Source organism: Ensifer sp. GW101-20A05 (assembly GCF_059424735.1).
On sequence record NZ_JBWKZT010000004.1, the window covers coordinates 1 to 55641 of the forward strand.

The following is a 55641-nucleotide window of genomic DNA, read 5'->3' on the forward strand; positions in this document are numbered from 1 at the left end:
GCCCGGAAAACTACCTCGCCGCCGTAAAGCTCGTCGCAACAAGAATATGGTGCCAAAGTTTATGAGTCGACGCCGTAGGTGATCGCGCTCCCAGAGCTTGAAAAGGTGGGTCAGCGTTGTGACCTTCAATTTGTCCTTATTCGCTTGGATCGGTGGAAAACGGTCAGACCTCGGGTCGGGACTATAGTCGCCCTGCGCCCTCTTGAGTTGCTGTTCTCCTGCCTGGATCAGTGCATCGTGCACATGTCTTATGAGGCTGTCACGACTGGCGGCGTCGGTCTTGTGTTCTTCGCTGAGCAGAAGTTCATCGACGGTGCCGCCATACCATTGCTCCCACGTGCCGTTTTCTGCAACTCGGTGGGCCAAAGCTACAATGTTTTGCCACATCGAGGGGTTGCCCGGGTTCTCGTCAAACCGCTCGATGATTTTGCGGTAAACCTTCCCGCTCAGCGCAACTAGCTGCTTATGGGAAAGTGGTTCTGGCTTGGACCTAAGCGTCTTCCACTCCTTGGCGACCTGCCGCTCTTTATCGGAGAAGAGTTCCTTCGCGACCGCAGGGTCCTTAGTGCGGAGCGAAACTTTCAGTTGGGACTTACCGAGAACCGCGACCAAGTCAGCTGGTACGCGAACACGGAAGTAGTAGACCCCAGTCTTGGGATGTTTGAATGGGCGGGGCATTTGCAGGACCATGTGGCCACCTCTGTGTACCACCGAGGTGCTTTCAAGCCCCTGATAACAGCCAACTATTTGGAAATCAAACGGGAAAACTGGTGCTGCTAGAGAGATTTGAACTCTCGGCCTCTCCCTTACCAAGGGAGTGCTCTACCCCTGAGCTATAGCAGCATCTGGCGGCCGGTTCGTTGACAAGCCGCATCAAGCGAGGGGGCTATTGCCATAGCTGAGCGGGGAGTGCAAGTCGCATTTCGAAGTTTTTCGTGAAGACCTGTGAGAAAGTTCGCCGGTGCTTCCGAAGACCCTGGTTTTGCGCTAATGCAGGACTATGCAAACAAACGACAGCGACGGCAAGAAAACCGAGCCCGTGCCGGAAGAGCAGCGGACCGAGGGCAAGGTGCGCCGGGAGAAGAAGAAGGATACGACCGAGTCGGACCTGAAAAAGGCGCGTCTTGCCAGGAACTTGCGCGACAATCTTCAGCGCCGCAAGCAGCAGGCGCGGGCGCGCCGTTCCGGTGCAGCCGATGAGGTCAGCGGCCTTCCTGCCGCAAAAACGGACGAATCCCAAGATTAGTACGGGGCAGGGGCGGCGTTCGCCGGCTCCTTCCCGTTTGCCGGCGGCTCAGCCGTCTGGCGTCCAATTGCATAAATGCCCTTGGTCGGGTCGATCCAGGGCAGCGACTTAACCGATATGGCGACCTTTCGCGTCCGAATGGGCGCGCGGCGTTCAAGGCACTTCTAATTTCGCGGCGTCTCCACTAAAGAGGCGCCTTCAGACAACATAGAAAATATTTGGAAAGGCGGGCCAAGCCCGTTCGAGAGGCCTCATGGATCGCATCAGGATTGTAGGCGGCAACAAGCTTAACGGCGTCATCCCGATTTCCGGCGCCAAGAACGCGGCCCTGCCGCTGATGATCGCGTCGCTTCTGACCGACGACACGTTGACGCTCGAAAACGTGCCGCATCTGGCCGACGTCGAGCAGCTGATCCGCATCCTCGGCAACCACGGCGTCGACATCTCCGTCAATGGTCGCCGCGAGCGCCAGGGCGAGAGCTACGCCCGCACCATCCATTTCACCTGCCGCAACATCGTCGATACGACCGCGCCTTACGAGCTGGTGTCGAAGATGCGCGCAAGCTTCTGGGTGATCGGCCCGCTGCTCGCCCGTGAAGGCAAGGCCCGCGTATCGCTGCCCGGTGGTTGCGCCATCGGCACGCGCCCGGTCGATCTGTTCATCGAAGGCCTTCAGGCACTCAGCGCCAATATCGAGATCGACGGCGGCTACGTCAACGCGACGGCGCCGGAAGGCGGCCTGGTCGGCGCGCGCTACACCTTCCCGAAGGTGTCCGTCGGCGCCACCCACGTCCTGATGATGGCCGCGACGCTTGCAAATGGTACCACGGTGCTCGGCAACGCCGCGCGCGAGCCTGAAGTCGTCGACCTCGCCAACTGCCTCAATGCCATGGGCGCCAAGATCACCGGCCAGGGCACCCCGACGATCACGATTGAAGGCGTGCGTTCGCTCTCTGGCGCCCGTCACCGCGTCCTGCCGGACCGTATCGAGACCGGCACCTATGCCATGGCGGTTGCCATGACCGGCGGCGACGTCATTCTCGAAGACACGAACATGGCGCTGCTCGACACGGCGCTCGAAGCGATCCGCCGCGCCGGCGCCGAGATCACCGAGACCAACAGCGGTATCCGCGTCGTGCGCAACGGTGCCGGCATCAAGCCGGTCGATATCGTCACCGATCCTTTCCCGGGCTTCCCGACCGATCTGCAGGCGCAGTTCATGGGGCTGATGACCAGGGCGAACGGCACCTCACACATCACCGAGACGATCTTCGAGAACCGTTTCATGCATGTGCAGGAGCTCGCCCGCCTCGGCGCCAAGATTTCGCTCTCCGGCCAGACGGCCAAGATCGAGGGCGTTAGCCGGCTGAAGGGCGCGCCTGTCATGGCGACCGACCTTCGCGCGTCTGTCTCGCTCGTCATCGCCGGCCTTGCAGCCGAAGGCGAAACCATGGTCTCGCGCGTCTATCACCTCGACCGCGGCTTCGAGCGGCTGGAAGAGAAGCTCACCCGTTGCGGCGCGCATGTCGAGCGCGTCAGCGACTGATTTGATCGGTTGCGCCTGATACCGTTGCGGTTTCAGGCGCAACATCCTATGTCCATTTCAATTGTGGCACGGAAAATGTGCGGCGAAACGAAAGGAATGGACGGTATGAATGGTCTGAAGCTGCTGGCGCTCGACGAGGAAGATCTCGCTGTCGTCTCCGCCCATGTCCAGGATGCCGTGTTCAAGGTATCGGGGCTGGAATATGACGCCCGCCGCAAGCAGTTTTCGCTCGTCGTCAACCGCTTCGTTTGGGAGGCGGCCGACGGCAAGCGCCGCTCCTTCGAGCGTCGTCGCGCGCTGCTCCTGTTCAAGCGGGTGAATGCGGTCCGCTCGGTCGGCTTTGACCGGCGCGACGATGAAGCGGTTCTTGATCTGTTGACGCTCAAGTTCACCGTGCGCGGCGAGGGGCCGGAAGGCACGCTCGAATTGGTTCTTGCCGGCGACGCCTCGATCGCGCTTGACGTCGAATGCATCGAAACGCAGCTTGCGGATACCGGCGGGGCGTGGGAAACCGCTTTCAAGCCCAAGCATCCCGAAGGCGCTTGAGCCACTCGACCCGAACGACACTGGCATACAAGGACGTCCCCTTTGGCAATCAGGCTCAATTTTCTCGACGGTGACTTCGAACAAAAGTTCGCGTCATTCCTGACGACCAAGCGTGAGGTGTCCGAAGACGTCAATGCGGTGGTCAAGGCGATCATCGACGACGTGCGCGCCCGGGGCGATCAGGCACTCGCCGAATACTCCAAGCGCTTCGATGGCGTCGATTTCTCCGTGACGCCGATGGCCGTCAGCGCGGCCGAGATCGATGCGGCGATCCAGGCGGTCGAACCGGAGGTGCTGGGCGCGCTCAAGGTCGCTGCCACCCGCATCGAGGCGCACCACGCCCGCCAGCGGCCGAAGGATGATATTTACGAGGACGCCATGGGCGTCGGGCTCGGTTCGCGCTGGACGGCGGTCGATGCCGTTGGCCTTTACGTGCCGGGTGGCACGGCGAGCTATCCGAGCTCGGTGCTGATGAATGCGCTGCCGGCGAAAGTCGCGGGCGTTCCCCGCATCGTTATGGTGGTGCCGGCAAGCGGCGGTGAGATCAATCCGGCGGTGCTTGCAGCAGCAAGGCTTGCGGGCGTCGAGGAGATCTACCGCGTCGGCGGCGCGCAGGCCGTTGCGGCGCTTGCCTATGGCACCGAGACGATCGCCCCCGTCGCCAAGATCGTCGGCCCGGGCAATGCCTATGTTGCCGCCGCCAAGCGCCAGGTCTTCGGCACCGTCGGCATCGACATGATCGCCGGTCCATCGGAAGTGCTTGTCATCGCCGACAAGCACAACGATCCGGACTGGATCGCCGCCGATCTCCTGGCCCAGGCCGAGCACGACGTCGGCGCTCAGTCGATCCTGATCACCGACGATCCGGCCTTCGGGCAGGCGGTCGAGGATGCGGTCGAGCGGCAATTGAAGACGCTGCCGCGGGCCGAAACGGCCTCGGCGAGCTGGCGCGATTTCGGCGCCGTCATTCTCGTGCCCGATCTCGAAAAGGCCGTGCCGCTCGCCAACCGTATTGCAGCGGAACATCTTGAACTGGCGCTCGCCAATCCCGAGCCGATGGTCGAGAAGATCCGCAATGCCGGCGCGATCTTCGTCGGGCGCCATACGCCCGAAGTCATCGGCGATTATGTCGGCGGCTCCAACCACGTTCTGCCGACTGCGCGCTCGGCGCGCTTCTCGTCCGGCCTCGGCGTGCTTGATTATATGAAGCGCACGTCGATCCTTCGGCTCGATCCGGAGCAGTTGCGAATCCTCGGACCGGCGGCGATCGTGCTGGCAAAGTCTGAGGGGCTGGAGGCTCATGCGCGTTCCGTCGCCATTCGCCTCAATCTCGGGGATGCTGGATGAAGGCGGACCGCAATCTGCGCCTCTGCGATGTCGTTCTGGACGAGACCATCGGCCGCTCGACGCCCGACGTGGAGCATGAGCGCGCGGTTGCTATCTTCGACCTGCTCGAAGAAAACCTGTTCGAACCGGTCGGCCATCCCTGTGGCCCCTACAAGCTCAATCTCTCGCTCGTCGATGCGAAGCTGGTCTTTTCGATCTCGACCGAAAAGGGCGGCGATGTCGCCACCCACATCCTGTCGCTGACGCCGTTTCGCCGGATCGTGAAGGACTACTTCATGATCTGCGAGAGCTACTACGAGGCGATCCGCTCGGCGACACCGAGCCAGATCGAGGCGATCGACATGGGGCGCCGCGGCATTCACAACGAGGGCTCGCAGACCCTGATGGATCGCCTGTCCGGCAAGATCCGGCTGGATTTCGATACGGCCCGCCGGCTGTTCACGCTCGTCTGCGTGCTCTATTGGCGCGGGTAGAGGCGCGAACCGGCATGACGGCAACCGAGGCACCGCAGTTGAAAGCGCCCCGCTCGGTCCTCTTCATGTGCGGCATGAATGCCATCCGCTCGCCGATGGCCGAAGCGCTCGCCAAGGCGGCGCTGCCAGCGGGAACGTATGTTGCCTCGGCCGGCGTCCGGCATGGCGAACGCGATCCGTTTGTCGACGTGGTCATGGCCGAGGTGGGCTTGAGCCTCGGCCGCCACCAGCCCCACACGCTGGATGAACTCGAGGACGACTACTTCGACCTCATCGTGACGCTGGCGCCGGAGGCGCATCACAAGGCGCTCGAATTGACTCGCTCGATGGCCGTCGACGTGGTCTATTGGCCAACGCCGGACCCGACGGTGGCAGCCGGCACCCGCGAGCAGATCGTCGATGCGTATCGCGCCGTGCGCGATCACCTGTCGACGCTGATCAATCATCGGTTGGTCGGCTCGCACAGACGAGAGAAAACTTGAGAGCTTCACGGAAATCCGAGTGCGGTTTCCGACGACAGTTCTTTTCCATGTCTTCTTAGATCCCATCCGATTTAAGGCTAAAGACACGTAGCAGTTCAAAGTGCTATAGCGACCTCTGCGCCTCTGATAGGACGCGCGGCGCCGTAGCCGTCACAAAAGCGCAAAAGCCGGTGTTAGACGGTTCACAAATCCTCGTTGATTGTGTAGTTTCCGGCGAATTTTTCGGGATACCTGACGTATCCCTAAACAAAGATAGAAAGAACAGTCCTACATGGCGAAAGAAGAAGTCCTTGAATTTCCGGGCGTGGTCACCGAATTGCTTCCGAATGCGACCTTCCGCGTGAAGCTCGAAAACGAGCATGAGATCATCGCCCACACGGCGGGCCGCATGCGCAAGAACCGCATCCGCGTGCTTGCCGGCGACAAGGTTCTCGTCGAGATGACCCCGTACGACCTTACCAAGGGCCGTATCACCTACCGCTTCAAGTAAGCCGCTCCGGCTCTACGCAATTCCTGGAGCATTTCCGCTTCTTCTTCGAATCGCGAAAACGCTCTAACCTTTGGTTGGATTGCAATTCCAGACGCAAAACCGCTTCACCCGCATTTTTGCTGGAATTGCTCTGGAGTGACGGCTCGTTCCGATGACAGTGGCCAAGAAACTGATACTGGCGTCCGGCTCGCCGCGTCGCGTCGAACTTCTGGCGCAGGCGGGCATCGAGCCCGCGCGCCTGATGCCGATGGATCTCGACGAGACGCCGAAGCGTGCCGAACACCCGCGTTCGCTCGCAAGGCGTCTGTCGGCTGAAAAGGCGCGAGCAGCACTTGCGGCGATCAAGGGCGAGCCCGGCTGGGACGGAAGCTATATTCTGGCGGCCGATACGGTCGTCTGCGTCGGCCGGCGCATCCTGCCGAAGCCGGAACTGGTCAGCGAAGCCACCAGCACGCTGCACCTTCTCTCCGGCCGCAGCCATCGCGTCTATACCGGCGTGTGTCTGATCACCCCGGACAAGACGCTCAGGCAGAAGGTCGTCGACACCAAGGTGCGCTTCAAGCGCCTGTCCGGTTTCGATATCGAAAGCTATCTCGCCTCGGGCCAATGGCGCGGCAAGGCGGGCGGCTACGGCATCCAGGGCATTGCCGGCAGCTTCGTTGTGAAACTCGTCGGCTCCTACAGCAACGTCGTCGGCCTGCCGCTCTACGAAACCGTCAGCCTGCTTGTCGGCGAAGGCTATGATGTGCACAATCGTTGGCTGGAAGGCTGAAGCCGGTGCCAGACGAGACAAATAACGACGAAACGAAGAAGAGCGGTTCGAACGTCGCGCCCCTGCGGGCGCCTCGACCCTGCCCGGAATGCGGACGGCCGTCGCATCGGGAGCACTATCCCTTCTGCTCCGACCGCTGCCGCAATGTCGACCTCAATCGCTGGCTCTCCGGCTCCTATGCCATTCCGGTTGCCGACGACGAAACGAAGGCCGACGACGACGATCGCTAAGGCGTACCGCTGCGGTCGGGCGCGTGGGTCCGGCCTTTCCCTCAACGCTCCTCTTTATCGTGAACGACGCCTGGATGGTCCTGCGCGCCAGCAGGTGAATGCGGCCGCCATTTTCGGTCTCCGAGGACCACTTCTGTCTCGGAGAGTACGGGGGAAGCGAATGCGATCTCTCTGAAACTCTTTGCTTTTTCGGTTTTTTTGACTGTCCACAGGATTTCGGTCAAAAAACTTTCATTTGGCGCTGGACACCGCCGAACAAGATGCTATAACCCCGCTCGCTTCCGGGGCAAACACAAGCGCCCCGAGGGTTCCGCAAGGAACCGCTGCCCGAAACGGCAGGATGCCCGGATAGCTCAGTTGGTAGAGCAGCGGATTGAAAATCCGCGTGTCGGTGGTTCAAATCCGCCTCCGGGCACCATTCATCTCCTTGAATGTTTGGTCTCGAAAAGCTTGAAAGCCACGTTCGGCGTTTACTGAGCGTTGCGTCACTCGTTTGCCCTCAATATGTCGTCCACTCCTGCACCAGCATCTCGCGAAAGCGGATCGCTGCCGGCGGCGCAACTTCCTGGATATCGATGTCGCCGCGAACCCGCAGTCGCTCGATTCCTACATTCAGTACATTGAAGTCGTGTTGCAGAAGACGATTGACGGAGCGGCCGCGTTGGGCTCGCTGCTGACGCGCATCGACATGCAGACGACCTTTGGTCAGACGCTGATGGCCACCATCGAAAAGGGGGGCGGACGTTTGCTGGATGCCGATATGAACGAGACGTCGACGCGGCTGAAGGCATTGCAGACGCGGGAACAGCTTGGCATCCAGGCTTTGCAGATAGCCAACTCCAATGCGCAGAACATCCTGCAGCTTTTCCGCTGAGCGATCGCGTCGTCGCGAAGCGATGACGAAAGCATCGCAGCCGAGAGGGTTCCAGCACGTCGCTGATCAGGCATCGATCCTCCCTTTTAGCGAAGGTGGGAATCGACGGCTGTCACCTGCGTTACATGTTCGTCGCAGCTTCCGCATATTCTCACGCCCGGGAGGACCTGAGCGGCGAACGTCTTCGTCGCGTAATCGATGCCACGAAACCACAACAAAAACAGGGTCGTGGCAGGGTCAACCGAGGATCAGAAATGCGTAAATTTTCCAGGCTCTCTCTAGCAACGCTCGTCGCGGCCACGATCGCTGCGGGTGTGTCCGCTCCTGCGTTCGCAGGAGGCAGCTACTACAAGGGCGTTTCACCAACGGCGGTCAATGAAGGCCACCGGAGCGAGAAGTACAATCCGCCCGGAAAGACCGTAAACCGCCCGCCGCCGAGAAACGGCTCCTACTACAAGGGCATCATGCGCAAGTAGGAAAGGCACGTGGGAGCAATCGGCCGAAAAGCCGGCGGCTCTCGATCACGGTCTTGAAAACAAGGAAGGGCGCCGTGGCGCCCTTTCGTTCTAGATCAGAACATGACTGAGAATATCGCCTTCGCTGACCACCATGTTCGGCGGATGGCCGTTGCGCAGATAATGCTTGCGGTCGCTATCGGCGGTAATGAACACGGCGGTGCGGGCAACCTCGTCCGCTGTCAATTGTGTCGTTGCCGGCACGACAGCGATTTCGGAGCGCAGGCCCAACTCGCGCAACAGTTCCTCGATCGCGCGGTGGTCGTCCACGCCGTGAAGAACAAGCCGGTCGATTTCTGCAATCGCGTTTGTATGCCACGTGACAGTCTGAAGAGCGACCATGAGGGGCAGCGCCCCTCTTGCCTGCTGCACGTCGGGATGGTGCTCGAAGCCGGCCAGCATTAGCCGCGTATAGAGTTCATAGGCGCGAACGTAGTCCTTCTTCATCATCCACATGCGCAAGGCAACGCTCATGCGGATCATGGTGAAGTCCCTGATCTGGGCATCGAAATAGGTGCGCCGATCGGCGGTCAGCTTGACGGCACCGCGCTTGGCGCCGCTGTAGAGGAAGTACTCAAGACCGCCCCGGTACGTATCCCATGCCGTCAGCGTCTCGGCGTGGCCGGCCTGCGGCCGATCGCGGACGATCTTCGAGCGTATCACCTGGCGATAGAAAGGCTTCTTCAGGAAGGTGACGGCGCCCAGTTCCAGAAAATGTGCGAGATAGGAGAAGGCCCAATAGGCGAAGTGCCGGGGCGCCCAGGCGGAGCGCAGGGCCGAGGTCCGGTAAATGCCGATCTCGGGAAAGACATGTCGGTCGACGAGAAAATCGAAAACCGGCTCGAAGTCCCGTTTCTTGAACTTGGTATCCTTATCGACCGAGAAGAACGGCGCACTGTCACGTTCGTCGATCTCGTCGTGTGTGTACCACGGCGCAAAGCACACCGTCACTTCCGGATTGAGATCCAGATAGCGGATTGCCTCGCGCAAGCCATCGTTGATGAGCACGTCGTCATCGGCGAGGTAGAGCGTGTATTCGCCCACCGCGCGGCTGACGGCGCTGATGACATTGGGAATCGCGCCGAAATTCTCCGACTGGCGGAAATAGCGGATCGGCAACCCCTTGGCGACAAAGCGATCGACGATCTCCCGGGTGCCGTCGGTCGAGGCGTTGTCGGAAATGATGATCTCGTACTTGAAGGAGAACTGGTAGAGTTCGACGAAGTAGCCGAGCGCCTTTTCGAGGAAGGGCGCGCGGTTATAGGTGGGAATGCAGATGCTCAGCTTAACCTGGCTCACTCGCCTCTCCATTGTCAGTCACATGCGACAGCGGGCGTTTCGCAGACCGCCGGTCGCGTCTCGTTTGCTTGCACGCCGGCACGAGAACAGCGGTGGCTGGCGATGCAACGGCAGGGATCGGACGCCTCAGGGCGCAAGGGGCAGCGCGCAGAGGAGGCCGATCCTACGCTCCGTTATTCCGCTTCGATCTTGCGTGAGCCTTGTCTTGAATAAAGGCCGGTCAGGCGGCAGCTGTGCAGAGGGTGAGCAGGACCCCCGTTAGCGATTTGTTAACCATGCTTGCGCAATCTCGATGGTTGTAACAATGGCGCTCGAACCCGGTCTTCATCGAGCCACATGCCCGAAAGCAGACGCATTCGTTCATTCCTAAGGGAGCAGAGACAAGGATGTACGAAATGGCAGCCCATATGATGAAGATGCTGATGAGCATCATGGCCGCGCTTTCGCTCGGCTCGCTGCTGTTTCTAATGGCTGTGCTCTAACGACGGTCAAAGGTTCGGGCGGCGCGCCCGTCAGGGGTAGAGGTAGAACTCGTCCCAGCTCTCGTGCGGCACAAGCTCGCCGATCTTGTATTCGAAAGACAGGACATCCAGGTGCTCCGCGTCGGTGCGGCACTTGAACTTCAGCTTGTACCATTCCCCCTTGCTGCGGAACACGGCGCCCAGCGCCTTCATCTTGTCTTCCTTCACGACCGGCTCGGCGAAGGTGTAGGCGATCACCTTGTCCGGCTTGAAGGTCGACTTGTCGGCGTTGATGCGCTCCATCGCCTCGGTATCGCACCGCTGTTCGAGCCGGGTCTGCGGGTCGAGCTTTTCGAACTGGCGCACCAGGGACTGATCCATCGCCAGCGCCGGGGAACATGTGGCGGCGAAGATGAGCGGGTACGCGATTGTCTTCATGCTCGACGGACTCCTGCGATGAAAAAGAACCGGACCCGGCAAATCACTCCGGGACGCGCCTGCGGTTTCAGTTAAGCTTTGTGGCCATTCCAAGGCAGGTCACGTTTCCGAAACGTTGAACTACGTTTCCGACACGTCGATCCATTCGGCCCCGGTCAGTTCGACGATGCGGGCGGGACTGATGTGCACCGCCGCATTGGTGGCACCGGCGGCCGGCACAACGATGTCGTAGGCCTTGAGCGACAAGTCGCAATAGATGCTGTGCGGCTTGGCAAGACCGAAGGGGCAGACGCCGCCGACCGGGTGCCCGGTCTCCGCCTCCACCTCGTCGAAGCCGAGCATGCGGGCCTTGGTGCCGAAGCGGGCCTTGTACTTTTTGTTGTCGAGGCGGGCGTCGCCGCGCGTGACGATGAGGATCACATCGTCGCCAACCCGAAGCGCCAGTGTCTTGGCGATCTGCGCCGGCTCGACGCCGTGGCCCTCGGCCGCGAGCGCAACCGTGGCGGTGCTCTGTTGAAGCTCGATGACATCGATATCTGGGGCGTGCTGGGAAAAGAAGTCTTTGACGGAAGTCAGGCTCATGGCGAAGGATTCACGTTATTGAAGAGCGATGGCGATCAGCCGCGCTGCGAACAACCGCCACGGCGTTCGGCTTCGCGCGGGCAAATCTCTCAGTCGTCGTTGGAAGCGTCAAGGTCTTCGGGGCGCCGGCCTTCTTGCCCAGGCGGCAGATAGCCATGGCTGGTGAACCAGTTCTCTAGGATCGTGGCGATCGCCTGATCCCGTGACAGCGTTCCCGGGTGATCGGCGATGAAAGACCTGAGCGCCGTCTCGATCTTGTCGGTGTAAAGCGCGTTCATGCGTGCCTCCGTCTGGCAAGTGCGATGTTCCGTCCGGTGACCCGTCCAGCAGATCACAGTGCTACAGCCCTGTTCGCGCGTCCAGATGGAACGGCCGAGGGCCGTTCCATGCGCGAAGGCGGCTGCCGCCGAATGGTGTGGGCTCAGGCCTGCTTGACGATGCGGATCAGCACCAGAAGGATCACCGCACCGATTGTCGCGTGCAGGATTGCCGAGAGAATACCGCTGCCGAGGCTGATGCCGATCGCCGGGAAGAGGAAGCCGGCGATGAAGGCGCCGATGATGCCGACGACCATGTTGCCGATAAGGCCGAATCCGCCACCCTTGACGATGAGGCCGGCGAGCCAGCCGGCGACCGCGCCGACGATCAGGAAGACGAGAATGCTTTCAATACCCATGAATGGTCCCCTTTCCATTGGATCTCGATTGGAAAGATAGATCAGGAATCGAAATCAGATAGAGGGCAATTTCATCGCGCAGCGATTTTTTGAGATTTGAATGATCGCCGGGGCGCGCCGGACCCCCAAGACGAGGGCACGGCGCTGCTCGATCGGTATCAGACGATGCCGCCTCCGCCGCCGGCAACGGCCGGGCGTTCGGCGGCGACCTTCGCGCGATATCCACTTTTCCGATAGGTCGCGACCGGCGCCACCGCTCCGCCGCTCTCAAGTCGCGCCATCGCAAGGATCGGCTCGATATCAGTGCGGAAGGCGGTCTTCAGCGTCTCGCTCGCCATCAGCGCGTCGTTGTCTTCCTGGCAGCCTTCAAGCACCTTGCGATCGACGATCAGCGCCTGGGCATAGGCCCGGCAAACCTCGGTCGCGCTCGTCATCAGGCTCTCGATCGGATCGGTGACGTTGTGGCTCTGGTCGAGCATATGCGCCGGCTTGAATCCCTTGGCGCGGCGCGTTTCCGCATCCACCAGCTCGTTGAACACGAGGAACAGCCGATAGGGGTCGATCACGCCCGTGTCGAGATCGTCATCGCCGTACTTCGAATCGTTGAAGTGGAAACCGCCGAGCTTGCCGAATTGGATGAGGCGGGCGACGATCATTTCGATATTGACGTTCGGCGCATGGTGACCGAGATCGACGAGGCAGAAGGCCTTGGGGCCGAGCTCCTGCGCGATCAGATAGTTTGTGCCCCAGTCCTGAACGACGGTCGAATAGAAGGCCGGCTCGAACATCTTGTGTTCGGTAAAGACCCGCCAATCCTCTGGCAGCGCCGCATAGACCGATTTCATCGCATCGAGATAACGCTCGAAGGCGCGGGTGAAATTGCTCTGGCCGGGGAAGTTGGAGCCGTCGCCGATCCACACCGTCAGCGCCTTGGAGCCGAGTTGCCGGCCGATCTCGATGCATTCGAGATTGTGCTCCACCGCCTGGCGGCGGGTTGCGGCATCGACATGCGACAGCGAGCCGAACTTGTAGGAGTGCGCCTGGCCCGGTGTGTCGGAGAAGGTGTTGGAGTTCATCGCGTCGAAGCCGAGGCCGAGCGACGTGCCTTTCTGCTTCAGTTCGGAAATGTCGCTCACCTTGTCCCACGGAATATGCAGCGAGACGGTCGGAGTCGCCCGCGTCAATTGCTGTATGACCGCGCAATCCTCAAGTTTGTCGAAGATGTTGCGTGGCTCGCCCTTGCCGGGGAAGCGGGCGAAGCGCGTGCCGCCGGTGCCGACACCCCAGGAGGGGACGGCGACGCCATAGGCGGCAACCTTGCGCCTGATCTCGTCGATCGCAACGCCGCGCCGATCGAGTCGCTCGCCGAGGCTGTCATAATCCCGGCGAAGCGCGGTGAGCCGGCTTTCGTTCTCGGCCTCGACCGTTGCCTGGCTGATCATCGTCGTCGTCATGGAAACCTCCTCGATCAGCGGGTGAAGGACTGGGCGTTGCCCGCGTCGACATTGATGATGTTGCCGGTCGATTTCGCCGACATGTCGGAGGCAAGGAAGTAGATCGCCTCGGCGATGTCCTCCGGGAAGACGCTGAGCTTCAGCATCGAGCGCTCGCGATAATGCGCCTCGAGATCGTCGACATCCATCTTATAGGCTGCGGCGCGCTGCTCCTTCCACTCGCCGGTCCAGATCTTCGAGCCGCGTAGCACCGCGTCCGGGTTGACGACGTTGACGCGGATCTGTGCCGCAGCACCCTCCAGCGCCAGGCAGCGGGCAAGGTGGATCTCGGCCGCCTTGGCGGTGCAATAGGCCGAGGCGCCGGGGGAGGCGGCAAGACCGTTCTTGGAGGCGACGAAGACGATATTGCCGCCGGCCTTCTGCTGGCGGAAGATGCGGAAGGCTTCGCGCGAGACGAGGAAATAGCCGGTCGTCAGGATCTCGATGTTCTTGTTCCAGAGCGCCAGCGTCGTGTCCTCGATCACGGCGGACGAGGCGAGGCCCGCATTGGACACGAGAATGTCGAGGCCGCCAAAGGCAAGCAACGCATCACCGAAGCCGCCTTCGACGGCCGCCTCGCTGGTGACATTCATGGTGACAGAGCGCACGACATCCTTGCCGTAGCGCGCGGAAAGCTCGCTTTCGGCGGCAGCAAGCGCCGTCTCGTCGATGTCGGCCAGCACCACGCAGGCGCCTTCCTGCATCAGCCGGTTGGCCGTCGCCTTGCCGATGCCGCCGGCACCGCCGGTGACGAGTGCGATGCGGCCGGCAAGGCTCTTCGGTTTCGGCATGCGCTGCAGCTTCGCTTCCTCCAGCAGCCAGTATTCGATGTCGAAGGCTTCCTGTTCCGGCAGGCCGACATAGGTGGAGACGCCGGAAGCACCGCGCATGACATTGATGGCGTTGACATAGAACTCGCCGGAGATTCGGGCGGTCGCCTTGTCCTTGGCGAATGTGATCATGCCGACGCCGGGCACGAGATAGACGACCGCATTCGGGTCGCGCATGGCGGGGCTGTCGGCGTGTTTGCAGCGCTCGTAGTAGGCGGCATAGTCGGCGCGATAAGCGGCAATCGCTTCAGGAAGGGCGGAAAGGGTCCTGTCGACATCGGGTTTTGCCGGGTCGAAATCGATCACCAGCGGCCGGATCTTGGTGCGCAGGAAATGGTCGGGGCAGCTGGTGCCGAGCGCCGCAAGCGGGCTCAGGTCTTTCGAGGTGACGAAATCGAGCACCGCCTGGCTGTCGTCGAAATGGCCGACCTTCTTCTCGTCGGCACTGATCAGGCCGCGGATGACGGGCATCAGCTTGCGGGCGATATCGGCGCGGGCGGCAGCGTCGAGCACCGGCTTCACTGCGCCACCGAAGGCCGGCTTGGTGTTTTCCGCTTCGAACCAGGCGATCGCCTTGTTGATGATCTCGACCGTCGTCTCATAGGCCTCTTTCGCCGTGTCGCCCCAGGTGAAGAGGCCGTGGCTTTCGAGCACGACGCCACGGGCAGCAGGGTTTTCCAGGCAGAATTTTTCCAGCCACAGGCCAAGCTCGTAACCCGGGCGCTTCCAGGGCAGCCAGCCGATATCGTCGCCGAAGATTTTTGCCGTCAGCTCGCGGCTGTTGTTGGCGGCGGCAATCGCGATGATCGCGTCGGGATGCATGTGGTCGACGTGCTTCTTCGGCACGTAGGCATGCAGCGGCGTGTCGATCGAAGCGGCGCGCGGATTGAGATTGAAGGTGCAATGCGGCAGGTAGCCGACCATCTCGTCTTCGAAATCAACGCCGCGATAGATCGTCTTCAGCGCATTGAGCTTGTCCATGTAGAGCGTCGCGAAGCCGTCGAGCTTGATCGTGCCGACGTCGCCACCCGAACCCTTGACCCAGAGAACCTCGACAGTGCCGCCGCCAAGCGGATCCTTTTCCATCACCTTAGCCGAGGTGTTGCCGCCGCCATAATTGGTGATGCGCTTGTCGGAGCCAAGCAGGTTCGAGCGATAGAGCAGCCGCTCGGATTCGCTCATACCGGCAGCCTTCGCCTCGTCCCAAAGGTTTGCAAGTCGTGCGCCCTGCTGCTTGTCCAGCATCTCGAATTCCTCCCGGTCTGATGTCGCGCGGCTTGGCGTCCGCACGGAGATATGGTTGGCATCAGATCATAGGACTTGAGCGTTAAAGTCAATCAAAAACGATCAAGTTCGCGCATATTGCGCTGCACAATGAAAAAATATGATTGATTGTGATTGACAATGGTCGATCGTGATGGAAGCATGAACGCCATCGGAGGAACGCATGCACGAGAAAGAAAGACACCGGATCATTCTGTCGGCGGTTCAGGAAAAACCCGTCGTCACCGTCCAGGAGCTGGTCGATCTGACCGACAGTTCCGAGGCGACGATCCGGCGCGACATTGCGGCACTCCATGTGCAGAAGAAGCTGCGCCGTGTGCGCGGCGGCGCCGAGGCAATCAACCCGCCGCAATTCGTCGGCCTTGCCGGTCGGCCGTTCAAGGTCAACGAAGGCCTGCACGCCCGCGAGAAGCAGGCGATCGCCAAGGAGGCGGTGGCGCTCTGCGAGGATGGCGAGCCGATCATCATCAATGGCGGCACCACCACCTTCCAGATGGTGCATTTTCTCAGCAATCGCCGCATGCAGGTGTTCACCAATTCCTTCCCGATCGCCGAGCACCTTTTAAAGCACTCAAAGAACACGGTGATGCTGTCCGGCGGCACGATCTACCGCGAGCAGAACATCATCTTAAGCCCCTTCGACAACGACGTGACGCGCAATTTCTATGCGCGCCGCATGTTCATGGGGGCTCAAGGACTGGGGCCGCTCGGCCTGATGGAAGCGGACCCGCTTCTGATCCAGGCGGAACAGAAGCTGATCGATCAGGCGGACGAACTCGTCGTGCTGGTCGACTCGTCGAAATTTCACAAGCGGTCGAGCCTCATTCTTTGCGGGCTGAAGCGGATCGCCACTGTCATTACGGATTCGGGCATCGAGGACAGGCATGCCGCGATGCTCGAAAATGCCGGGGTGAGGCTGGTTGTGGCCAGTTCAAGAGCCGGCGCGGATGCGGAGAACATATCCTCGTCCGCCTGACGCGGGTGAGGAGAGGGGAAGGCGGCGGTCACGGCCGAAACGGCCGGGTCGTTGCCGAATGGAGGAATTTGCGCCGGATGCGATTTTCGCGAACCGGACAATGGGAGGAAATGAGCATGAAGATCCTGAAGTCACTGATGGTCACGGCCGCGGTTTCGCTGGCGCTGATGGCCAATGCCGCGCATGCGGAAAACAAGAAGATCGCGCTCGTCGTCAAGGCGCTCGGCATCGGCTTCTTCGAAGCTGCCAACAAGGGCGCCCAGGAAGCCGCCAAGGAACTGGGCGACGTCGAGGTGATCTACACCGGCCCGACCTCGACCACCGCCGAAGGCCAGATCGAGGTGATCAACTCGCTGATCGCCCAGAAGGTCGATGCGATCGCCGTTTCGGCCAACGACACCGACGCCCTGGTGCCGGCGCTGAAGAAGGCGATGGACCGCGGCATCAAGGTCATCTCCTGGGACAGCGGTGTCGCCAAGGATGGCCGGTTGATGCACCTCAACCCGTCGTCGAACCCGCTGATCGGCAACATGATCATCAAGCTGGCCGCCGACAACCTGCCTGAGGGCGGCGACGTCGCCGTGCTCTCGGCTTCCGCGACCGCGACCAACCAGAACACCTGGATCGCCGAGATGAAGAAGGTCCAGGGCAACTACAAGGGCATCAACGTCGTAACAACCGTCTATGGCGACGACCTTGCCGACAAGTCCTATCGCGAAACCCAAGGCCTCATTCAGTCCTATCCGAACCTGAAGGCGATCATCGCGCCGACCTCGGTCGGTATCGTCGCGGCGGCACAAGCCGTCACCGACGCCGGCAAGATCGGCCAGATCAACGTAACGGGCTTGGGCCTTCCCTCGGAAATGGCCGGCCACGTCAAATCGGGCGCCTCCAAGTCCTTTGCGATCTGGAACCCGATCGACCTCGGCTATTCCGCAACGATGATCGCCTATGACCTGATCGGCGGTGCCGAAGCCAAGCCCGGCGCAGAACTGAAGATGGGCCGCATGGGTGCCGTCAAGCTCGACGACAACAACGAAGGCGCGATGGCCGATCCGTTCGTCTATGACGCCAAGAACGTCGAGGAATTCGCCAAGATCTTCTGATCGGGCGAACGACCAAACCGGCGTCGCCCCTCATCCGCGCGGTGAGGTAAGCCCCCCATCCGCGCGGTGAGGGAAGCGCCCCTCATCCGCCTGCCGGCACCTTCTCCCCGCAGGCGGGGAGAAGGGACAAGCGGCAACCGTTCGCTCCTCTTCCACGTCAAGGAAGGAGGAGAGCGGCGTCCTCGTTCCCTCTCCCCGCGCGCGGGGAGAGGGTTAGTCCTCGGGTTAAACCCGAGGAGAGGGGCATTGCAGACTGCGGTGCCCTCGATGTCAGGCACATAGATCAGGCGGAATGGAACTTGCTCCAGGATACGCTCACATCGCGGATGAAGCCCGCCATCGCGCTTGAGGGGATCTCAAAATCCTTCCCCGGCGTGAAGGCGCTTTCCGACGTTTCGCTGTCGCTCTATCCGGGGTCGGTGACCGCGCTGATCGGCGAAAACGGCGCCGGAAAATCGACGCTGGTGAAGATCCTCACCGGCATCTATCAGCCGGATGGCGGCACGATCCGCGTTGCGGAGCAGGAGGTCCATTTCCCGACGGCACTTGCCGCAGCGCGTGCCGGCGTCACAGCGATCCACCAGGAAACCGTGCTTTTCGACGAGCTTTCGGTCGCCGAAAACATCTTCCTCGGCCACGCCCCGCGCAACCGTTTCGGGCTGATCGACTGGAAGAAGCTCAATACTGATGCGCGCGCGTTGCTTGCGCGCGCCGGTGCCGATCTCGATCCGACGATCCGCCTGCGTGATCTCGGCATTGCCAAGAAACATCTCGTCGCGATCGCCCGCGCGCTGTCCGTCGATGCCCAGGTGGTCATCATGGACGAGCCGACCGCCGCGCTGTCGCACAAGGAGATCCACGAGCTCTATGCGCTCGTCGAGCGGTTGAAGGCTGACGGCAAGGCGATCCTCTTCATCAGCCACAAGTTCGACGAGATCTTCCGCATTGCCGATCGCTACACCGTCTTCCGCGATGGAACGATGGTGGATGAGGGCCTGATTGCCGATGTCAGCCAGGACCAACTGGTGCGCCTCATGGTCGGCCGCGCCGTCGGTTCGGTCTACCCGAAGAAGGAAGTGGCGATCGGCGAGCCGGTTCTGACCGTCTCGGGCTACCGCCATCCGACCGAATTCGAGGACATCAATTTCGAGCTTCGCCGCGGCGAGATCCTCGGTTTCTACGGTCTCGTCGGCGCCGGCCGATCGGAATTCATGCAGTCGCTGATCGGCGTGACCCGGCCCTCTGCCGGCGCTGTCCGGCTCGACGGCCAGGTGCTGGTGATCCGCAGCCCCTCCGAGGCGATCCGCAGCGGCATCGTCTACGTGCCCGAAGAGCGCGGCCGCCAAGGGGCAATTATCGGTCTGCCAATCTTCCAGAACGTCACGCTGCCCTCGCTGTCGCGCACCTCGCGCTCGGGTTTCCTGAAACTCGCCAATGAATTCGCGCTCGCCCGCGAGTACACCGCGCGCCTCGACTTGCGCGCCGCCTCGCTCGACCAGGACGTCGGCACGCTCTCGGGCGGCAATCAGCAGAAGGTCGTCATCGCCAAGTGGCTGGCGACGAAGCCAAAGGTGATCATTCTCGACGAGCCGACCAAGGGCATCGACATCGGCTCGAAGGCGGCCGTGCACGCCTTCATGAGCGAGCTTGCGGCTCAAGGCCTCAGCGTCATCATGGTCTCCTCGGAAATCCCCGAGATCATGGGCATGTCCGACCGCGTCATCGTCATGCGCGAGGGGCGGATCGCCGGGCGCTTCGAGCGTGTCGATCTGACGGCCGAAAAGCTGGTGCGTGCCGCTGCCGGCATTCAGGAGGCCGCGTGATGGCGAAGTTTCTCAAGAATCGTGAGCTTCTGCTCGTTGGCGCGATTGCCGTACTGCTCGCGCTGATCACCTGGCGTTTCCCGCCCTTCGTCGCACCCGCGAACTTGGCGCGCGTCTATAACGACACCTCGATCCTCATTATCCTGGCGCTCGGCCAGATGGCTGTGATCCTGACGCGCTGCATCGACCTTTCGATGGCTGCCAACCTGGCGCTCTCCGGCATGGTCGCGGCGATGCTGAACGCTGCTTTTCCGGGCCTGCCGATCCCACTGATCATGCTCGCCGCGATCGCGCTCGGCGCGTTGCTCGGTATGATCAACGGCGCGCTCGTCTGGAAACTCGATATTCCGCCGATCGTCGTGACACTCGGCACGCTCACTATCTATCGCGGCCTGATCTTCCTCTTGACCGACGGCAAGTGGATCAACGCGCACCAGATGAGTGATGCATTCAAGGCGCTGCCGCGCGACGCGCTCTTCGGCTTCCCGGTTCTTTCCTGGCTGTCGCTGGTCGTGATCGCGCTGATGTTCCTACTCATGAGCCGCACCGCCCTCGGACGCGCCTTCTATGCGGTCGGCGGCAATCCGCATGCGGCCGTCTATACCGGCATCGATGTCGGCCGCACCCGCTTCTCGGCCTATTGCCTTTCGGGTGCGCTCGCCGGGCTTTCCGGCTATCTCTGGGTGTCCCGTTATGCCGTCGCCTATGTCGACATCGCCGCCGGCTTCGAGCTCGACATCATCGCGGCCTGTGTCATCGGCGGCATCTCGATCGCCGGCGGCATCGGTACCGTGGCGGGCGCGGTGCTCGGCGCGCTGTTTCTCGGCGTGATCAAGAACGCCCTGCCGGTCATCAACATCTCGCCCTTCGCCCAGATGGCGATTTCGGGCATGGTCATCATCATCGCCGTTGCCGTCAACGCCCGCGCCGAGCGGCGCAAGGGACGCGTCATCCTGAGAAAAGCGGAGGCTGTCTGATGGCCGAAACCCACCTTGCTCCCCGCCATATTCCTGATCGGCTGGAAGGCCGGGGCACGCGGCTTCTGAAGAGCTGGGAAAGCCTGCTGTTCGTCGTCGCCTGCCTGATCTTCCTCGGCAACTCGCTGGCGTCGCCCTATTTCCTCGATCCCTGGAACCTTTCGGACGCGACCTTCAACTTCACCGAAAAGGCGATGATCGCCTTTGCCATGGCGCTGGTGATCATCTCCGGTGAGATCGATCTCTCAGTGGCCTCAATCATCGCGCTCACCTCGACGGCGATGGGTTATGCCGTCCAGCTCGGCTTCGACACGCCGGCTCTCGTGGCGATCGGTCTTTCCGTCGGCCTCATTTGCGGCGCGGTCAACGGCCTGTTGATCACCGGTCTCGGGCTGCCGTCGATCGTGGTGACCATCGGCACCATGAGCCTCTTCCGCGGGCTCTCCTTCATCATTCTCGGCGACCAGGCCTTCACCGGCTATCCCGACAGTTTCTCCTGGTTCGGCCAGGGCTATGTCTGGTGGGTGTTCTCCTTCGAGTTCACGCTGTTCGTCATCCTCGCGGTCGTCTACGGCGTCGTTCTGCACAAGTCCAATTTCGGCCGCGCGGTCTATGCCATTGGCAACAATCAGACTGCAGCGCTTTTTTCCGGTATCCGGGTGGGGCGTATCAAGTTCATCCTGTTTCTTTTGACCGGCCTGATGGCGGGGCTTGCCTCGATCTGCCTGACATCGCGTCTCGGCTCCACCCGCCCCTCGATCGCGCTCGGCTGGGAGCTTGAGGTGGTGACGATGGTCGTGCTTGGCGGCGTCAACATTCTTGGCGGCTCCGGAACCATCCCGGGCGTCGTGCTCGCGGCGCTGATTATGGGCATGGTGACCTTCGGCTTCGGCCTGCTCAACGTGCCTGGTATCGTCATGTCGATCTTCATCGGCCTGCTGCTGATCTCGGTGATCGCACTCCCCATCCTCTGGCGGCGCGCCCGCGCCCGTCTTGCGCATTGAGGTTCCGATGGAAAAATATGCCTTCCGCATGAGGCTGAACTCGGGCATGGCGGCCGAATACAAGGCACGGCACGATGCCATCTGGCCGGAGCTGGCGGCGCTCCTGAAGGAGGCGGGTGTCTCCGACTATTCCATCCATCTGGACGAGGAGACCAGCCTGCTCTTCGGCGTGCTCTGGCGCACTGACGATCACCGCATGGCCGACCTGCCCTCCCATCCGATCATGCAGAAGTGGTGGGCCTATATGGCCGATATCATGGAAACCCGTGGCGATAACGAGCCGGTGGCGGTGCCGCTCCAGACCGTCTTTCATATGGACTGATGCGATGCGGGTCGTTGGCGTCATCGATATCGGCAAGACCAATGCGAAGGTCGCGGCCGTCGATCTCGAGCGGTTCGAGGAGATCGCCGTCCGCAAGACGGCGAATGTGGTGCTTACTTCCGGTCCCTATCCGCATTTCGATGTCGAGCACCTCTGGGCGTTCCTGCTCGAGAGCCTCGCGGCGCTCAACGCCGAACACGCTTTCGACGCCATCTCCATTACCACGCACGGCGCGACAGCGGTGGTGCTCGATCCGGCAGGCCACCTTGCGCTTCCGGTGCTGGACTATGAATACGCCGGCCCCGACAGCCTTGCCGCTGAATATGATGTGGCGCGGCCCCCGTTTTCCGAGACTGGCTCTGCACGCCTGCCTATGGGCCTCAATGTCGGCGCGCAACTCTATTGGCAGCAGAAGACCTTTCCGGAGGATTTTGCGCGAGTCGCGTCGATCCTCACCTATGCGCAATACTGGACCTACCGGCTGACGGGCGTGCTCTGCAACGAGTTGACCTCGCTCGGCTGCCATACGGATCTCTGGAACCCAATAGCCGGAACGTTCTCGTCTCTGGTCGAACGCCAGGGGTGGATGCCTCTCTTCGCACCGGTGCTGAAGGCGAGTGATATCGCTGGTGCCCTGCGGCCGGAGCTCTGTGCCGCAACCGGCATTGCCGCCGGCACGCCCGTCTATTGCGGCATTCATGATTCCAACGCATCGCTGCTCCCGCATCTACTGACGCGCGCTTCGCCATTCTCGGTGGTGTCCACGGGTACCTGGGTCGTCATGCTGGCGGTCGGCGCGGAGCCGAAGGCACTCGACGAGCGCCGCGACACGCTCATCAACGTCAACGCGCTCGGCGAGCCCGTGCCCTCGGCCCGCTTCATGGGCGGCCGCGCCTTCCAGCTTCTGCTGGGGGAGGGGTCGGTTCCCGCATCGCCGGATGTGGAAGAGACGGTCGCCAAGGCCGGCCACATGCTGCTGCCGTCCATTCCCGAGGGGTCTGGTCCCTTTCCGGCTTCGAAGGCGATCTGGACGACCGACGAACAGGCGCTTGGCGCCGCCGAGCGTTTTGCCGTCGTCTCGTTTCACCTGGCGCTGATGACGGCCACTTGCCTCGATCTGATCGGCGCGCGCGGGGAGGTCGTCGTCGAGGGACCGTTTGCCGCAAACAAGGCCTATCTGCGCATGCTCGCAGCGGCGACCGGAAGGCCGGTCTTCGCCGATCCCCAGAATGTTACGGGCACGAGCCTCGGTGCAGCCTGCCTCGTCCAGGGATCGAGGGTCAGGACCGGGATCGAGCCGGTTGCGGGCGAGATTCCCGAGAGCTTCGTCATCTATGCGCAGGCATGGCGCGAGGCGGCACTCAAGCATACAGGCAAAGAAAAGCGGCCATAGAACATTCGCTCACGGCCGCAAGATGCTTGGCTGTATCAGGAAGATACGGGCCTGAGCCTGCTCAAAACACAGAGCTGCGCTTTGCCGAGCGGTTATGCTCGATGTTGAGCACGATCGATACTGCCATCATTGTCAGGATTGCTGTGAGTGCGGCGCCAATACCAAGAACAATCATTGTTCGTTTCCTGTAAGCGCATCGTCATGATGTCGCTTTGCCTAGATCACAATGATTTGGGTCGCAGCGACTCCAATCATAAACGTGATCGATTTCTTATAACTTAGAGCGGGATGCGGGAGGAAAACCGCACACACTTTTCCTCATCCCGCTCTTGCGAAGGTTTCTTCGCGCATTGAGCGCCCACTTCACTTTCGCTTCGATACGCGAGCGCAAGTCGAAGTACAATTCTAAACTCTTGTGAGTGAGAACCTGTTGTAATCCAGGGGCTTTATTACAGTTTTGTTGCGGTGCAAAAATGGCCCGTGAAAACACCCTGCGAATTTTAGTGAATCCGATTAGAGGCGAGGGACCGTTAACCTTCAAGCAAGGAATTAACCATAAACATGGTCCCACACGTCGGAATGGGATAATTCACAAGTCTCCTCAAGGCATGATGCCGCCCCGCCGTACCGGTTCCGGTCCGGTATCCATTCTTCACCGAATTTACTTGCGGGATGAACGATAGCAGACGCTGCTGGCGGGGGCTGATCTCATCGATGTGGCGTGCACGTCCGGTGGACTGTGGCTCCCCTTGAACCTCCCCAGGCAAATTCGAAAACGCGCATTACCCGGGGATCAGCGTTGAGGCAGGAAGCATCGTCAGAACAGGCAAGGAAGGGCCAGGCAGGCAGCCTGCTGGAGCGCTTGCGTTTTGCCGGGCTCGACGATGAGAGCTGCAACCGCGTCCGGGATCATAGACAGAAGCTTTCTCCCCGCATCGACCAGGCGCTTCGCGACCTTTTCCAGCGCCTCCAGACCTATCCCGATGCCGCCCGCCATTTCGACAGCGATCGCCAGATCTATCGCCTCCAGGATCTTCAGTCGTCGCACTGGAACGTGCTGACCGACGCGCGTTTCGATGGGCTCTATGCCGAGCGCGTCAAGGTGCTCGCCGACACGGCAAGCCGCATGGGTCTCGATCCGCGCTGGCAGATGGCCAGCCATGCGGTCGTGCTCGAACATCTGCTCGTCGGTCTCATCGAAGAGGCCTGGCCGAGATCTTTCCTGCCGATGGGCAAGGCGCGTCGCCGCGAGCTCTGCGACCTCGTCGCCGCGCTGGTGCGTACCGTCTTCGTCGACACCGAGATCGGCGTTTCGCTCCGTTTCAATGCCCTGCGCCAGCAGCACCAGCGGCAGCTGACCGAGCAGCGCAGCGCCGACGAACAGGAAGTCAAGGCGCTCTTCGGCGACTTTGCCGAGAGTTTGAGCCAGGGCGATCTCGGCGTGCGACTGCCGGAAGCGGCAGCGGAAGCCTATCAGCCGATCGTCGCCAGTCTGAATGCGGCCCTGGAACAAATTCAACAGAGCCTGCAGGCATCTGACCACCACAACCGTTCCGCCGAAGCTCTGGTCGATCGCATGCGCGGAAACGTGGCTACCTTTTCGGACAAGGCGAGTGTCGAAGCCGATGCGCTGTCCGGGCAGCTTGCAGCACTTGCTGACATGGCCGGACGCATGGCGAGCGGCTCCGGTCGCATCAGCGCCACGGAGACGAAGGCCAACGAAACCCGCATCGCCGTCGAGCGCAGCGGCGAAATCGCCGGCCAGGCGATCAGCGCCATGGCCGACATCGAGGCATCGGCCGAAAAGATCGGCCAGATCATCGGCGTGATCGACGAGATCGCCTTCCAGACCAATCTGCTGGCGCTCAATGCCGGCATCGAAGCGGCGCGGGCCGGCGACAGCGGTCGCGGCTTTGCCGTTGTCGCCCAGGAAGTGCGCGCCCTCGCGCAGCGCTCCGGTGAGGCGGCCCGCGAAATCAAGCAGCTCGTCTCCGGCACCAAGGCGCAGGTCGAATCCGGTGTCGAGATCGTCGGCCGCACGCAGGACGCGATCAGCAGCATCGTCGAGCAGGTCACGTCGATCAATTCGGCCGTTTCCGGCATAGCCCGCGAAGCGGAGCAACAGGTCGGCGACCTCCGGGGCGTTGCCGCCGAGATCGGCACGATCTCCCAGGGCGTGCAGGCAAGTGCTGCCCTGGCGGGAGAAACCGCGCGTTCGTCGGACGATCTCCACACCGTCATCGTCGAGCTTGGCGAAACCATCCGTCGGTTTCGTCTGGAGCGGCGTCATCCCGTTTCGTCAGCTGTCGGTCGCGAACCGAGCCGGCCGGCCCTGGGCGTAGTTGCTGAAGAGCCGGGACTGCCGCTGTTCGACGACGGGCCGCAACGGCAGCTCGCCGGATGGCAGCGCTGATTTCAAGAGCAGTACAGAGTTAGCAGTCGAGGAAGACAGGAATGGCCAGCAAGAAGACCGCTCAGAAGACGCTTAGCCTCGCTCCGGTGCTGGACCTGAATGAGGCGACGGCGTTGCACGAGAAGCTGATCGCTCTGAAAGGCAGCGACATCGTGATCGACGCTTCGGCGGTCGAGCGGGTGGGCACGCTTTGTGTCCAGGTGCTGATGGCCGGCGCCAAGACCTGGGAAGAGGATCATTTGTCTTTCACCTTCAGCAAGGTGTCGGACGCTTTCGAGAAAACGACACAGCTCATCGGGGTCGAGATCGATCATCTGGTGGCAAAGGAGATTTGAGAAATGAAGAAGCGAGTTCTGACGGTCGACGACTCCCGGACGATCCGAAACATGCTGCTGGTCACGCTGAACAATGCCGGGTTCGAAACGATCCAGGCCGAGGACGGCGTCGAGGGACTTGAGGTTCTGGAAGAAGCCAACCCCGATGTGATCGTCACCGACATCAACATGCCGCGTCTCGACGGTTTCGGTTTCATCGAAGGCGTGCGCAAGAACGATCGCTACCGCGCCATCCCGATCCTGGTGCTGACCACCGAAAGCGATGCGGAAAAGAAGAACCGCGCGCGCCAGGCGGGGGCAACGGGCTGGATCGTCAAGCCGTTCGACCCGACGAAACTCATCGATGCAATCGAGCGCGTAACGGCCTGAAGTCCGAGGATAGCCTCCAATGGATATGAACGAAATCAAAGAGATCTTCTTCCAGGAGTGCGAGGAGCAACTCGCTGAACTGGAATCGGGTCTGCTGAAGCTCAATGACGGCGACCGCGACCCGGAAACGGTCAATGCGGTGTTCCGCGCGGTGCACTCGATCAAGGGTGGCGCCGGCGCCTTTGGGCTCGACGACCTCGTCTCCTTCGCGCATGTGTTCGAGACGACCCTTGATTGCGTTCGTTCCAACCGGCTCGATCCCGGTCCGGAGGTTCTGAAGGTCATGCTGAAGTCGGCCGATGTGCTCGCCGACCTCACCAATGCCGCCCGCGACGGCGGCAGCGTCGACGAGGCGCGCAGCCGTCAGCTGATCAAGGAGCTCGAGGCTTTGGCGAATGGCGAAGTGCCGCAAGCGTCCGCAGCGCCGGTCGAAGTGGTTGCCAAGCCCGTTGCCGCCGCGGCCCCGCCGCCGGTCAACGACGAAGGCTTCCAGCCGGTCGCTTTCTCCTTCGACGACTTCGACGCTGCCGAAGAACCGCCGCTGATGGAAATGCCCACCTACGAGATCGTCTTCAAGCCGAAGTCCGATCTCTATGCCAAGGGCAATGAGGCAACGCTGCTTCTGCGCGACCTCTCCCGCCTTGGCGAAATGAGCATCCATTGCGACATGGGCGCACTGCCGACGCTCGAGCGGCTGAGCCCGGAGAGCGCCTATTTCTCCTGGAAGATCCAGCTTGCGACCGACAAGGGCGAGGACGCGATCCGCACCGTCTTCGAATTCGCCGAGTGGGATTGCGACCTGGAGATTTCCCTGGTCGAAGACGAGGCTACGCAGTCGGGCGAAGAGCTGCCGATGCAGCCGGTGCCTTTCGATCTTTCGATCCTTGATGATGAGCCGGCGGTTTCGGTCGGTGTCGTCGAGGAGGAAGAACAGCTCGCGTCCCGACAGCAGGACATCCGCAACGCCGCCGTTTCGGCCGCAGGCACCGCCAGCAACGTGCTGCAGATGGCGCAATCCGCAGCCCGCGCCCCTGCCGAAAAGGCAGCGCCCGCCGCCAGCGCGGCCCAGAGCGCTGCCGCCCAGCAGGCAGCCGCATCGGCCGGCACGCCGACGATCCGCGTCGATCTCGACCGTGTCGATCGCCTGATCAACCTCGTCGGCGAACTGGTCATCAACCAGGCGATGCTCTCGCAGAGCGTCGTCGAGAACGACGCCAACGGCACGTCCTCGATCAACATGGGTCTCGAAGAGCTGCAGCAGCTCACCCGCGAGATCCAGGATTCGGTGATGGCGATCCGCGCGCAGCCGGTGAAGCCGGTGTTCCAGCGCATGTCGCGCATCGTCCGCGAAATCGCCGACATGACCGGCAAATCGGTCCGCCTGATCACCGAGGGCGAGAACACCGAAGTCGACAAGACGGTCATCGACAAGCTTGCCGAGCCGCTGACCCACATGATCCGCAACGCGGTCGACCACGGCCTCGAAACGCCGGAGAAGCGACTTGCCGCCGGCAAGAGCGCTGAAGGCACGGTGCGCCTGACGGCCAAGCATCGCTCAGGCCGTATCGTCATCGAACTTGCCGACGACGGCGCTGGCATCAACCGCGAGAAGGTGCGCCAGAAGGCGATCGACAACGACCTGATCGCGGCCGACGCAAATCTCTCGGACGAAGAGATCGACAACCTGATCTTCCACGCCGGCTTCTCGACGGCGGACAAGATCTCCGACATTTCCGGCCGCGGCGTCGGCATGGACGTGGTCAAGCGCTCGATCCAGGCGCTCGGTGGCCGCATCAACATCTCCTCGAAGCCGGGTCACGGTTCGGTCTTCACCATGAGCCTGCCGCTGACGCTCGCCGTGCTCGACGGCATGGTGGTCACCGTCGCCAACCAGACGCTCGTCGTGCCGCTGACCGCGATCGTCGAGACCCTGCAGCCGGAAGCTTCGGCAATCCATTCCTTCGGCTCCAACCAGCGGCTGATCTCGATCCGCAACTCCTTCTGCCCGCTCGTCGACGTCGGCCGCATCCTGAATTTCCGCGCCATCCAGGCGAACCCGGTCGAGGGCGTAGCACTTCTGGTGGAATCGGAAGGTGGCGGTCAGCGTGCGCTGATGGTCGATGCGATCCAGGGGCAGCGCCAGGTGGTGATCAAGAGCCTCGAGGCCAACTACACCCACGTGCCGGGCATCGCTGCGGCGACCATTCTCGGCGACGGCCGCGTGGCGCTCATTCTCGACGTCGACACGATCGTGGCCGCTTCGCGTGGCCAGTCGCTGAAGCCTGAAATGTCTCTCGCCGCTGCTGGATGAATGTGATGACCTATGTCGCAAAAAGTCTGACCACGGACGGGCGAGAGCTGATCGCTTTCCGCGTCGGCGACCAGGAGTTCTGCGTGAACGTGATGTCCGTGCGCGAGATCCGTGGATGGACACCGGCGACGGCAATGCCGCATGCGCCGTCCTACATGCTCGGCATCATCAATCTGCGCGGTGCGGTGCTGCCGATCATCGATCTTTCGGCCCGGCTCGGCATGAAGCCGGCCGAACCGACAGTGCGTCACGTCATCATCGTTGCGCAGGTCAAAAGCCAGGCCGTCGGTCTCCTGGTCGATGCCGTCTCCGACATCCTGACCATCACCAATGACAAGATCCAGCCGACACCCGACGTCGTCTCGTCGGAGTTCGAGAAGAGCTTCGCCCGCGGTGTGCTGGCGATCGAGGGCCGGATGATCTGCCTCATAGAGCTGGAAGCAATCTTCCCGCAGGAAGAAAGGGAAGCGGCATGAGGAACCAGGTCGCATTCGAACAGAAGCTGTCGCCGGACGAGTGCCTGGCCAGCGGCGAGTATCCATTGACCCGCCGCGATCTCACCGAGATCGCCGCGATGATCTATGCGGATGCCGGCATCTATCTCAACGAAAGCAAGGCGTCGCTCGTCTATTCGCGTCTGTCGAAGCATATCCGCAATCTCGGGCTCAAGGGCTTCCGGGATTATTGCCAGCTGGTCGCTTCGCCCGTCGGAGCCGCCGCCCGTCGCGACATGCTTTCGCACCTGACCACCAACTTCACGCGGTTCTTCCGCGAGAACCACCATTTCGAGCACTTGAAGACCGAAGTGCTGCCGGAGCTGATCGCGCGCGCCAAGGCCGGCGGCCGGGTGCGTATCTGGTCGGCGGCCTGCTCGGACGGGCAGGAGCCCTATTCGATCGCGCTGACGGTTCTGTCGCTGCTGCCGAACGCGGCCGACTACGACTTCCGCATCCTTGCGACCGACATCGATCCGAAGATCCTGGCGCTCGCCCGTGCCGGCGCCTATGACGCAACCGCGCTTGAAACCGTCAACCCGGCGATGCGCAAGCAATGGTTCTCCGAGGTCAATGCCGGCGGCCGCTTCAAGTGGCAGGTCGACGACCGGGTCAAGCGCCTGATCACCTTCAACGAGCTGAACCTGATGGCGCAATGGCCGTTCAAGGGCCCGTTCGACGTCATCTTTTGCCGCAACGTCGTCATCTATTTCGATGAACCGACGCAGATGAAGATCTGGTCGCGCTTCGCCGGCATGCTGAACACCGACGGTCATCTTTACATAGGGCATTCCGAGCGCGTGTCGGGTGACGCCAAGTCGCACTTCGACAACATCGGTATCACCACCTACCGCCATACCGGCAAGTTTCATGGAGGACGGGCATGACCGCTCCCGCTCGTGTTCTCGTCGTTGACGATTCGGCCACCATGCGTGGCCTGATCACCGCTGTCCTGAACGCCGACCCTGATGTGACCGTCGTTGGCCAGGCGGCCGACGCAATGGAAGCGCGCCAGGCGATCAAGCAACTCGACCCCGATGTCGTCACGCTCGACATCGAAATGCCGAACATGAACGGCCTCGAATTCCTCGACAAGATCATGCGGCTCCGACCGATGCCGGTCATCATGGTCTCGACGCTGACACACAAGGGCGCAGAGGCGACGATCGCCGCACTCGAAATCGGTGCTTTCGATTGCGTCGGCAAGCCGCACCCGGGCGATCCACATCCCTTCGCCGGCCTGGTCGACAAGGTGAAGGCGGCAGCGCGTTCGCAACGCAAGTTCATCATCACCGGCAACAAGATCGCGGGCTCTCCCGCTGCCGCCAACGCGAACACGGCTTCGGAATACCGGGCCGGCCGCAAGATCATCGCCATCGGTGCGTCGACCGGCGGCGTGGAAGCACTGATCACGGTGTTGCAGAAGTTCCCGGCCAATTGCCCGCCGACCGTTATCACGCAGCACATGCCGCACACCTTCACCAAGAGCTTTGCCGAGCGGTTGAACCGCCTGTGCGCGCCGACGGTGCAGGAGGCGACGGATGGTGCGCGGCTCGAAATCGGCAAGGTCTACCTGGCACCCGGTGGCGAGCGCCATCTGCAGGTCGCGAACGCGACGGCACCCTGCTGCCGCCTGGTCGATCGCGAACCGGTCAACGGACATCGGCCGTCGGTAGATGTGCTGTTTGATTCCGTTGCTGAACTCGCCGGCCGCAATGCGATCGGCGTCATTCTGACCGGCATGGGGCGCGATGGCGCCTCCGGTCTCCTGAAAATGCGGCATGCCGGGGCAAAGACCTTCGGACAAAACGAAAAGACATGTGTCGTCTACGGCATGCCGAGAGTCGCCTATGAATTGGGCGCCGTTGAAACCCAGCTCCCCCTCGGTTCCATCGGGGAGGAGGTCCTGAAAGCAGCGGCGCTCCGCAAGGAAGGAAGCGAATAATGTCCATCGCCGAAAAAATCAAAGTTCTGATCGTTGACGATCAGGTGACGAGCCGCCTGCTGCTGGGTGATGCCCTGCAGCAGCTCGGTTTCAAGCAGATCACCGCCGCCGGTGACGGGGAGCAGGGCATGAAGATCATGGCCCAGAACCCGCACCATCTAGTGATCTCCGACTTCAATATGCCGAAGATGGATGGTCTTGGCCTCTTGCAGGCGGTCCGTTCCAACCCGGCGACCAAGAAGGCGGCCTTCATCATCCTGACGGCCCAGGGCGATCGTGCCCTCGTCCAGAAGGCGGCGGCCCTCGGTGCCAACAACGTGCTCGCCAAGCCCTTCACCATCGAAAAGATGAAGGCGGCGATCGAAGCCGTATTCGGGGCGCTCAAATGAACATGGAAGCCGCCGGCAAGCGCGTGCATGTCATCCAGGGCGAGTACAAGGTCTTCAACGATCCCAATATCGTGCTGTCGACCATTCTCGGCTCCTGTGTGGCGGCATGTATGCGCGATCCCGTGGTCGGTGTCGGCGGCATGAACCATTTCCTGCTGCCAGGTTCCGCGACGTCGCCCGCTTCCGGCGGCGACGCGACCCGCTACGGGGTCCATCTCATGGAGCTCCTGATCAACGGACTGCTGAAGCAGGGCGCGCGCAGAGATCGTCTTGAAGCCAAGATCTTTGGCGGCGCCAAGACGATCGCGCGTTTCTCCAATGTCGGCGAACAGAATGCCGCTTTCGCACGGCAGTTCCTGCTCGACGAAGGCATCCGCATCGTCGGCGAAAGCACCGGCGGCGAGCACGGTCGCAAGCTCGAATATTGGCCGTCCAGCGGCCGGGCTCGGCAATATGCCCTGACCGGCGTCGAGACGCAGCGCACCGTACAGTTGGAGGAGCGTCCGGTCATCGCGCCGAAGCCGGCCGAAAGCTCGATCGAATTCTTCTGATCCTGCGGGGCAGGCGCCTCGCAGGCCGCAAATAAGACCTTCTACCGAAGCCCCGAGCCACGTGAGACATACCAATGCAGACCGACTACCAGGGCCACATGCCGCACGTGGAAGAAGCACTGCCCGAAGTGCTGATGCGCATCGTCACCGAGCTGCATGACGTCGCCTATCTGATCGAACGGATCGAACCGCAGCTGGCAGGTGATGAGGGGGCCGATGCGCTCGCCAATCCGGACAAGATGATGCTGCTGCAGGGCATCGACCTCGCGGTGCAGAAGACGCGCGGCATCGCGGAGTTCATCGACACCATAACGGCGTCGATCCCCGACGACTGGCTGGTCGACGTGACCACTGCCGTCAGTCTCGTCAAGCTTGCCGATATGAAGAAGGCACTTGGCAACGGCATGTTGCGCCACGGCCACTCCCAGCCGCTGACCAAGGCAGCGGGTGATTTCGAGGCATTCTGACGCTCGTCGGAAGTCTGTGCGACGCGCGAATCTGGCAATAGCGCCGCAAAATCAGCGGCTTGCGGCGTGCAGACCAGCGCTCAGCTCATGCCGCTTACCCCGGATATCCGCCTTCACAGGCTCTTGTCAGTCAGTGGATAACTCTGCCGATGCGTCCATTCGATCGGCGATCCGGGCCGATCAAGCCAATTTCGCGCAAGTTTCGTTTCCTACGGTCCCGATCGGGGCTGGTAGATTCGCGCGCATTGGAAGTCGATACAAAGCATGTCGATACCCAGCAAACCCGAATGTTGGAACTGCGCAGGGCGCTCGGCCGATGACCGGCTTGAAAGCTCTGCGATACTGGGTGCGGAAACAGAATGAGTCTGTTGGATCAACTTTCGACGGTCACGAAGAACCTGAGCAATCTCGGGCAGGGCAAGCTGATCGCGCTGGCGGCAGCCGGCATGGTCGCGGTCGGCCTGGTGCTCGGGGCGGGCATTTACGTCAACAGACCCTCGTTCGAAACGCTCTATGTCGGGCTCGAACGCAGCGATGTCACCCAGATCAGCATCGCGCTGGCTGAGGCCAATATCGATTTCAATGTCGGCTCCGATGGCGCCAGCCTCCAGGTTCCCGTCGGCATGACGAGCAAGGCGCGCCTCCTGCTCGCCGAGCGTGGCCTGCCGAGCAGTGCCAATGCCGGTTACGAACTCTTCGACAATGTCGGTTCGCTCGGCCTCACCTCCTTCATGCAGGAAGTGACGCGGGTGCGTGCCCTCGAAGGCGAAATCGGCCGTACCATCCAGCAGATTTCCGGCATCGCCGCCGCCCGCGTCCACATCGTGATGCCGGAACGCGGCAGCTTCCGCAAGGCGGACCAGAACCCTACAGCCTCGGTCATGATCCGCGCCAGCGCCACCGTCGGCCGCAGCGCCGCTGCCTCGATCCGCCATCTCGTCGCCTCTTCCGTACCGGGGCTCGACGTCGATGACGTGACCGTGCTTGATTCGACCGGACAGTTGCTCGCCTCCGGCGACGATCCGGCCAACAGCGCTCTCAACCAGTCGCTCGGCGTCGTCCAGAATGTGCAGACCGAGCTCGAGAAGAAGATCGACAATGCGCTGGCGCCCTTCCTCGGAATGGACAATTTCCGTTCGAGTGTCACCGCGCGGCTGAACACCGATACGCAGCAGATCCAGGAAACGGTTTTCGATCCGGAATCGCGGGTTGAGCGCTCCACGCGCGTGACCAAGGAAGAGCAGAAGTCCAGCCAGCAGCAGCCGGACAATGCCGCGACCGTCCAGCAGAACATTCCTCAGGCTGCCCCGAGCGGCGGCGCCGGCCCGAAGTCGAGCGACGAGGCCGAGAAGAAGGAAGAGCAGACCAACTACGAGATCAACAGCAAGACGATTGCTACCGTCAAGAACAGCTACACGATCGAACGCCTCTCCATTGCCGTCGTCGTCAACCGTGGCCGACTGGCCGCGATGGTCGGCGAGCCGGCCGACCAGGCGAAGATCGACGCCTATCTGCAGGACATGCAGAAGATCGTCGCTTCCGCTGCCGGCCTCGATACGAACCGCGGCGACGTCGTGACCCTGACCGCCATGGACTTCGTCGAAACGCAATTGCTCGATCAGGCCGTCGCTGGCCCCGGCGTGATGGAAACCCTGACCCGCAATCTCGGCGGCATCATCAATGCCCTTGCCTTTATCGTGGTGGCCGCTCTGGTCGTCTGGGGCATGCGGCCGCTCGCCCGCCAGCTCGGGTTCGGCAGCACTGCCGGCCAGCTGGAAGGCGAAGCCGCCGGTCTCGAACTGCCCGACTTCTCTCCGGCCAATGCCGGTGCCGGCGGGGCGCTCATGGAAGGCTTCGGGTCGGACTTCGGCTTCGACAGCACCGACGACCTGCTCAATATGGGCGAAGACGGTGGCTTCAACCGCCGCGTCAAGGAAGGCCCGGAAAGGCGCCTGGCCCGGATGGTCGAGATCAGCGAAGAACGCGCGGCGAAAATCCTGCGCAAATGGGCCCTCGACAAGGCCGCCTGATACCGCCGCAGCCCTGCCGCAATCAAACAGATCCCGCCCGTGTGGCGGGATTTGTGTTTGTGGCGTCGCTCCCGCACGTCAGGCGGCGTCGTTCATGTCCGGGCCAAATATTGTGAGAGTCTGGGCGCGTCCGCCGCCACCGCCGCAAATTTGCTTCAAGTTTCGAAGTGAGGCCGCTGAGTCCTGTGGGAGCCGAGAATGGTAATATTTTAACGATATCTTAATTTATAGATTCGTCGCGCGCGCATGGCGTGCATTCGGTGCGGTCATCTACTATACCGGATTCCAGCTATACATAGTCAAACTGAAATATAACTTCGCATGCACTCAGATTTATTCTGAAAGTTTCACAATTTATATATCGGTAAAATGAGAAGAGCCCGAAAAACTCCTGATGCATTTCAGCCACAGCTGTGAAAACAAAGTATAATTTCTTCAGGTTCTAATTTTCGAATTTCGGCAATAAGCGCCCGTTTGTTGGGCAAAACCACGCCAATAGCGCTGTCCAGGATCGCGGCTGACGCGCGGGAACGGCAGGTTTTCAAGTAGAAATGCATTGTCTATCAATGTGTTGTGCCTTGGCATAGGCGATGAACGTCATTGGGCAGAACAGGCGAGGCCTGTCTGGGCCGAATCGGTCTATGCACAGGGTGTGAAGTAAATAGCCAGAACAGGGCGGTGGTATTTTTCTCGTGCCGATGTACATTTTTAACAGTTGATTCGCGTCCTGATCTGCGACTGGTGGTAATATTCGGCTTCGGCCGGCTGTTGGCGGCGACAGTGCAAGTGCAGTTCCGGGATGTGAATCCGGCACGGGGGCTGAACTCATGGACATTTCGCAAGCAGACATTGCTGTCTGGCCTTTGCCGACGGCACCGACACGTGCACGCGGCGGCGGTTTCTCGCGCGAACAACTTTTGCGAAGGCTGGGGGAAGTCGCCGGTCGGGGCGGTCTTGGCAGCGGTCTGTCGGCGCTGACCGAATATGTCGGCGCGAGCCACTATCTTCTGGCGCGCTATGACATCTCGCAGGACAACGGGCTCGACTTCGTGGTCTGTTCCGATTGGCCCTTCGACGTGGTGCGGCGCCTCTCCGGCGTCGTCACGTCGCTCCACGCCAAGACGACCGAGCTTGAAAAATGCCTGGCGGTGCTGCAGCCGTGCTTCTACGCGCTGCCCGATGACATCGGCCTGCCGCGCGGCATCAGCCGCGAATATTGCGCGGTCACCTTCAACGTCGGACGGCTGCGCTTCTCGCTGATGCTGCTCATGCCGGAAGACGTGATCCTGTCGCAGGAGAGCCTGCGGGACGTCACGCTGCTTGCGGGTTACCTCGCAAGCTTCACGACGCGCGCCGAAGTCCGGCACGATCGAGACTTCGAGTTGACGGAGCGCGAGCTCGAATGCCTCTTCTGGATCGCCGAGGGCAAAACCAGCGAAGAGATCGCGGTGATCCTCGGAATTTCGCGCAACACCATCAACAACTACATCACCAGCGTCATGCGCAAGACCGCGACCAGGACGCGATCGGAAGCGATAGCTTACGCGGTGCGCAACAATCTTGTGTGAGGAACGGGCGCGATGACGCATTTTCTCGGTGGTGGGCGGATCGACGACGACCACAAGCTCGCCCGGCAGGGCAACCGCGCCGCACGTGCCGCAACCCTGGTCACGCGTCTGCAAGCGATGCAGCGGCAGATCAATGCCAAGCATTTCGCCGTGCTGCGCCTCAGCGGTAAAGGCACGGCCCGAAAGCTGACCTGCGTCCTCGACAACTGGGGCCTTACGGCCGAAGCGAACGCGCATGATCTCATCACCGCCTATGGCGAGGAACTGGTTGCCCATCTCGATCAATCCCTGCTGCCGGTGCTTTGGAACGGGGCAGGGGAGCATCAGGCAGCGGAAGTCTCGGAACTCGCGCCCTTTGCGTATCGGTTGAAAGTGCGCAAGCTTGCCTATTCGGGCATAGCCTTTCCTGTCAGGCTCGGCGCGCAGGGCAACGGCTACGTCATCTTCGCCGGCAGCTACATCGATGCCTCGACCGAACAGGTGGTGGATCTGCATGGTCGCAGTTGCATGATCATGACCGACCTGCTGGCCGCCGATGAAAAGCGCATGGCGCCGGCCGAAACCTTGAGTGACCGCGAGATCGCCTGCCTGCAGATGGCGGGCGACGGCCATATCAGCGAAGAGATTGCCGAGCGCATGGGCCTCTCCGTCCATACGGTCAACGCCTATCTGGGCGCTGCGACCACCAAGCTCGATTCGGTCAACCGCATCCAGGCGATCGCCAAGGCGATCCGCCTTGGCTACATCAGCTAAGCGCATTCAGCGCCGGCGCCTTCTGCAGAATACAGGTGCGCGCATGCGCGGTTCTTTTAGCTTGCGAGCGGCAGTTCGTAGGATTTGATGAATTTTGCGTCCGCCAGGCTCCGCGCCAGGAAGGCCGTGTTCTCGTCCGGGTCGGCCGACGGGTTCTGGAAGCTGATATGGCTGATCTCGATGCCGGCCGTCTCGTTGCCGAGGGACAGGCGGACATAGATGGTGATACCGCGGGGCTTAAGCTCCAGGTCGAGAACGATTTCCGGCTCGCAATCCCAATCGAGATTGTAGTTGCCGCCGAGACCGAAGTTGACCGTACCGGGCAGAAAGTAAAGTTCTGCCGCGGATTCGACGAGATCGGCGAGGCTGGCGTAGGATTCGAACCGCAAGAGGGCGATGAAATCGGCGGCGTCGATGAGCCGCAGTTCGGTCGCCACAGGGCGGATTGCTTCAGCTACGATCTGTTCCCGCTTCTCGGAGAATTCGCACTTTTTCATCGGAGTTATGTCATCCGTTTTGGTTGCGACGCATGCACCCTGTGAATGAGCTCGGCAACAGCCTTGTAAAACACGGGTGGAATCACACTATCGACCGAGACTTGTGCAAACATGGAGCGTGCAAGTGGCGGATCCTCGAAGACGGGTATGCCATTTTTCTCTGCAATTTCACGGATTTTCAGGGCAACCAGGTCCTGGCCCATCGCCACGACGATGGGCGCGTCGCTTTCCTCGCGGACATAACGCAACGCGACCGCGTAGTGAGTCGGGTTGGCGATCACCAGCGTGGCACGCGGTACGGACGAGATCATCCGCTTGCGCGCCCGGTCACGCTGCATCGAACGCAGGCGCGATTTGACGATCGGGTCGCCCTGGGCCTGCTTCATTTCCTCCTTCACTTCCTGCTTGGTCATCATCAGTTCGGTGTACCAATGGTGCCGTGACCAGAAGAGGTCGGCGATCGCCAGAACCGCGGTCGCAAACAGGATGACGATCATGATCTCGTTGAGATCGTTCGCCATGGTCGAAAACATCGTGACCGGGTCCGAAAACATCAGGTCGAGCGTCGCGAAGTAGTTGTTCCATAGCACCAGCACGACGACGACGGAGACGATGATGATCTTGAACAGCGACTTGCCGAACTCGACCAGTCCCTGCACGCCGAAGATGCGCTTGAGCCCGCCCATCGGCGAAATACGGTTCAGCTTCGGCTGGACGCGGTCGAGAACCGGCCGCGGCAGGTTCTGGAAGATCGAGGAGCCGACACCGAAGAGGATGAGCAGCACGAAGGCCGGAACGACCAGCGCGGTCGATTTCCATGCGAGATGGGTGATGAGTGCCACCACGTCGGTCGAATTTTCCAGCCGCCAGGCCTCCGGCTGCTCGAAGATGTCCTTGAGGGCCTCGGCCATGGTGCCGACGCCGTCGGCAAGGAAGAAGACGAAGAAGATGTAGATCGCGAGCGTCGAGGCGAACATCGTCGCCTCGCGGGAGAAGGGCACGTTACCCTTCTCGGCAGCGTCGGAGATCTTCTTCTCTGACGGGGCCTCTGTTTTGCTGTCTTTATCCTGATCATCAGACATGAAGCAGGAAGGCTCCGGTTACATCTGGGCAGCGTCGATCGCGTTTTCTGCAGCGCCGTGCGTCTGTTAAGACGCGCAAAGGTCGTTGCAACGCGTCGAGCTGCTGCGTGCTCCTCAAATCGAGGCCGATCCAAGGAAAATGCAGTAGTGTACCCGGAAGGCTGGGCAGGCAAGCGTTGAGCCCCGGCATTCGCCAGGGCTCAACAGGAAATACAGTGAGGAGGGGGTGCGCCAGCCGTCCGCTCGACGGGCCCATGCGGTGCGCCTGCCCGATCAGGCCGCCTGCGCGTCCTTGTCCTTGAGCTCGAGCTGGCCGCTGGCCGCCAGGCGAATGGCTTCCTGGGTGATCGAGCGCCGTGCGATCGCGATGTCGCGCGGGTTGATGCCGGCATCGCCCATGGCGAGATCGGATTCGATCATGCGGCGCTGGCGCGCGCCGATCGAAGCAAGTACCGATTCGCGCAGTTCTCCCGTCGATCCGCGCAACGCCATCGTGATGATGTCCGTCGACACGTCGTTGAAGAGTTGTACGCGGCTGCGCTGCGGCATGTAGAGCACGTCGTCGAAGAGGAAGATCTTCGGGCGCACCTTGTTGGCGGAAGCGGTGCTGAGCGATTCGAGCGACGCGAGCAGGGTGTCCACCTGCGGCTTGTCGAGTTCGTTCATGACCTCGGCGATCTTGGCCGGGCCGGCCGAATTGCGTTCCGCTTCCATCTCGCCGATCATTTCCATGACGCGCTTCTCGATGATCGCGGCGGCTTTCGCGTTGACGTCCTTCATGTTGACGGCGCGCTTCAGGATGTCCGGCCGCTGCTCTTCGGAAAGCTGCAGCAGCACCTTGGCGCCGAAGCCCGAAGGCATCATCGACAAAACGTATGCGATCGTCTGCGGATGTTCCTTGGCAAGCTGTACCGATACGGCGACCGGGTCGCATTCCTGCAGGCGATCCCAGATGCTGGCCTCGTAGGACTGGAAAGTGGCGCGGCGGCCGAGCAGGCCGTCGACCTCGTCCGGGGTCAGGCCTTCTTCGAGGATGCTTTCAATCGCCTTGGCATTGTCCATCAGCCCGGCGCCCTCGGTGAAGAGGTCTTCGAACTCGTTGACGAGCGCTTCCAGCTCATGCGGCGGAATGGCGCGCAGCGACTGCGCCGCGGCGATGATCGACTGCAACTCGCTCTGGGTGAAGAACTTCAAGAGCTTGCTTGCGACGCCCTTGCCCATGGCAAGCAGGACGGCCGCCGCCTTGTCCGTCTGACTCAGCGGCCTTGATAGCGCCTGAGCCTCGAAACTTTCGAAATCCATCATGGATTCATCCTTCGCCCGATCATCGGGTTTTATGACTTCTTGCTGCCCTTGATCTCGATGAGTTTGACGCCGAATCGGGTGTCGTCGCCTTCGAGAACGGTAATTTCGCCGCGGCCGATCACCCGGCCGTTGACCATGATCTCGACTGGCTCGCCAATCCGGCGATCGAGCGCGATCGTTGCACCTTCGCTCAGGTTCATGAGACCGGACACCTGCATACGGCTTGTGCCGAGCACGATCTGGACGTCGATCGGGATATCCATGATCAGGTCGAGGTTGGCCGTCATGCCGCTGCCGGGCGGCGCGTCGATCGCAGCTTCAGCGCTGTCGAAGGACGTCGCGCCGAAATCGGCGCCGCCGAAATCGCTCGAAACGGAACCGCCGCCGAGGTCGGCGCCGAAGTCGTTGGAGCCGAAATCGCCGCCGAACGCGTCGAGGCCGCCGGCCGGTGCGCCGAAGTCGCTACCGAAGTCGGTTGCGGCGCCAGCGGGTTCGCTGCCGAAATCCGAGCCGAAGGCTGCCGGCGCATCCGAATCCTGCTTGAGGACACCGCGCAGGTCATTGATCGCCTGGTCGAGTTCCATGTCTCCGACAGCGGCTTCTGCCTGTTCGTTGATGGGTGCTTTCTTGGGTGCCATGTGAGAACTATTCCAGTTGAAGCTTGCCTCAGGCATGCTGCGAGCGCGCGGCAGGCCGATTTAACTCATGATGTGGCGAAGGATGTCCTGCTCGGAGCCGTGGGTATCCTTGACCCGAACCGTGTATTTCGATCCCGATCGTCCGAATTCGCAGACATAGAGGTCGCGACCATTGGCGTTGACGTCGACGCGAACGTCCTGGGCGTCGTGGAAGGGAATGACGTCGCCCGCCTGCAGCCGGCTGATCGTTTCGAGCGTCAGGCTTTCGAGCCGGATGCGCGCCTCGATCGTGACGGCAGAGCGGCGAACCTGTTCTTCGAGCTGCTCGGTCCATTCGGCCTTCGCCTTGCGCTGCTGGCCGCTGCCCTTCGGGAAGACGATGGTGGTCTTCAGGAGCACGCTCTGCGGGACGATGACGGAGAAGGTGGACATGACCGGGCCGAAGCCGATCGTCATGTCGATGGCGCCCGCATGGATGTCCTCGATCATGGGATCGGGCTTGGGGCGCGATGCGCTGTTGAGCGGACGTTCGACGATCGCTTCGAAACCGCCCGGCGCGTTGACGGCGGTGCGCAACACGTCGGCGATCTTTTCGAAAAGCGGCACGGCGACGTCGATCTCGATCTGGGAGAGCGCACGCGGCTGCGGCTCTTCGATCCCGGCCGGCTCGGCGCCGAGCAGCGCCTCGACGAGGGTGATGATGATCGGGCTGTCGCAGCCGATCTGGAAATCCGCGCACCAGTTGCGCAAGGACACGTCACTGATCACCACGCCGGTACCTAGGCCGGCGATCAGCTCCCGCCGCAGCCCCGTCCGGAAACCGGCATAGCCGATCGTGACGTCAAGACCCGTTTCCGCCCGGCAGATGTCGGGCAGGAACTCACTGAAGACCTGGCCGAGTTCGAGTGCCAGCCGGCCGATCACCCTGTCGTCGCCGAGCGCGCCGGTCATGCGCGCCAGGAGTTTCCGGTCGAATGCGTGAACGTTGGATGTTGCGGAATTCATGGGATCAAGCCGCCTTGCTTTCGCCGCCGCCGCCGGGGTTCATCATTTCCTGCTCGACCGCGTCGATCGACGGACGCTCATAGGCCGAGATGGTCTTGCGGCCGTATTCGAGAGCGACCTGCGGTACCGAGCCGTTCATGTAGGCAAGCAGCGTTTGCTTGACGATGATGTAGAGGCGGTTCTGCTTCTCGCGCACCGATTTGATGTTGGCGACCAGCGGCGCGACGATCGAATAGGACAGGAACACGCCAAGCAGCGTGCCGACGAGTGCGGCTGCGATCTTGGCACCGAGAACTTCCGGCGCCTCGCTGATCGCGCCCATCGCCTTGATGACGCCGAGAACCGCCGCGACGATACCGATCGCCGGGAAGGCGTCGCCCATCGTGTTCAGCGCGTGATAGCACTTCATCTTGTCGTGGGTGATGGTCTGGATTTCTTCGTCCATCAGCGCTTCGATCTCGTGCGATCGGGCGTTGCCGATGATGATCAGACGTACGTAATCGCAGATGAAGGCGGTCAGTTCCTTGTTCTTCAGAACCGTCGGCGCTGCCTGGAAGATCGAGGATTCTTCCGGGTTGTCGATGTGGCTTTCGATCTCGTTGCGCGACTTGGTGCGCAGATCCCGCATCAGCGAATAGAGAACGCCGAGCGTGTCGAGATATTCGCGCTCCTTCGGCACCTTGTGGCGAAAGGCTTCGCCGAGCGCCTTGCCGGTATCCTTAACCACCTTCATCGAGTTGGCCATGATGAAGCCGCCGATGCCGGCGCCGCCGATGATCAGCAGTTCGAAAGGCTGGTTGAGGACCTCCATGTGGCCGCCCATGGCCAGATAGCCGCCGAGAATACAGCCGAACGTCACAAGAAGCCCGATGATGATGTTCATTTTCGATACCTGTCGCGATCCTATTTTCCGCTAACGGGATACGGTTTCATCCTTGCGTGAGGCTGGCCGGCGCGGGCGATGGGGTCATTCATCGGAACAGGTTCGCGCAAGGCTATCCGGTCAGGATTTGTCAAGGCAGGGCGCATGCTCTGTCTGTGTCATTCCGGCAGGGGCGAACCGATCGTGACCACGACCTACACGAGCTACAAGCTGATAACGGCCGACTTGACGAAGTCGCTGGCCCGCGTTGCCGAGCAGCCGGATGTGGCGCGCGAGACGGAGTACTACCTGTCGAAGATCGGCGACGTCAAAACGATCGACGATTTCTTTGCCGATACCAGGCTCTACAACTACGCGATGAAGGCTCACGGTCTCGAAGACATGGCCTATGCCAAGGCTTTCATGCGCAAGGTGCTGACCGAAGGCATCGACAAGGACGACGCCTTTGCCAACAAGCTGACCGACAACCGCTACAAGCAGCTCGTCGAATCGCTGAACTTCGCCGCCCACGGCGCGGCCGCCACATCCTTCGACCGTGCCCAGAAGGGCGTCGCCGACAAATATGCTCGCCAGACGCTGGAGCAGAACGCCGGTGAGGAAAATGCCGGCGTGCGGCTTGCCCTCTATTTTTCGCGCATGGCGCCGACGATCAGCAGTGGCTACGCCATCATCGCCGACGAGGCGCTCGCCCAGGTGGTGCGCACCGCCTTGCAATTGCCCGACGAATTCGCGGCAACCGATGTCGATCGTCAGGCCGAGGCCTATGAGGCGGCGATCGATTTCAAGGATTTCCAGAACCCGAGCAAGGTGACCGAGTTTCTCGACCGGTTCACGGCGCTCTGGGAAACCAAAAATTCAACGGACGGTTATGATCCGCTCGCAGTCTTCGGTTCTTCGAGCGGCTACGGCATCTCTTCCGATCTTCTCCTGTCCATCAACAGCCTGAAACTCGGGGGAAATTGAACGTGCAAACCGGTCTTTACGTCGCGATTTCGTCGCAGATGGCGCTCGAGAAGCGCCTCAACACACTTGCCGACAATATCGCGAACTCCGGCACCGTCGGTTTCCGTGGCACCGAGGTGAAGTTCAATCAGATGCTCGGCGACACCAAGCCGACCAAGGTTGCCTATGTCAGCAAGGGCGAGGAATTCCTGAACACCAACAACGGCTCGCTGTCGCGCACGGGCTCGGCTCTCGACTTTGCGATCAAGGGCGATGCCTGGTTCCAGATCGAGACGCCATCCGGCCCGGCGCTGACGCGCGACGGGCGTTTCACGCTCACCGATACCGGCGAACTCGTCACTATCCGTGGCTATCCGGTGCTCGACGCCGGCGGAGCGCCGATCCAGCTCAACGGCAGCGGCGGCGAGATCACCGTCGGCGCCGATGGTGCGATCCATCAGAACGGCGTGGCTGTCGCCTCGCTCGGTCTCTATGAGGCAGATTTCAGCAAGGGTTTCATGCGCCTCGACAACAGTGCTGTTCAGCCGACGGCACAGGCCGAGCCGGTGGTCGATCGCTTCGATGTCGGCGTGATGCAGGGCTTCGTCGAGGAATCCAACGTCAATGCCATCCAGGAAATGTCGCAGCTGATCATGGTCACGCGCGCCTTCGACAACATCACTGGCCTGTTGCGTGACAGCGAGGGATCGCTCGAAGAAGCGGTCAAGACGCTCGGCGGCAGTCGCTAATTTCTGACGGGTACCGGCATGCAACGCGAAGGCCTGAAGACAAGCGCGGGATCGACCTCTCTGGCAGTACTTGCCGGTCTGGTCGAGCGCTACGCAAAGCCCGAATTCTCGATCGCTCCGGGCGGACACGTGCAGACGATTTCGCCCGGTCACTACACGGTGACCGGCCTTTCGCGGCATGTGCGGCTCGGTGATTTCGTCGCCCACAAGAGCGTCACCGGAACCCATCTCGGCGAAGTCGTGCGGGTCGAACCGGAGCGGGTGGTCGTCTGCCCGATCGAACCCGGCGATCCGATCGGCATCCATGACACCGTGATCCGCAAAGGTGCCTTCCGCGTCGCGCCGACCGATCAATGGTGCGGCCGCGCCATCAATGCGCTCGGCGAGCCGATCGATGGTCTCGGGCCGCTGCTGCAGGGCGATGTGCGCCGCTCGATCTCCAACACCGCGCCGCCGTCGATGAGCCGCAAGCGGGTCGAGAAGGGCTTTCTCACCGGGGTCAGGGCGATCGACATCTTTTCGCCCCTCTGCCTCGGCCAGCGTCTCGGCATCTTCGCCGGCTCCGGCGTCGGCAAGTCGACGCTGCTCTCCATGCTGGCGCGCGCAGACGCCTTCGACAAGGTGGTGATCGCGCTCGTCGGTGAGCGCGGCCGCGAAGTGCGCGAATTCATCGAGGATACGCTTGGCGACAATCTCGCAAAGTCGGTCGCGGTAGTGGCAACCAGCGACGAAAGCCCGATGCTGCGCAAGATGGCGCCATTGACCGCCGTCACCATCGCCGAGCACTATCGCGACAATGGCGACAACGTGCTGCTGATCGTCGACAGCGTCACCCGTTTCGCACACGCGATCCGCGAAGTGGCGACGGCTTCCGGCGAGCCGCCGATTGCCCGCGGTTACCCGGCCTCCGTTTTCACCGAGCTGCCGCGGCTGCTGGAGCGCGCCGGTCCCGGTACCGAAGGCTCAGGCACGATCACGGCGATCATCTCCATCCTTGTCGACGGTGACAACCACAACGACCCGGTCGCCGATTCGACGCGTGGCATCCTCGACGGTCACATCGTGCTCGAACGCAGTCTTGCGGAAGAGGGGCGCTATCCGCCGATCAATCCGCTCGCCTCCATCTCGCGCCTGGCGCGCAAGGCCTGGACTCCCGACCAGGAAAAGCTGGTGTCGCGGTTGAAGGCGCTGATCCACCGGTTCGAGGAAACCCGCGATCTTCGCCTGATCGGCGGTTACCGCCCCGGTGGCGATCCCGACCTCGACATGGCGATCAAGCAGGTGCCGGTTATCTACGACGTGCTGACGCAGACCGCCGGTGAGCGCCCGGCGCAGGACGCCTTTGCCGATCTCGCCAATGCATTGAAGGCGGCGGCGATGGGCAATCAACCGGGCGCGAGAGCGAGGTGATGGCGGTGACCGATTACGATGCGGACGAAATGGTTCATCAGCGCAAGCGAAGCAGCCGCATGCCGATGACCGACAAGTTCCTGGCCGCGACCGGCGTCGCGCTTGCCGCCTTTGCGACTTTCTTTCCCTGGTACGCCTTCTTCCACCAGGACAAGTTCACCATGCCGCCGCTCTGGCAGGGTTCCACCCGCGATCTGCCGGAGCGCGCCGCCCGCAACGTCGTCTCGGTTTCGCCGCTGGCAATGCCCGACGCGGACGGCGAGACCATGGCGGCGATCGACCAGCTGACGACGGCGACCGTGCCCGGCATCGCCGGCGGTCCGGGTCCCGAAGGGTCGGCTGCGGAAGAGGGGCTGTCACAGCCCTTTCCGGGCAAGTCCGGCTTCAAGCTGATGCATGTCGCCAATGGCCGGGCGCTGATCGAGGATGCGAGCGGCATGTATATCGTGCGCATCGGCTCCGTCCTGCCTGACAACACCCGGCTTGCCACGCTCGAGCAGCGAGACGGCCACTGGGTGATGATCACCTCGTCAGGCGAAGTCTACCAGGCCAACTGATTTAGCAGCCCATCGTCAGAGTTGATGGTCGCGTATCGCTTCGGATGCGCGGCGCGCTGCTGTTCGCCCGAAGCGGAATGCAAGCGTCCGGACCGCAGCGACCTCCGACGAAAGTCCCACGCAAGATTACCGGCCTAGGTTCGCATCACCAAGCATGGAGCTTTTGATGCAACCGATTCAGCTTTTCGAACTCGCGTCCCGGCAGGCCCAGTGGCTGACCGTTCGCCAGAACGTGGTGGCCGGCAACATCGCCAATGCGAACACGCCGCATTACAAGGCGAAGGACGTCAAGCCGTTCGAAAGCGTGCTGCAGGATACCGGCATGCAGATGGCCGCGACCCACAAGGCGCATTTTACCGAAGGCCTCGAAGCCTCGCAGGTTGCCGAAGTCGGCATGGTCGACGGTGTGCAGATCCAGCAGTCCGGCAATAGCGTCGCGATCGAGCAGGAAATGATGAAGACCGGCGAGATCAAGCGCGACTACGAGCTCAGCGCCGGGCTTGTGAAGGCGTTTCACCGCATGATGCTGATGACGGTACGGAAGTAAGAACCATGGATCCATTGACCTCAGCCCTCAAGGTATCGGCTTCCGGCCTCCAGGCGGAATCGACCCGTCTGCGTATCGTCTCCGAAAACATCGCCAACGCCCGCTCGACCGGCGACACGCCGGGTTCGGAACCCTACCGCCGCAAGACCATCAGCTTTGCTGCCGAAGTCGACCGGGCAAGCGGCGCCTCGCTTGTCGAGATCGAACGGCAAGGCACGGATGATTCGGACTACAACATCGAGTTCGATCCGGGCAATCCGGCGGCCGACGAGAAGGGCATGGTCAAGATGCCGAACGTGAACATCCTGGTTGAGATGGCCGACATGCGCGAAGCCAACCGCGCTTACGAGGCCAATCTCCAGACCATCAAGCAGTCCCGCGATCTGATTTCCCAGACAATCGACCTGTTGAGAGCCTCGCAATAATGATCGATGCAGTCAAATCCCTCGGCGCGTTCTCGGTCACCAAAGAGACCGACGGTACCCGTTCCACATCCTCCTCGTCGTCGATCTTCGGCATGCCGGCCGCCACGCCGGGCGTGCCGCAGGGGCAAAGCTTCGCCTCGGTCCTCGGGGATATGGCGACCGACACAATCAACGCGATGAAAAAGGCCGAGGGCGCATCGCTCGACGGCATCCGCGGTCAGGCAAACACCCGTGAAGTTGTCGATGCTGTCATGAACGCCGAACAGTCGCTCCAGACAGCACTCGCCATCCGCGACAAGGTGGTCACCGCCTACCTCGAAATCGCGCGCATGCAGATCTGAAGGAACGAGACATGAAGGCCCTTTCCATTGCCGCAACCGGCATGAACGCCCAGCAGCTGAACCTCGAAGTGATCGCGAACAACATCGCGAACATCAATACGACCGGTTACAAGCGCGCCCGCGCAGAATTCTCCGATCTGCTTTATCAGACCGAGCGCGCCCAGGGCGTGCCGAACCGCTCCAACCAGGCCATCGTACCGGAAGGCGCGATCATCGGTCTCGGCGTCCAGACGGCTGCCGTGCGCAACCTGCATATCCAGGGCAGCATGGTCAACACCGGCAACGACTATGACCTGGCGCTGATGGGCCGCGGCTGGTTCCAGGTCGAAACGCCGGATGGCGAGACGGTTTATACGCGCTCGGGCGCCTTCAACAAGAATGCCCAGGGCCAGCTCGTGACCATTGACGGTTACACGGTCGTCCCCGGCATCACGGTTCCGCAGGATGCGACGGAAATCGCCTTCACCAGCTCCGGCCAGGTGATGGTGCGCATCGGCAACGATCCCGCGATGCAGGAAATCGGTCAGCTGACGATCGCCAACTTCGTCAACGAGGCCGGTCTCGAGCCGCAGGGTGACAACCTCTTCAAGCAGACCCCGGCTTCCGGCGACGCGATCGTCGGCACACCGGCCGACCCGGGCTTCGCGCAGATCAAGCAGAAGTATCTCGAGGCGTCCAACGTCGATCCGGTGAAGGAAATCACCGACCTGATCTCGGCCCAGCGCGCCTACGAGATGAACTCCAAGATCATCCAGGCGGCCGATGAAATGGCGGCCACGGTGAGCAAGAACCTCAGGTAACGAAAGAGGGGGCAAACATGATGTTTCGCCGATCCGCAGACATCAAGGTATCGAAGGGCGACAGTGCATCCAAGGCGCTTCGTCTGGCGGCTGGCGCCTTGCTTGCCGCCACTTTCCTGTTGCCTTCGGCGAGCCTCGCGGAGCGGCCGACCGCGGTGATCCCGACCCGGACGATCTATCCGGGCGAAACGATCGACCGCAGCCGCGTCGAGGTTGTCGACGTTACCAACCCCGATCTCGCGGACGGCTACATCAGGACCCTCAACGAAATCGACGGCAAGGTCACCAAGCGTACGCTTCTGCCCGGTCGGGTGATCCTCGCAAACGCACTGCGCGAGCAGTATGCCGTCGAGCGCGGCTCCACCGTGCGCCTCGTCTTCAGCAATGGCGGCCTGACCATCAGCGCCGCCGGATCACCGCTCCAGGATGCCGCCGTCGGCGAACTGATCCGGGCGCGCAACATCGATACCGGCATCATCGTTTCCGGAACGGTAATGGCCGACGGCACTGTCCATGTGGTGGCGAAATGAAAATGCTTGCCTGCAAATGGTTCCTGACGCTGGCCGTCGCGATCTCGACGGCGCTGACGCCGGCCTTCGGCGCGTCCAGGATCAAGGACGTCGCCTCGCTCCAGGCGGGACGCGACAACCAGCTCATCGGCTATGGCCTCGTCGTCGGCCTTCAGGGAACCGGCGACAGCCTGCGTGCCTCGCCCTTCACCGACCAGTCGGTCCGGGCGATGCTGCAGAACCTCGGCATCTCCACCCAGGGCGGCGATTCCCGCACGCGCAACGTTGCGGCCGTTCTGGTGACGGCGACGCTGCCGCCGTTCGCAAGCCCCGGCAGCCGCGTCGATGTGACCGTCGGTTCGCTCGGCGACTCCACCTCGCTTCGCGGCGGCACCCTGGTGATGACCTCGCTCTCCGGCGCGGACGGCCAGATCTATGCAGTCGCGCAAGGGTCCGTCGTCGTGACGGGCTTTGCCGCGCAGGGCGATGCGGCAACCCTCAACCAGGGTGTGACGACGGCCGGGCGCGTGCCCAATGGCGCAATCATCGAGCGCGAGCTGCCGTCCAAGTTCAAGGATGGCTTCAACCTCGTTCTGCAACTGCGCAACCCGGACTTCTCGACGGCTGTCGGCATGGCTGCGGCGATCAACAAATATGCCGCCCAGCAATATGGCGGTCGCATTGCCGAGGCACGCGATTCTCAATCCGTGCTCGTCGAAAAGCCGAAGATGGCCGATCTCGCTCGGCTGATGGCCGATATCGAGAACATCGTGATCGAGACGGACGTCCCGGCCCGCGTCGTCATCAACGAACGCACCGGCACGATCGTGATTGGCCAGGACGTTCGCATCAACGAGGTGGCGGTGAGCTACGGCACCCTGACCGTCGAGGTCAGCGAGACGCCGACGGTGGTTCAGCCGCTGCCATTCTCGCGTGGACGAACGGAGGTGGAACCGAACACCACCATCAACGCGCAGTCCGATGGCGGCACGGTGGCGATCCTCAACGGATCGAGCCTTCGCTCGCTCGTCGCCGGTCTTAACAACATCGGTGTCAAGCCGGACGGCATCATTGCGATCCTGCAAAGCATCAAAACGGCCGGGGCCCTTCAGGCGGAGCTAGTGCTGCAATGACGGCGAACATGAACCCATCCTTCGGCAAGGTCCGCAATCTGTTGCTCGTCGGCGCGGCCGCCGCTTCGATGCTGACGATGCCCGGTGCCTTCGCTCAGGACGTTACCGCGCCTCCGGCAGCCGACGCGACGCAGAATGAGATTCAACAGTTCTGCACCAACATTGCCGACGCCGCCCGCGACCAGCGCTACGTGCTGCAGCGCAAGGACCTCGAGACCTTGCAGGCAAGCATCGACGAACGCATCGCGACGTTGGAGAAGCGGCGCGACGAATACGAGGATTGGCTGAAACGCCGCAATGATTTCCTGAAACAGGCCCAGCTCGGTCTTGTCGACATCTACAAGACGATGAAGCCGGATGCGGCTGCCGGCAAGCTGGAAATGGTCAATCCGGAGATCGCGGCCGCGATCGTCATGCAGCTGCCGCCACGACAGTCGTCGCTGATCCTCAGCGAAATGACGGACGAAAAAGCGGCGACCCTTACCAACATCATCTCGAGCGCCAGCGACCCGAACACCTCGAAGGAACCATCATGAAAATGCGTCTAACGGCCGTGCTGACGGCGGGTCTCCTTGCCGGGTGTCAGAACCAGGCGTTCAACGAGATTGGTCGGGCGCCTTCGATGAGCCCGATCGGCAGCGGTCTGCAATATTCCCAGACGCCGCAGCTTGCCATGTATCCGAAGCAGCCGCGCCAGGTGGTAAGTGGCTACTCGCTCTGGAACGACCAGCAGGCCGCCCTGTTCAAGGACGCGCGCGCGATCAATGTCGGCGACATCCTCACGGTCGACATCAAGATCAATGAAGGCGCTACCTTCGACAACAAGACGGATCGCAGCCGCAAGAACACAAGTGGCTTCAACGTCGGTGCCAACGGCAAGTCGGAGGCCAGCGATTTCGGCTGGGAGGGTGACCTGAAATATGGGTCGAATACCAAGACCGAGGGCGACGGCACGACCGAGCGTTCGGAAAAGCTGAGGGTGCTCGTCGCCGCAGTCGTGACCGGAGTTCTCGAAAACGGCAACCTCTTGATCAGCGGTTCGCAGGAAGTGCGCGTCAATCACGAACTGCGCATCCTCAACGTTGCCGGCATCGTGCGGCCGCGGGATGTCGATGCCGAGAACGTCATCAACTACGACCGCATCGCCGAGGCACGCATCTCCTATGGCGGCCGCGGTCGCTTGACCGAGGTGCAGCAGCCGCCCTACGGCCAGCAGTTCATGGACCTATTTTCGCCGATCTGATCGGCAGGGAACGGCAAGATGGAAGAATTGGATACCGCCACCGCGCCGAAGTCGCCGTCAAAGGTGATGACCATCGCGATCGTCGCCGTGCTGACGCTCGTTGCCGGCGGCGGCGGCTGGCTGGTCGGCGGCCTGCTCGCGCCGCCTCCGCCGAAGGAGCAGGTCGACGCGACCAAGGAACCGGCCGCCAACGCCACGGGCGAAGAGGGCCTGCCGAAGCTCGCGACCGAAGCGAACGGTGTCGTTCAGCTGGAGCCGATCACCACCAACCTTGCCTATCCTTCGGAGAACTGGATACGGCTCGAGGTGGCGCTGCAGTTCGACGGCGCGCCCGATCCCAAACTGGCGGAACAGATCCACCAGGATATCGCCGCCTATCTGAAGACGGTCTCGCTGCAGCAGATTCAGGGGCCGCGCGGCTTTCAATATCTCCGGGATGACATTCAAGAGCGGGTTGACCTGCGCTCCGATGGGCGCGTAACCAATGTGATGTTCAGAACCTTCGTCATCCAATGATTCGATAAATGGTCCGGCTTGTCGCCTTCATAGTCGCCATGATGGCGATGTCCGGTATTGCCGGCGCCCAGAGTTTTCCCTCTGATATCCTGAATACACCTATCGACGGGTCGGCCGCCTCGTGGATCATCCGCACTTTCGGTCTTCTGACCGTTCTGTCGGTGGCCCCGGGCATCCTGATCATGGTCACCAGCTTTCCGCGCTTCGTGATCGCCTTTGCGATCCTGCGCACCGGCATGGGCCTGGCGACCACGCCGTCGAACATGATCATGGTGTCGCTGGCCCTGTTCATGACCTTCTATGTCATGGGGCCGACCTTCGACCGCGCATGGCGCGACGGCATCGATCCGCTCATGAAGAACCAGATCACCGAGGCCGAGGCGATCCCGCGGATCAGCGAGCCGTTCCGCGAATTCATGCTCGCCAACACCCGTGACAAGGACCTGCAGCTCTTCATTGATATTGCCAAGGAAAAGGGCCAGACGGTGGTCGTGGACGACAAGGTGGATCTGCGCGCCGTCGTGCCGGCCTTCATGATCTCCGAAATTCGCCGCGGCTTCGAAATCGGCTTCCTGATCATGCTGCCATTCCTGGTGATCGACCTGATCGTTGCCACCATCACCATGGCCATGGGCATGATGATGCTGCCGCCGACGGCCATCTCGCTGCCCTTCAAGATCCTGTTCTTCGTGCTGATCGACGGCTGGAATCTGCTCGTCGGCAGCCTCGTGCGCTCCTTCAGCTAGATACCCGTCGTCAAAGGTTTGGGCGCTTCGAAAGGCGCAAACAAAAAAGGCAGCGCCTCGGCGCTGCCTTTCGTCGTTTGGGGTCGAGTGTCGGATCGCTCAGCGCTCGAACGAGCCAGTCCGCGCCGGTAGCGCCGGAACGTCGATATGATCCGGCGCCAGACCTCTCTTCGCACGGTCAGCCATCATTTCGTAGCCCTGTTCCAGGTGGCGGCAGAAGCGTTCGGCGTCGAACAACGGCATGCGGAACCGGTTCTCCTCGAGGGTCTTTCGATAGTCGGCGATCCTGTCTCGATTGTTGTAGAGCGCGACCGCCTCGCGAACATAGTCCTCCGGCCCGGCGGCTACGAGTTCCGGCACGCCAATGGCGTTGAGCAGGCTCTCGCTCACGCGTGAGGCGAAGTTGGTGCCTTTGAAGGTCAGCACCGGAAGGCCGGCCCAGAGCTGTTCCGAGGTCGTCGTGTGGCCGTTATAGGGATAGGTGTCGAGGCCGATGTCGGCGACCGGGATACGGCTGATGTGGTCTTGATAGAGGACCTTGGGGCAGACGATGATGCGCTTGGTGTCGAGGCCGGCATTCTTGAACTTTGCGATGATGTTCGCTCGCGCGTCCGGGCGGCTGCACATCAGCCAGAGCACGCTGTCCGGGGTCTGCTGGAGGATCTCGATCCAGAGGTTGATGGTCTGCAACGAGATCTTGCGGTTGGCGTTGAACGACGCGAAGACGAATACTTCCTCGGGAAGGCCGAGTTGGCGACGCGACAATGGCTGCGGCAGCGGGCGGTTGAGAGGGTCGTTCGGCTGATAGGTGTCGGGAAGCCGGCAGTATTTCTCGTAGTAGTGCGGTTCGCTGCCATCCGGCAGGACATGGGGGTCGCCGATGATGTAGTCGAGGTCGACATTGACCGTCGTCCCGGGAAAGCCGAGCCAGCTCACCTGGACCGGAGCGGTCTGCCGGTTGAAGATGTTCACCCGGCTCTCGAGCGTGTGTCCTTTCAGGTCGACAAGAATGTCGATGTTCTCGGAACGGATGACCTCCGCCGCTTGGTCGTCGCTGAGGTCGTTGATGGAAATGATCTTGCCCCACTTTTCGCGGGACCCGTCGTCGCGCACGACGTTGTTGGGCGATGTGTGGCAGAAGAGAGTGATATCGAAACGCGAGCGATCGTGCGCCGTGAGCACGGCTGCGAGCAGCTTCATGGTCGCGTGGTCGTGCCAGAAGTCGGAAGAGACATAGCCGATACGGATGCGGTCGTTCCAGGCATGTGGCATGGCGCGGCGGGCTTCCGTCAGTCCGGCAGGGAAGGGACGGTGCTGCGCGCCGGCAATCCGGTTCAGCCGTTCGTCGCCGCACCAGGTGATATGGTAATAGGGCGCCTCGGCGGCGAGGATATCCGCCTCGCCGAGCCTCAGCGCTCGGTCGATGTCGCGGCTGTGTTTCTCGACTTCGGCAAAGTCGTTTGCCTCGCGGGCATAGACGAGATAGGCGGAGCGCAATGTCGTGTTCTTGGGGTGCGTCTTGAAGAGATTTGCGACGGCCTCACGGTCTAGCGCATCGTTGACATCGGCTGTCAAAAGTTTGAATGCCAGCGATTGATGATGGCGATTGGCGCTGGTCGACAGCGGTGCCTTGAACAGGCCGAGGATTTCCTTCTGGTCGCGCTTGAGGAAGATCGAAGCAATGATGAATGCGATCTCCGGATCCGTCTTGGCTTTCTCCAGCAGCGGGAGGCCGATGGCCAGAGCTTCGTCCTCGTGTCCATTGACGAAATAGAGTTTCATCGCCTCGGTCAGATAGTCCTGCGACCGCGAACCGCCGGCCTCTCCAGCGAGCTGGTAGGCGCGTGCTGCCTCGGGCTTGAAGCCGAGCTTCAGCAGAACCTTGGCGAGCAGCACAAAGGTCTTCGTATCCCGATTGATATTCATCAGGATGTTTAGCTGGTCGAGCGCGTCCGTGTACTGGCCTTTCTGATATTGCCGGGAAGCGGTCGAGAAAATGGCTTGGGCGTTCACTGATAGCTCCGTCGTCTGGGCTGCCGGCATCAAAGGCTTGGCACCTCGATGTCGCAAAGCAGGTCTCGTGGCCATCGTAGTAATGGGAGCTTGCCTCAGGCATGACGCGTCAACCCCGATCAAAGCCTGGTCCTGTCTCGCAAGGGGCCATTCGAACGGCGCGTTTGGCGACCCGGACCGTCCACTTAAGGCGTTGTTAAGTATAAATTATCTCTCGTTGAGGCCGCTTCGGCATTTAAGGAATTCGCAAGCATTGGGCTCGATATTCGGCCTCACATGACGGGTTTGGTTTCTTCCGAGAAAGTCGTTGGAACCGAGAGGCATGAAGCCGATCCATCATCACCGGTAGTGTAAACAGTCCGGTATGTCCCCCAATCGTCTTAAGTAATAAAGGGACACTCTAATGACGAGCATCATGACCAATTCCGCCGCAATGGGCGCTCTCGCTACCCTGCGTTCGATCAATTCGGATATGGAAACCACCCAGGACCGCATCTCGTCGGGCCTGCGCGTCGGTTCCGCTGCCGACAACGCCGCTTACTGGTCGATCGCGACCACCATGCGTTCGGACAACAAGGCGCTCTCGACCGTTCAGGACGCACTCGGCCTCGGCGCTGCCAAGACCGACGTTGCCTACACGGCCATGGAAAACTCCAAGAACGTCGTCGACGAGATCAAGAAGAAGCTGGTTGCCGCCAGCGAGCCGGGTGTTGACAAGAGCAAGATCCAGAAGGAAGTCAAGGAGCTGCAGAACCAGCTCGTGAGCATCGCGAAGTCGGCTTCGTTCTCCGGCGAAAACTGGGTCTACAACGACGCCAACAACACGGCTGCCACCAAGTCGATCGTCGGTTCGTTCAACCGCGACAACCAGGGCAATGTCAGCCTGACGACGCTCCAGTTCGACACGAACAAGAGCTCGCTGATCCAGGTCGACGCCACCGGCGCTAACGTTACGACCGGCGGCACCGGCCTGCTCTCCAGCTACATGGAATACAAGCTGGCGACCAACGGTTCGACGGTCACGACCGGCTACAGCGTGCTGTCGATGGACATCACCAACATGACCACCGGTGCTCTGGCAGAAGCCATCTCGGGCGTTGACGCAACGCTGCTGCAGATGACCGACGCCGCTTCCGACCTCGGTGCGCTCAACAGCCGCGTCGAGCTGCAGAAGAACTTCGTTCAGGACCTCTCGGACTCGATCGAGAAGGGCATCGGCAAGCTCGTCGACGCTGACATGAACGAAGAGTCGACCCGCCTGAAGGCTCTGCAGACGCAGCAGCAGCTCGGTATCCAGGCGCTCTCGATCGCCAACTCGAACTCGCAGAACATCCTGTCGCTGTTCCGTTAATCGGGCGCCAGGCGGCGCGGGTCCCGGCCCGCGCCCGACTGCAGAAAATCGAAACCGCGCTTCGCAAGAGGCGCGGTTTTTTGTTGTGCCAAATCGGATGTTGGAGCGTTTCGAAAAATAATCGCGGCGTCTTAGGTTG

Annotated in this window: 61 protein-coding genes and 2 tRNA genes; 47 read left to right on the forward strand and 16 right to left on the reverse strand. The window is 61.7% G+C overall.

Translation table 11 applies throughout. The annotated features are described in order from the left end of the window. Both AC070A_RS11875 and AC070A_RS11880 read right to left on the reverse strand, forming a co-directional pair. On the reverse strand, positions 1–690 hold a 690-nt coding region (locus tag AC070A_RS11875; protein ID WP_494773564.1), incomplete at its 3' end, for a DUF6538 domain-containing protein. Positions 691–768: 78 nt separating this feature from the next. Continuing rightward, a tRNA-Thr gene (locus tag AC070A_RS11880) sits at positions 769–843 on the reverse strand. Positions 844–1000: 157 nt separating this feature from the next. On the opposite strand from AC070A_RS11880, the gene AC070A_RS11885 reads away from it, so the two are divergent. From AC070A_RS11885 to AC070A_RS11940, 12 genes are all read left to right on the forward strand, one after another. Continuing rightward, positions 1001–1246, forward strand: a complete 246-nt coding sequence (locus AC070A_RS11885) for a hypothetical protein (RefSeq protein WP_057248167.1) — start codon at positions 1001–1003, stop codon at positions 1244–1246. Positions 1247–1499: 253 nt separating this feature from the next. Beyond that, entirely contained in the window at positions 1500–2792 is a 1293-nt protein-coding gene (gene murA / locus AC070A_RS11890) for a UDP-N-acetylglucosamine 1-carboxyvinyltransferase (protein WP_057248168.1), read from the forward strand. Positions 2793–2897: 105 nt separating this feature from the next. Continuing rightward, the gene (locus tag AC070A_RS11895; protein ID WP_057248264.1) at positions 2898–3338 is read left to right on the forward strand and encodes a DUF2948 family protein; all 441 of its coding nucleotides are present in this window, start codon (positions 2898–2900) and stop codon (positions 3336–3338) included. Positions 3339–3380: 42 nt separating this feature from the next. Beyond that, positions 3381–4685, forward strand: a complete 1305-nt coding sequence (hisD, locus tag AC070A_RS11900; RefSeq protein ID WP_057248169.1) for a histidinol dehydrogenase — start codon at positions 3381–3383, stop codon at positions 4683–4685. Continuing rightward, a complete protein-coding gene (locus AC070A_RS11905) occupies positions 4682–5158 on the forward strand; it encodes a UPF0262 family protein (RefSeq protein WP_057248170.1) in 477 nt (158 codons plus the stop codon). The genes hisD and AC070A_RS11905 overlap by 4 nt, the downstream gene beginning before the upstream one ends. A gap of 14 nt (positions 5159–5172) precedes the next feature. Then, positions 5173–5640 carry an arsenate-mycothiol transferase ArsC gene (locus AC070A_RS11910; RefSeq protein WP_057248171.1) on the forward strand — a complete coding sequence of 156 codons (468 nt, stop codon included), beginning with the start codon at positions 5173–5175 and terminating at the stop codon, positions 5638–5640. A 271-nt stretch (positions 5641–5911) separates the two neighbouring features. Beyond that, a complete protein-coding gene (gene infA, locus AC070A_RS11915; RefSeq protein WP_004435948.1) occupies positions 5912–6130 on the forward strand; it encodes a translation initiation factor IF-1 in 219 nt (72 codons plus the stop codon). A gap of 151 nt (positions 6131–6281) precedes the next feature. Beyond that, the gene (locus AC070A_RS11920) at positions 6282–6902 is read left to right on the forward strand and encodes a Maf-like protein (RefSeq protein ID WP_057248172.1); all 621 of its coding nucleotides are present in this window, start codon (positions 6282–6284) and stop codon (positions 6900–6902) included. Positions 6903–6907: 5 nt separating this feature from the next. Then, positions 6908–7132: a DNA gyrase inhibitor YacG gene (gene yacG / locus AC070A_RS11925; RefSeq protein ID WP_057248174.1), complete on the forward strand. Its 225-nt coding sequence runs from the start codon at positions 6908–6910 to the stop codon at positions 7130–7132. 342 nt (positions 7133–7474) lie between these two features. Then, positions 7475–7550: transfer RNA gene (locus AC070A_RS11930), tRNA-Phe, on the forward strand. Positions 7551–7625: 75 nt separating this feature from the next. Beyond that, positions 7626–8006, forward strand: coding sequence for a flagellin (locus tag AC070A_RS11935; protein ID WP_057248175.1), 381 nt, complete (start codon positions 7626–7628; stop codon positions 8004–8006). 254 nt (positions 8007–8260) lie between these two features. Then, complete coding sequence (locus AC070A_RS11940; RefSeq protein ID WP_057248176.1) at positions 8261–8482, forward strand: hypothetical protein; 222 nt, start codon at positions 8261–8263, stop codon at positions 8480–8482. 90 nt (positions 8483–8572) lie between these two features. Here the strand turns inward: AC070A_RS11940 and AC070A_RS11945 are convergent, their stop codons facing one another. The 7 genes from AC070A_RS11945 to AC070A_RS11975 all read right to left on the reverse strand — a co-directional run bounded on the left by AC070A_RS11945 (position 8573) and on the right by AC070A_RS11975 (position 15545). Further along, the gene (locus AC070A_RS11945) at positions 8573–9820 is read right to left on the reverse strand and encodes a glycosyltransferase family 2 protein (RefSeq protein WP_057248177.1); all 1248 of its coding nucleotides are present in this window, start codon (positions 9818–9820) and stop codon (positions 8573–8575) included. 512 nt (positions 9821–10332) lie between these two features. Continuing rightward, complete coding sequence (locus AC070A_RS11950) at positions 10333–10719, reverse strand: DUF930 domain-containing protein (protein WP_057248178.1); 387 nt, start codon at positions 10717–10719, stop codon at positions 10333–10335. 120 nt (positions 10720–10839) lie between these two features. After that, positions 10840–11301 carry a YbaK/EbsC family protein gene (locus tag AC070A_RS11955; protein WP_058323563.1) on the reverse strand — a complete coding sequence of 154 codons (462 nt, stop codon included), beginning with the start codon at positions 11299–11301 and terminating at the stop codon, positions 10840–10842. 89 nt (positions 11302–11390) lie between these two features. Then, positions 11391–11579 carry a hypothetical protein gene (locus tag AC070A_RS11960; RefSeq protein ID WP_057248180.1) on the reverse strand — a complete coding sequence of 63 codons (189 nt, stop codon included), beginning with the start codon at positions 11577–11579 and terminating at the stop codon, positions 11391–11393. Between the two features lie 143 nt (positions 11580–11722). Next, positions 11723–11977 carry a GlsB/YeaQ/YmgE family stress response membrane protein gene (locus AC070A_RS11965; RefSeq protein ID WP_057248181.1) on the reverse strand — a complete coding sequence of 85 codons (255 nt, stop codon included), beginning with the start codon at positions 11975–11977 and terminating at the stop codon, positions 11723–11725. A gap of 158 nt (positions 11978–12135) precedes the next feature. Further along, on the reverse strand, positions 12136–13431 hold the full coding sequence (gene rhaI / locus AC070A_RS11970) for an L-rhamnose catabolism isomerase (protein WP_112994385.1): 1296 nt from the start codon (positions 13429–13431) through the stop codon (positions 12136–12138). Between the two features lie 14 nt (positions 13432–13445). Continuing rightward, positions 13446–15545: a bifunctional rhamnulose-1-phosphate aldolase/short-chain dehydrogenase gene (locus AC070A_RS11975; RefSeq protein ID WP_113737123.1), complete on the reverse strand. Its 2100-nt coding sequence runs from the start codon at positions 15543–15545 to the stop codon at positions 13446–13448. Between the two features lie 202 nt (positions 15546–15747). On the opposite strand from AC070A_RS11975, the gene AC070A_RS11980 reads away from it, so the two are divergent. From AC070A_RS11980 to visR, 20 genes are all read left to right on the forward strand, one after another. After that, positions 15748–16560, forward strand: coding sequence for a DeoR/GlpR family DNA-binding transcription regulator (locus AC070A_RS11980; RefSeq protein WP_058323560.1), 813 nt, complete (start codon positions 15748–15750; stop codon positions 16558–16560). 116 nt (positions 16561–16676) lie between these two features. Then, on the forward strand, positions 16677–17666 hold the full coding sequence (rhaS, locus tag AC070A_RS11985) for a rhamnose ABC transporter substrate-binding protein (protein ID WP_057248265.1): 990 nt from the start codon (positions 16677–16679) through the stop codon (positions 17664–17666). A 326-nt stretch (positions 17667–17992) separates the two neighbouring features. Then, positions 17993–19489 carry a sugar ABC transporter ATP-binding protein gene (locus tag AC070A_RS11990; RefSeq protein ID WP_112994383.1) on the forward strand — a complete coding sequence of 499 codons (1497 nt, stop codon included), beginning with the start codon at positions 17993–17995 and terminating at the stop codon, positions 19487–19489. Then, positions 19486–20466, forward strand: a complete 981-nt coding sequence (locus AC070A_RS11995) for an ABC transporter permease (protein ID WP_093231943.1) — start codon at positions 19486–19488, stop codon at positions 20464–20466. The genes AC070A_RS11990 and AC070A_RS11995 overlap by 4 nt, the downstream gene beginning before the upstream one ends. Further along, on the forward strand, positions 20466–21470 hold the full coding sequence (locus AC070A_RS12000; RefSeq protein ID WP_112994382.1) for an ABC transporter permease: 1005 nt from the start codon (positions 20466–20468) through the stop codon (positions 21468–21470). Before AC070A_RS11995 ends, AC070A_RS12000 begins: the two co-directional genes overlap by 1 nt. 7 nt (positions 21471–21477) lie before the next feature. After that, entirely contained in the window at positions 21478–21792 is a 315-nt protein-coding gene (gene rhaM / locus AC070A_RS12005; protein ID WP_112994381.1) for an L-rhamnose mutarotase, read from the forward strand. A gap of 4 nt (positions 21793–21796) precedes the next feature. Beyond that, positions 21797–23185 (forward strand): FGGY-family carbohydrate kinase, encoded by a 1389-nt coding sequence (locus AC070A_RS12010; RefSeq protein WP_112994380.1) that lies wholly within the window; start codon positions 21797–21799, stop codon positions 23183–23185. 799 nt (positions 23186–23984) lie between these two features. Continuing rightward, entirely contained in the window at positions 23985–25598 is a 1614-nt protein-coding gene (locus AC070A_RS12015; protein ID WP_112994379.1) for a globin-coupled sensor protein, read from the forward strand. 41 nt (positions 25599–25639) lie between these two features. Then, on the forward strand, positions 25640–25933 hold the full coding sequence (locus AC070A_RS12020; RefSeq protein WP_057248191.1) for an STAS domain-containing protein: 294 nt from the start codon (positions 25640–25642) through the stop codon (positions 25931–25933). Positions 25934–25936: 3 nt separating this feature from the next. Continuing rightward, positions 25937–26302, forward strand: a complete 366-nt coding sequence (locus AC070A_RS12025) for a response regulator (protein ID WP_025425897.1) — start codon at positions 25937–25939, stop codon at positions 26300–26302. 19 nt (positions 26303–26321) lie between these two features. Then, positions 26322–28613 carry a chemotaxis protein CheA gene (locus tag AC070A_RS12030; RefSeq protein WP_112994378.1) on the forward strand — a complete coding sequence of 764 codons (2292 nt, stop codon included), beginning with the start codon at positions 26322–26324 and terminating at the stop codon, positions 28611–28613. A 5-nt stretch (positions 28614–28618) separates the two neighbouring features. Next, a complete protein-coding gene (locus tag AC070A_RS12035; protein ID WP_058328716.1) occupies positions 28619–29089 on the forward strand; it encodes a chemotaxis protein CheW in 471 nt (156 codons plus the stop codon). Next, positions 29086–29994, forward strand: coding sequence for a protein-glutamate O-methyltransferase CheR (gene cheR, locus AC070A_RS12040; protein WP_058328712.1), 909 nt, complete (start codon positions 29086–29088; stop codon positions 29992–29994). The genes AC070A_RS12035 and cheR overlap by 4 nt, the downstream gene beginning before the upstream one ends. After that, on the forward strand, positions 29991–31052 hold the full coding sequence (locus AC070A_RS12045; protein WP_057248194.1) for a protein-glutamate methylesterase/protein-glutamine glutaminase: 1062 nt from the start codon (positions 29991–29993) through the stop codon (positions 31050–31052). The genes cheR and AC070A_RS12045 overlap by 4 nt, the downstream gene beginning before the upstream one ends. Next, positions 31052–31441 (forward strand): response regulator, encoded by a 390-nt coding sequence (locus tag AC070A_RS12050; RefSeq protein WP_025425902.1) that lies wholly within the window; start codon positions 31052–31054, stop codon positions 31439–31441. Before AC070A_RS12045 ends, AC070A_RS12050 begins: the two co-directional genes overlap by 1 nt. Continuing rightward, entirely contained in the window at positions 31438–31992 is a 555-nt protein-coding gene (gene cheD, locus AC070A_RS12055) for a chemoreceptor glutamine deamidase CheD (protein ID WP_057248195.1), read from the forward strand. Before AC070A_RS12050 ends, cheD begins: the two co-directional genes overlap by 4 nt. Before the next feature lie 74 nt (positions 31993–32066). Then, on the forward strand, positions 32067–32459 hold the full coding sequence (gene cheT, locus AC070A_RS12060; RefSeq protein ID WP_057248196.1) for a chemotaxis protein CheT: 393 nt from the start codon (positions 32067–32069) through the stop codon (positions 32457–32459). Positions 32460–32818: 359 nt separating this feature from the next. Continuing rightward, on the forward strand, positions 32819–34489 hold the full coding sequence (gene fliF / locus AC070A_RS12065) for a flagellar basal-body MS-ring/collar protein FliF (protein ID WP_058323552.1): 1671 nt from the start codon (positions 32819–32821) through the stop codon (positions 34487–34489). A gap of 827 nt (positions 34490–35316) precedes the next feature. Further along, positions 35317–36057, forward strand: coding sequence for a transcriptional regulator VisN (gene visN, locus AC070A_RS12070; protein WP_057248198.1), 741 nt, complete (start codon positions 35317–35319; stop codon positions 36055–36057). Positions 36058–36069: 12 nt separating this feature from the next. Continuing rightward, a complete protein-coding gene (gene visR / locus AC070A_RS12075) occupies positions 36070–36810 on the forward strand; it encodes a transcriptional regulator VisR (RefSeq protein WP_057248199.1) in 741 nt (246 codons plus the stop codon). 56 nt (positions 36811–36866) lie between these two features. On the opposite strand, the gene AC070A_RS12080 is transcribed toward visR, so the two are convergent. From AC070A_RS12080 to motA, 6 genes are all read right to left on the reverse strand, one after another. Then, on the reverse strand, positions 36867–37307 hold the full coding sequence (locus AC070A_RS12080; protein WP_058323549.1) for a BspJ family T4SS effector nucleomodulin: 441 nt from the start codon (positions 37305–37307) through the stop codon (positions 36867–36869). A gap of 5 nt (positions 37308–37312) precedes the next feature. Beyond that, a complete protein-coding gene (gene flhB, locus AC070A_RS12085) occupies positions 37313–38389 on the reverse strand; it encodes a flagellar biosynthesis protein FlhB (RefSeq protein WP_112994376.1) in 1077 nt (358 codons plus the stop codon). Positions 38390–38662: 273 nt separating this feature from the next. Next, positions 38663–39694 (reverse strand): flagellar motor switch protein FliG, encoded by a 1032-nt coding sequence (gene fliG / locus AC070A_RS12090; protein WP_057248202.1) that lies wholly within the window; start codon positions 39692–39694, stop codon positions 38663–38665. 29 nt (positions 39695–39723) lie between these two features. Beyond that, positions 39724–40368: a flagellar motor switch protein FliN gene (gene fliN, locus AC070A_RS12095; protein ID WP_112994375.1), complete on the reverse strand. Its 645-nt coding sequence runs from the start codon at positions 40366–40368 to the stop codon at positions 39724–39726. Positions 40369–40392: 24 nt separating this feature from the next. Beyond that, positions 40393–41337 (reverse strand): FliM/FliN family flagellar motor switch protein, encoded by a 945-nt coding sequence (locus tag AC070A_RS12100; RefSeq protein ID WP_057248204.1) that lies wholly within the window; start codon positions 41335–41337, stop codon positions 40393–40395. Between the two features lie 4 nt (positions 41338–41341). Then, the gene (gene motA, locus AC070A_RS12105) at positions 41342–42220 is read right to left on the reverse strand and encodes a flagellar motor stator protein MotA (RefSeq protein WP_057248205.1); all 879 of its coding nucleotides are present in this window, start codon (positions 42218–42220) and stop codon (positions 41342–41344) included. Between the two features lie 183 nt (positions 42221–42403). Here motA and AC070A_RS12110 point away from each other — a divergent pair, with 183 nt between their 5' ends. The 14 genes from AC070A_RS12110 to fliP all read left to right on the forward strand — a co-directional run bounded on the left by AC070A_RS12110 (position 42404) and on the right by fliP (position 52138). Further along, positions 42404–43183: a DUF1217 domain-containing protein gene (locus AC070A_RS12110; RefSeq protein ID WP_112994436.1), complete on the forward strand. Its 780-nt coding sequence runs from the start codon at positions 42404–42406 to the stop codon at positions 43181–43183. A gap of 2 nt (positions 43184–43185) precedes the next feature. Beyond that, positions 43186–43911, forward strand: coding sequence for a flagellar basal-body rod protein FlgF (gene flgF, locus AC070A_RS12115; protein ID WP_057248206.1), 726 nt, complete (start codon positions 43186–43188; stop codon positions 43909–43911). An 18-nt stretch (positions 43912–43929) separates the two neighbouring features. Continuing rightward, positions 43930–45321, forward strand: a complete 1392-nt coding sequence (fliI, locus tag AC070A_RS12120; protein ID WP_113737122.1) for a flagellar protein export ATPase FliI — start codon at positions 43930–43932, stop codon at positions 45319–45321. Beyond that, entirely contained in the window at positions 45321–45878 is a 558-nt protein-coding gene (locus AC070A_RS12125) for a flagellar protein (RefSeq protein ID WP_112994374.1), read from the forward strand. The genes fliI and AC070A_RS12125 overlap by 1 nt, the downstream gene beginning before the upstream one ends. A gap of 166 nt (positions 45879–46044) precedes the next feature. Further along, on the forward strand, positions 46045–46425 hold the full coding sequence (gene flgB, locus AC070A_RS12130) for a flagellar basal body rod protein FlgB (RefSeq protein WP_057248268.1): 381 nt from the start codon (positions 46045–46047) through the stop codon (positions 46423–46425). 5 nt (positions 46426–46430) lie between these two features. After that, positions 46431–46850 (forward strand): flagellar basal body rod protein FlgC, encoded by a 420-nt coding sequence (gene flgC / locus AC070A_RS12135; protein WP_057248209.1) that lies wholly within the window; start codon positions 46431–46433, stop codon positions 46848–46850. Then, on the forward strand, positions 46850–47191 hold the full coding sequence (gene fliE, locus AC070A_RS12140; RefSeq protein WP_057248210.1) for a flagellar hook-basal body complex protein FliE: 342 nt from the start codon (positions 46850–46852) through the stop codon (positions 47189–47191). The genes flgC and fliE overlap by 1 nt, the downstream gene beginning before the upstream one ends. 11 nt (positions 47192–47202) lie before the next feature. Beyond that, positions 47203–47991: a flagellar basal-body rod protein FlgG gene (flgG, locus tag AC070A_RS12145; RefSeq protein WP_057248211.1), complete on the forward strand. Its 789-nt coding sequence runs from the start codon at positions 47203–47205 to the stop codon at positions 47989–47991. Between the two features lie 17 nt (positions 47992–48008). Then, positions 48009–48521 (forward strand): flagellar basal body P-ring formation chaperone FlgA, encoded by a 513-nt coding sequence (gene flgA, locus AC070A_RS12150; RefSeq protein WP_082615704.1) that lies wholly within the window; start codon positions 48009–48011, stop codon positions 48519–48521. Beyond that, the gene (locus tag AC070A_RS12155; protein ID WP_058323543.1) at positions 48518–49633 is read left to right on the forward strand and encodes a flagellar basal body P-ring protein FlgI; all 1116 of its coding nucleotides are present in this window, start codon (positions 48518–48520) and stop codon (positions 49631–49633) included. Before flgA ends, AC070A_RS12155 begins: the two co-directional genes overlap by 4 nt. Then, complete coding sequence (locus AC070A_RS12160; RefSeq protein WP_112994373.1) at positions 49630–50169, forward strand: MotE family protein; 540 nt, start codon at positions 49630–49632, stop codon at positions 50167–50169. Before AC070A_RS12155 ends, AC070A_RS12160 begins: the two co-directional genes overlap by 4 nt. Next, entirely contained in the window at positions 50166–50876 is a 711-nt protein-coding gene (gene flgH, locus AC070A_RS12165; RefSeq protein ID WP_112994372.1) for a flagellar basal body L-ring protein FlgH, read from the forward strand. The genes AC070A_RS12160 and flgH overlap by 4 nt, the downstream gene beginning before the upstream one ends. A gap of 18 nt (positions 50877–50894) precedes the next feature. Beyond that, a complete protein-coding gene (locus tag AC070A_RS12170) occupies positions 50895–51392 on the forward strand; it encodes a flagellar basal body-associated FliL family protein (protein ID WP_058323542.1) in 498 nt (165 codons plus the stop codon). 8 nt (positions 51393–51400) lie between these two features. Beyond that, positions 51401–52138, forward strand: coding sequence for a flagellar type III secretion system pore protein FliP (fliP, locus tag AC070A_RS12175; protein WP_057248216.1), 738 nt, complete (start codon positions 51401–51403; stop codon positions 52136–52138). A 99-nt stretch (positions 52139–52237) separates the two neighbouring features. Here the strand turns inward: fliP and AC070A_RS12180 are convergent, their stop codons facing one another. Continuing rightward, on the reverse strand, positions 52238–54181 hold the full coding sequence (locus tag AC070A_RS12180; protein ID WP_112994371.1) for an O-linked N-acetylglucosamine transferase, SPINDLY family protein: 1944 nt from the start codon (positions 54179–54181) through the stop codon (positions 52238–52240). A 373-nt stretch (positions 54182–54554) separates the two neighbouring features. On the opposite strand from AC070A_RS12180, the gene AC070A_RS12185 reads away from it, so the two are divergent. Next, positions 54555–55502 (forward strand): flagellin N-terminal helical domain-containing protein, encoded by a 948-nt coding sequence (locus AC070A_RS12185; RefSeq protein ID WP_218372967.1) that lies wholly within the window; start codon positions 54555–54557, stop codon positions 55500–55502. Positions 55503–55641: the final 139 nt, after the last annotated feature.

Coding starts and splice junctions, on each gene's coding strand:
- visN (WP_057248198.1), top strand. CDS start 35,317: ATGGACATTTCGCAAGCAGACATTGCTGTCTGGCCTTTGCCGACGGCA.
- AC070A_RS12080 (WP_058323549.1), bottom strand. CDS start 37,307: ATGAAAAAGTGCGAATTCTCCGAGAAGCGGGAACAGATCGTAGCTGAA.
- cheT (WP_057248196.1), top strand. CDS start 32,067: ATGCAGACCGACTACCAGGGCCACATGCCGCACGTGGAAGAAGCACTG.
- AC070A_RS11975 (WP_113737123.1), bottom strand. CDS start 15,545: ATGCTGGACAAGCAGCAGGGCGCACGACTTGCAAACCTTTGGGACGAG.
- flgG (WP_057248211.1), top strand. CDS start 47,203: ATGAAGGCCCTTTCCATTGCCGCAACCGGCATGAACGCCCAGCAGCTG.
- motA (WP_057248205.1), bottom strand. CDS start 42,220: ATGAACATCATCATCGGGCTTCTTGTGACGTTCGGCTGTATTCTCGGC.
- AC070A_RS11910 (WP_057248171.1), top strand. CDS start 5,173: ATGACGGCAACCGAGGCACCGCAGTTGAAAGCGCCCCGCTCGGTCCTC.
- AC070A_RS11980 (WP_058323560.1), top strand. CDS start 15,748: ATGCACGAGAAAGAAAGACACCGGATCATTCTGTCGGCGGTTCAGGAA.
- AC070A_RS12045 (WP_057248194.1), top strand. CDS start 29,991: ATGACCGCTCCCGCTCGTGTTCTCGTCGTTGACGATTCGGCCACCATG.
- AC070A_RS12025 (WP_025425897.1), top strand. CDS start 25,937: ATGAAGAAGCGAGTTCTGACGGTCGACGACTCCCGGACGATCCGAAAC.
- AC070A_RS11885 (WP_057248167.1), top strand. CDS start 1,001: ATGCAAACAAACGACAGCGACGGCAAGAAAACCGAGCCCGTGCCGGAA.
- murA (WP_057248168.1), top strand. CDS start 1,500: ATGGATCGCATCAGGATTGTAGGCGGCAACAAGCTTAACGGCGTCATC.
- AC070A_RS12155 (WP_058323543.1), top strand. CDS start 48,518: ATGAAAATGCTTGCCTGCAAATGGTTCCTGACGCTGGCCGTCGCGATC.
- AC070A_RS12180 (WP_112994371.1), bottom strand. CDS start 54,181: ATGCCGGCAGCCCAGACGACGGAGCTATCAGTGAACGCCCAAGCCATT.
- AC070A_RS11955 (WP_058323563.1), bottom strand. CDS start 11,301: ATGAGCCTGACTTCCGTCAAAGACTTCTTTTCCCAGCACGCCCCAGAT.
- fliG (WP_057248202.1), bottom strand. CDS start 39,694: ATGATGGATTTCGAAAGTTTCGAGGCTCAGGCGCTATCAAGGCCGCTG.
- flgC (WP_057248209.1), top strand. CDS start 46,431: ATGGATCCATTGACCTCAGCCCTCAAGGTATCGGCTTCCGGCCTCCAG.
- AC070A_RS12035 (WP_058328716.1), top strand. CDS start 28,619: ATGACCTATGTCGCAAAAAGTCTGACCACGGACGGGCGAGAGCTGATC.
- AC070A_RS11895 (WP_057248264.1), top strand. CDS start 2,898: ATGAATGGTCTGAAGCTGCTGGCGCTCGACGAGGAAGATCTCGCTGTC.
- AC070A_RS11940 (WP_057248176.1), top strand. CDS start 8,261: ATGCGTAAATTTTCCAGGCTCTCTCTAGCAACGCTCGTCGCGGCCACG.
- visR (WP_057248199.1), top strand. CDS start 36,070: ATGACGCATTTTCTCGGTGGTGGGCGGATCGACGACGACCACAAGCTC.
- rhaM (WP_112994381.1), top strand. CDS start 21,478: ATGGAAAAATATGCCTTCCGCATGAGGCTGAACTCGGGCATGGCGGCC.
- rhaI (WP_112994385.1), bottom strand. CDS start 13,431: ATGACGACGACGATGATCAGCCAGGCAACGGTCGAGGCCGAGAACGAA.
- AC070A_RS12000 (WP_112994382.1), top strand. CDS start 20,466: ATGGCCGAAACCCACCTTGCTCCCCGCCATATTCCTGATCGGCTGGAA.
- AC070A_RS12170 (WP_058323542.1), top strand. CDS start 50,895: ATGGAAGAATTGGATACCGCCACCGCGCCGAAGTCGCCGTCAAAGGTG.
- AC070A_RS11990 (WP_112994383.1), top strand. CDS start 17,993: ATGAAGCCCGCCATCGCGCTTGAGGGGATCTCAAAATCCTTCCCCGGC.
- fliI (WP_113737122.1), top strand. CDS start 43,930: ATGCAACGCGAAGGCCTGAAGACAAGCGCGGGATCGACCTCTCTGGCA.
- cheR (WP_058328712.1), top strand. CDS start 29,086: ATGAGGAACCAGGTCGCATTCGAACAGAAGCTGTCGCCGGACGAGTGC.
- AC070A_RS11960 (WP_057248180.1), bottom strand. CDS start 11,579: ATGAACGCGCTTTACACCGACAAGATCGAGACGGCGCTCAGGTCTTTC.
- fliN (WP_112994375.1), bottom strand. CDS start 40,368: ATGCCTGAGGCAAGCTTCAACTGGAATAGTTCTCACATGGCACCCAAG.
- AC070A_RS11905 (WP_057248170.1), top strand. CDS start 4,682: ATGAAGGCGGACCGCAATCTGCGCCTCTGCGATGTCGTTCTGGACGAG.
- flgH (WP_112994372.1), top strand. CDS start 50,166: ATGAAAATGCGTCTAACGGCCGTGCTGACGGCGGGTCTCCTTGCCGGG.
- AC070A_RS12050 (WP_025425902.1), top strand. CDS start 31,052: ATGTCCATCGCCGAAAAAATCAAAGTTCTGATCGTTGACGATCAGGTG.
- flgA (WP_082615704.1), top strand. CDS start 48,009: ATGATGTTTCGCCGATCCGCAGACATCAAGGTATCGAAGGGCGACAGT.
- rhaS (WP_057248265.1), top strand. CDS start 16,677: ATGAAGATCCTGAAGTCACTGATGGTCACGGCCGCGGTTTCGCTGGCG.
- AC070A_RS12100 (WP_057248204.1), bottom strand. CDS start 41,337: ATGAATTCCGCAACATCCAACGTTCACGCATTCGACCGGAAACTCCTG.
- AC070A_RS12010 (WP_112994380.1), top strand. CDS start 21,797: ATGCGGGTCGTTGGCGTCATCGATATCGGCAAGACCAATGCGAAGGTC.
- AC070A_RS12125 (WP_112994374.1), top strand. CDS start 45,321: ATGGCGGTGACCGATTACGATGCGGACGAAATGGTTCATCAGCGCAAG.
- AC070A_RS12020 (WP_057248191.1), top strand. CDS start 25,640: ATGGCCAGCAAGAAGACCGCTCAGAAGACGCTTAGCCTCGCTCCGGTG.
- infA (WP_004435948.1), top strand. CDS start 5,912: ATGGCGAAAGAAGAAGTCCTTGAATTTCCGGGCGTGGTCACCGAATTG.
- fliP (WP_057248216.1), top strand. CDS start 51,401: ATGGTCCGGCTTGTCGCCTTCATAGTCGCCATGATGGCGATGTCCGGT.
- AC070A_RS11920 (WP_057248172.1), top strand. CDS start 6,282: ATGACAGTGGCCAAGAAACTGATACTGGCGTCCGGCTCGCCGCGTCGC.
- cheD (WP_057248195.1), top strand. CDS start 31,438: ATGAACATGGAAGCCGCCGGCAAGCGCGTGCATGTCATCCAGGGCGAG.
- flhB (WP_112994376.1), bottom strand. CDS start 38,389: ATGTCTGATGATCAGGATAAAGACAGCAAAACAGAGGCCCCGTCAGAG.
- AC070A_RS12185 (WP_218372967.1), top strand. CDS start 54,555: ATGACGAGCATCATGACCAATTCCGCCGCAATGGGCGCTCTCGCTACC.
- AC070A_RS11965 (WP_057248181.1), bottom strand. CDS start 11,977: ATGGGTATTGAAAGCATTCTCGTCTTCCTGATCGTCGGCGCGGTCGCC.
- flgB (WP_057248268.1), top strand. CDS start 46,045: ATGCAACCGATTCAGCTTTTCGAACTCGCGTCCCGGCAGGCCCAGTGG.
- fliF (WP_058323552.1), top strand. CDS start 32,819: ATGAGTCTGTTGGATCAACTTTCGACGGTCACGAAGAACCTGAGCAAT.
- AC070A_RS11950 (WP_057248178.1), bottom strand. CDS start 10,719: ATGAAGACAATCGCGTACCCGCTCATCTTCGCCGCCACATGTTCCCCG.
- AC070A_RS12160 (WP_112994373.1), top strand. CDS start 49,630: ATGACGGCGAACATGAACCCATCCTTCGGCAAGGTCCGCAATCTGTTG.
- fliE (WP_057248210.1), top strand. CDS start 46,850: ATGATCGATGCAGTCAAATCCCTCGGCGCGTTCTCGGTCACCAAAGAG.
- AC070A_RS12030 (WP_112994378.1), top strand. CDS start 26,322: ATGGATATGAACGAAATCAAAGAGATCTTCTTCCAGGAGTGCGAGGAG.